At 63.7% G+C, this 56689-nt stretch carries 53 protein-coding genes (1 of these 53 cut by a window edge); 36 read left to right on the top strand and 17 right to left on the bottom strand.

Annotated elements, in window-relative coordinates:
- The 3 genes in view from P0D70_RS11035 to P0D70_RS11025 are tightly spaced (at most 16 nt apart) and all read right to left on the bottom strand, a layout consistent with a single transcriptional unit that may run on beyond the window.
- On the bottom strand, positions 1-452 hold the 5' portion of the coding sequence (locus P0D70_RS11035; protein WP_408184518.1) for an MlaD family protein. The gene continues 511 nt to the left of window position 1, outside the view; the window shows 452 of its 963 coding nt (coding positions 1-452); the start codon lies at positions 450-452; its stop codon lies beyond the left edge, outside the window.
- 16 nt (positions 453-468) lie between these two features.
- Positions 469-1347 (bottom strand): ABC transporter ATP-binding protein, encoded by an 879-nt coding sequence (locus P0D70_RS11030; protein WP_091796902.1) that lies wholly within the window; start codon positions 1345-1347, stop codon positions 469-471.
- Positions 1344-2477 (bottom strand): MlaE family ABC transporter permease, encoded by a 1134-nt coding sequence (locus tag P0D70_RS11025; protein WP_408184517.1) that lies wholly within the window; start codon positions 2475-2477, stop codon positions 1344-1346. Before P0D70_RS11025 ends, P0D70_RS11030 begins: the two co-directional genes overlap by 4 nt.
- Before the next feature lie 105 nt (positions 2478-2582).
- Here P0D70_RS11025 and P0D70_RS11020 point away from each other — a divergent pair, with 105 nt between their 5' ends.
- The 3 genes from P0D70_RS11020 to P0D70_RS11010 all read left to right on the top strand — a co-directional run bounded on the left by P0D70_RS11020 (position 2583) and on the right by P0D70_RS11010 (position 4611).
- Positions 2583-3500, top strand: coding sequence for a biotin--[acetyl-CoA-carboxylase] ligase (locus P0D70_RS11020; protein ID WP_408184516.1), 918 nt, complete (start codon positions 2583-2585; stop codon positions 3498-3500).
- Positions 3497-4297 carry a type III pantothenate kinase gene (locus P0D70_RS11015; protein WP_408184515.1) on the top strand — a complete coding sequence of 267 codons (801 nt, stop codon included), beginning with the start codon at positions 3497-3499 and terminating at the stop codon, positions 4295-4297. The genes P0D70_RS11020 and P0D70_RS11015 overlap by 4 nt, the downstream gene beginning before the upstream one ends.
- Positions 4298-4371: 74 nt before the next feature.
- On the top strand, positions 4372-4611 hold the full coding sequence (locus P0D70_RS11010; protein ID WP_091796909.1) for a hypothetical protein: 240 nt from the start codon (positions 4372-4374) through the stop codon (positions 4609-4611).
- A gap of 107 nt (positions 4612-4718) precedes the next feature.
- Here the strand turns inward: P0D70_RS11010 and rfaE2 are convergent, their stop codons facing one another.
- The 7 genes from rfaE2 to P0D70_RS10975 form a co-directional block, all read right to left on the bottom strand.
- Positions 4719-5201 carry a D-glycero-beta-D-manno-heptose 1-phosphate adenylyltransferase gene (gene rfaE2 / locus P0D70_RS11005; RefSeq protein ID WP_408184514.1) on the bottom strand — a complete coding sequence of 161 codons (483 nt, stop codon included), beginning with the start codon at positions 5199-5201 and terminating at the stop codon, positions 4719-4721.
- Between the two features lie 157 nt (positions 5202-5358).
- Positions 5359-6231: a ferritin family protein gene (locus tag P0D70_RS11000; RefSeq protein ID WP_091796911.1), complete on the bottom strand. Its 873-nt coding sequence runs from the start codon at positions 6229-6231 to the stop codon at positions 5359-5361.
- 258 nt (positions 6232-6489) lie between these two features.
- A complete protein-coding gene (locus P0D70_RS10995; protein WP_408184508.1) occupies positions 6490-6723 on the bottom strand; it encodes a hypothetical protein in 234 nt (77 codons plus the stop codon).
- A gap of 72 nt (positions 6724-6795) precedes the next feature.
- A complete protein-coding gene (locus tag P0D70_RS10990) occupies positions 6796-7617 on the bottom strand; it encodes a PhaM family polyhydroxyalkanoate granule multifunctional regulatory protein (protein WP_408184504.1) in 822 nt (273 codons plus the stop codon).
- 82 nt (positions 7618-7699) lie between these two features.
- Entirely contained in the window at positions 7700-8587 is an 888-nt protein-coding gene (locus tag P0D70_RS10985) for an enoyl-CoA hydratase/isomerase family protein (protein ID WP_408184499.1), read from the bottom strand.
- Between the two features lie 134 nt (positions 8588-8721).
- Entirely contained in the window at positions 8722-9954 is a 1233-nt protein-coding gene (locus P0D70_RS10980; RefSeq protein WP_408184494.1) for an ABC transporter substrate-binding protein, read from the bottom strand.
- Between the two features lie 272 nt (positions 9955-10226).
- Complete coding sequence (locus P0D70_RS10975) at positions 10227-11210, bottom strand: fumarylacetoacetate hydrolase family protein (protein ID WP_091796919.1); 984 nt, start codon at positions 11208-11210, stop codon at positions 10227-10229.
- A 126-nt stretch (positions 11211-11336) separates the two neighbouring features.
- On the opposite strand from P0D70_RS10975, the gene P0D70_RS10970 reads away from it, so the two are divergent.
- From P0D70_RS10970 to P0D70_RS10940, 7 genes are all read left to right on the top strand, one after another.
- Entirely contained in the window at positions 11337-12236 is a 900-nt protein-coding gene (locus P0D70_RS10970) for an IclR family transcriptional regulator (protein ID WP_408184489.1), read from the top strand.
- A 331-nt stretch (positions 12237-12567) separates the two neighbouring features.
- Complete coding sequence (locus tag P0D70_RS10965; RefSeq protein ID WP_408184488.1) at positions 12568-13944, top strand: DUF3108 domain-containing protein; 1377 nt, start codon at positions 12568-12570, stop codon at positions 13942-13944.
- Positions 13945-14126: 182 nt separating this feature from the next.
- Positions 14127-14915 (top strand): alpha/beta fold hydrolase, encoded by a 789-nt coding sequence (locus tag P0D70_RS10960; protein WP_091796925.1) that lies wholly within the window; start codon positions 14127-14129, stop codon positions 14913-14915.
- A gap of 118 nt (positions 14916-15033) precedes the next feature.
- Positions 15034-15291: a BTH_I0359 family protein gene (locus P0D70_RS10955; protein ID WP_007179533.1), complete on the top strand. Its 258-nt coding sequence runs from the start codon at positions 15034-15036 to the stop codon at positions 15289-15291.
- Between the two features lie 282 nt (positions 15292-15573).
- Positions 15574-16644 carry a homocysteine S-methyltransferase family protein gene (locus P0D70_RS10950; RefSeq protein ID WP_408184485.1) on the top strand — a complete coding sequence of 357 codons (1071 nt, stop codon included), beginning with the start codon at positions 15574-15576 and terminating at the stop codon, positions 16642-16644.
- Positions 16645-16735: 91 nt separating this feature from the next.
- Positions 16736-19453: a methionine synthase gene (gene metH / locus P0D70_RS10945; protein ID WP_408184484.1), complete on the top strand. Its 2718-nt coding sequence runs from the start codon at positions 16736-16738 to the stop codon at positions 19451-19453.
- A 182-nt stretch (positions 19454-19635) separates the two neighbouring features.
- A complete protein-coding gene (locus P0D70_RS10940) occupies positions 19636-19845 on the top strand; it encodes an acid-shock protein (protein WP_091796930.1) in 210 nt (69 codons plus the stop codon).
- 141 nt (positions 19846-19986) lie between these two features.
- Here P0D70_RS10940 and P0D70_RS10935 read toward each other — a convergent pair whose 3' ends face one another.
- Positions 19987-20313, bottom strand: coding sequence for a DUF1840 domain-containing protein (locus P0D70_RS10935; RefSeq protein ID WP_091796932.1), 327 nt, complete (start codon positions 20311-20313; stop codon positions 19987-19989).
- 450 nt (positions 20314-20763) lie between these two features.
- Here P0D70_RS10935 and argS point away from each other — a divergent pair, with 450 nt between their 5' ends.
- The 6 genes from argS to P0D70_RS10905 all read left to right on the top strand — a co-directional run bounded on the left by argS (position 20764) and on the right by P0D70_RS10905 (position 27710).
- On the top strand, positions 20764-22554 hold the full coding sequence (gene argS, locus P0D70_RS10930; RefSeq protein ID WP_408184482.1) for an arginine--tRNA ligase: 1791 nt from the start codon (positions 20764-20766) through the stop codon (positions 22552-22554).
- A gap of 61 nt (positions 22555-22615) precedes the next feature.
- Positions 22616-23434 carry an SPOR domain-containing protein gene (locus tag P0D70_RS10925; RefSeq protein WP_408184480.1) on the top strand — a complete coding sequence of 273 codons (819 nt, stop codon included), beginning with the start codon at positions 22616-22618 and terminating at the stop codon, positions 23432-23434.
- A 172-nt stretch (positions 23435-23606) separates the two neighbouring features.
- Positions 23607-24245, top strand: a complete 639-nt coding sequence (locus P0D70_RS10920; protein WP_091800849.1) for a thiol:disulfide interchange protein DsbA/DsbL — start codon at positions 23607-23609, stop codon at positions 24243-24245.
- Positions 24246-24260: 15 nt separating this feature from the next.
- Positions 24261-25040, top strand: a complete 780-nt coding sequence (locus P0D70_RS10915) for an SDR family oxidoreductase (RefSeq protein WP_408184479.1) — start codon at positions 24261-24263, stop codon at positions 25038-25040.
- Between the two features lie 3 nt (positions 25041-25043).
- On the top strand, positions 25044-25862 hold the full coding sequence (locus tag P0D70_RS10910; RefSeq protein WP_408184478.1) for a cobalamin-binding protein: 819 nt from the start codon (positions 25044-25046) through the stop codon (positions 25860-25862).
- Between the two features lie 261 nt (positions 25863-26123).
- Positions 26124-27710 (top strand): ABC transporter substrate-binding protein, encoded by a 1587-nt coding sequence (locus P0D70_RS10905; RefSeq protein ID WP_408184477.1) that lies wholly within the window; start codon positions 26124-26126, stop codon positions 27708-27710.
- A 78-nt stretch (positions 27711-27788) separates the two neighbouring features.
- Here the strand turns inward: P0D70_RS10905 and P0D70_RS10900 are convergent, their stop codons facing one another.
- Complete coding sequence (locus P0D70_RS10900) at positions 27789-28862, bottom strand: MBL fold metallo-hydrolase (protein ID WP_408184476.1); 1074 nt, start codon at positions 28860-28862, stop codon at positions 27789-27791.
- A 176-nt stretch (positions 28863-29038) separates the two neighbouring features.
- On the opposite strand from P0D70_RS10900, the gene P0D70_RS10895 reads away from it, so the two are divergent.
- The 12 genes from P0D70_RS10895 (at position 29039) to bioB (ending at position 43251) form a co-directional block, all read left to right on the top strand.
- Positions 29039-29443 (top strand): MerR family transcriptional regulator, encoded by a 405-nt coding sequence (locus tag P0D70_RS10895; RefSeq protein ID WP_091796945.1) that lies wholly within the window; start codon positions 29039-29041, stop codon positions 29441-29443.
- 82 nt (positions 29444-29525) lie between these two features.
- On the top strand, positions 29526-31355 hold the full coding sequence (gene aceK / locus P0D70_RS10890; RefSeq protein ID WP_091796947.1) for a bifunctional isocitrate dehydrogenase kinase/phosphatase: 1830 nt from the start codon (positions 29526-29528) through the stop codon (positions 31353-31355).
- 93 nt (positions 31356-31448) lie between these two features.
- Positions 31449-32225, top strand: coding sequence for a carbonate dehydratase (gene can / locus P0D70_RS10885; RefSeq protein WP_408184475.1), 777 nt, complete (start codon positions 31449-31451; stop codon positions 32223-32225).
- Positions 32218-33426 carry an acetyl-CoA C-acetyltransferase gene (locus P0D70_RS10880; protein WP_408184474.1) on the top strand — a complete coding sequence of 403 codons (1209 nt, stop codon included), beginning with the start codon at positions 32218-32220 and terminating at the stop codon, positions 33424-33426. The genes can and P0D70_RS10880 overlap by 8 nt, the downstream gene beginning before the upstream one ends.
- A 36-nt stretch (positions 33427-33462) precedes the next feature.
- Entirely contained in the window at positions 33463-34140 is a 678-nt protein-coding gene (locus P0D70_RS10875; protein ID WP_091796951.1) for an SDR family oxidoreductase, read from the top strand.
- Between the two features lie 24 nt (positions 34141-34164).
- Entirely contained in the window at positions 34165-35295 is a 1131-nt protein-coding gene (locus P0D70_RS10870; RefSeq protein WP_408184472.1) for an acyl-CoA dehydrogenase family protein, read from the top strand.
- Positions 35296-35302: 7 nt separating this feature from the next.
- Positions 35303-35752, top strand: coding sequence for a YchJ family protein (locus tag P0D70_RS10865; protein WP_408184471.1), 450 nt, complete (start codon positions 35303-35305; stop codon positions 35750-35752).
- A 569-nt stretch (positions 35753-36321) separates the two neighbouring features.
- On the top strand, positions 36322-37596 hold the full coding sequence (locus P0D70_RS10860) for a dienelactone hydrolase family protein (protein ID WP_408184470.1): 1275 nt from the start codon (positions 36322-36324) through the stop codon (positions 37594-37596).
- 1267 nt (positions 37597-38863) lie between these two features.
- The gene (gene bioA, locus P0D70_RS10855; RefSeq protein ID WP_091796958.1) at positions 38864-40225 is read left to right on the top strand and encodes an adenosylmethionine--8-amino-7-oxononanoate transaminase; all 1362 of its coding nucleotides are present in this window, start codon (positions 38864-38866) and stop codon (positions 40223-40225) included.
- Positions 40225-41409, top strand: coding sequence for an 8-amino-7-oxononanoate synthase (gene bioF, locus P0D70_RS10850; RefSeq protein ID WP_091796960.1), 1185 nt, complete (start codon positions 40225-40227; stop codon positions 41407-41409). Before bioA ends, bioF begins: the two co-directional genes overlap by 1 nt.
- Positions 41406-42137 carry a dethiobiotin synthase gene (bioD, locus tag P0D70_RS10845; protein ID WP_408184468.1) on the top strand — a complete coding sequence of 244 codons (732 nt, stop codon included), beginning with the start codon at positions 41406-41408 and terminating at the stop codon, positions 42135-42137. The genes bioF and bioD overlap by 4 nt, the downstream gene beginning before the upstream one ends.
- A gap of 34 nt (positions 42138-42171) precedes the next feature.
- Entirely contained in the window at positions 42172-43251 is a 1080-nt protein-coding gene (bioB, locus tag P0D70_RS10840; protein ID WP_408184467.1) for a biotin synthase BioB, read from the top strand.
- A 90-nt stretch (positions 43252-43341) separates the two neighbouring features.
- Here the strand turns inward: bioB and P0D70_RS10835 are convergent, their stop codons facing one another.
- Positions 43342-44367, bottom strand: coding sequence for a sulfate ABC transporter substrate-binding protein (locus P0D70_RS10835; protein ID WP_091796966.1), 1026 nt, complete (start codon positions 44365-44367; stop codon positions 43342-43344).
- A gap of 134 nt (positions 44368-44501) precedes the next feature.
- Complete coding sequence (locus tag P0D70_RS10830) at positions 44502-45104, bottom strand: RBBP9/YdeN family alpha/beta hydrolase (RefSeq protein WP_408184466.1); 603 nt, start codon at positions 45102-45104, stop codon at positions 44502-44504.
- A gap of 382 nt (positions 45105-45486) precedes the next feature.
- On the opposite strand from P0D70_RS10830, the gene P0D70_RS10825 reads away from it, so the two are divergent.
- The 6 genes from P0D70_RS10825 (at position 45487) to P0D70_RS10800 (ending at position 49613) form a co-directional block, all read left to right on the top strand.
- On the top strand, positions 45487-46428 hold the full coding sequence (locus P0D70_RS10825) for a 2-hydroxyacid dehydrogenase (RefSeq protein WP_408184465.1): 942 nt from the start codon (positions 45487-45489) through the stop codon (positions 46426-46428).
- Positions 46429-46505: 77 nt separating this feature from the next.
- On the top strand, positions 46506-47432 hold the full coding sequence (locus tag P0D70_RS10820) for a hydroxymethylglutaryl-CoA lyase (protein ID WP_408184464.1): 927 nt from the start codon (positions 46506-46508) through the stop codon (positions 47430-47432).
- Positions 47433-47475: 43 nt separating this feature from the next.
- Positions 47476-47997 carry a YbaK/EbsC family protein gene (locus tag P0D70_RS10815; RefSeq protein WP_091796974.1) on the top strand — a complete coding sequence of 174 codons (522 nt, stop codon included), beginning with the start codon at positions 47476-47478 and terminating at the stop codon, positions 47995-47997.
- 4 nt (positions 47998-48001) lie between these two features.
- Positions 48002-48226: a DUF1289 domain-containing protein gene (locus P0D70_RS10810; RefSeq protein WP_408184463.1), complete on the top strand. Its 225-nt coding sequence runs from the start codon at positions 48002-48004 to the stop codon at positions 48224-48226.
- Positions 48223-48696: a MaoC family dehydratase gene (locus P0D70_RS10805; RefSeq protein ID WP_408184462.1), complete on the top strand. Its 474-nt coding sequence runs from the start codon at positions 48223-48225 to the stop codon at positions 48694-48696. Before P0D70_RS10810 ends, P0D70_RS10805 begins: the two co-directional genes overlap by 4 nt.
- Positions 48693-49613, top strand: coding sequence for an MBL fold metallo-hydrolase (locus P0D70_RS10800; RefSeq protein WP_408184461.1), 921 nt, complete (start codon positions 48693-48695; stop codon positions 49611-49613). Before P0D70_RS10805 ends, P0D70_RS10800 begins: the two co-directional genes overlap by 4 nt.
- Positions 49614-49947: 334 nt before the next feature.
- Here the strand turns inward: P0D70_RS10800 and P0D70_RS10795 are convergent, their stop codons facing one another.
- Entirely contained in the window at positions 49948-50847 is a 900-nt protein-coding gene (locus P0D70_RS10795) for a DMT family transporter (RefSeq protein ID WP_091796981.1), read from the bottom strand.
- Between the two features lie 114 nt (positions 50848-50961).
- Between P0D70_RS10795 and P0D70_RS10790 the strand changes: the two genes are divergently transcribed.
- Positions 50962-51432 carry an Lrp/AsnC family transcriptional regulator gene (locus tag P0D70_RS10790; RefSeq protein WP_408184460.1) on the top strand — a complete coding sequence of 157 codons (471 nt, stop codon included), beginning with the start codon at positions 50962-50964 and terminating at the stop codon, positions 51430-51432.
- A gap of 52 nt (positions 51433-51484) precedes the next feature.
- Here P0D70_RS10790 and P0D70_RS10785 read toward each other — a convergent pair whose 3' ends face one another.
- Complete coding sequence (locus P0D70_RS10785) at positions 51485-52375, bottom strand: alpha/beta fold hydrolase (RefSeq protein WP_408184459.1); 891 nt, start codon at positions 52373-52375, stop codon at positions 51485-51487.
- Between the two features lie 285 nt (positions 52376-52660).
- Between P0D70_RS10785 and P0D70_RS10780 the strand changes: the two genes are divergently transcribed.
- Positions 52661-53620, top strand: a complete 960-nt coding sequence (locus P0D70_RS10780; RefSeq protein ID WP_091796985.1) for an NAD(P)H-dependent flavin oxidoreductase — start codon at positions 52661-52663, stop codon at positions 53618-53620.
- A 151-nt stretch (positions 53621-53771) separates the two neighbouring features.
- On the opposite strand, the gene P0D70_RS10775 is transcribed toward P0D70_RS10780, so the two are convergent.
- On the bottom strand, positions 53772-56689 hold a 2918-nt coding region (locus P0D70_RS10775), incomplete at its 5' end, for a methylmalonyl-CoA mutase family protein (RefSeq protein WP_408184457.1).

The raw sequence follows: 56689 nt of genomic DNA, 5'->3' as shown, positions 1-56689 counted from the left end.
TTACGCAGCAGCACGTCGCCGCGTTGCTGCAGTTGATCGAGCAAGCCGGGGCGCATGGGCAACTGCGCCACCTGTTTGGCCGAAGACGGCAGTGGCGTCGGATCGCGCCCGTTGTCATCCAGCTGGATGAAGGCGATACCGGTCACGCCCTGGAAACCCAGGCTGCCGAATGTCGAATGCGTAATCGGCGCGTGCGTGTCCACGAGAATACGGATCAGAATCTGCCCTGGATGATCCGGATCGAATTTGATCGACTGCACCTTGCCGACGTCGAGCCCGCGATAGCGCACCGCAGCGTCGGTAAACAAGCCCGTGACGTTGGTGCGCGCAATCAGATCGTACGGCACCCGCACGGAACGGTCGACGTTGAACAAAAAAGCCGCCACCGCGACTGCCGCCAGCAAAACGATCGTGAAGAGCCCGGCCCAGAAGGCATGTGATTTGTTTTCCATTGTCAGGTTCCCTGGTTCACAGCGGCAATTCGGACGACGCCGGCTCGAGCGCGGCGCGCGGCAGCTTCGCGCGGCGCTCCGGCGGCAACGCCTGCAATGCGCGCCGCCCGCGCAAGCCGAGGAAATACTCGCGGATAAAAGGATGATCGACCGCCGCCGCCTCTTCGACCGGCGCGGCGACCAGCACCTTGCGATCCGCCAGCACGGCGACGCGGGTGGACAGCGCGATCATCGTGTCGAGATCGTGCGTAACCATCACCACCGTCAGGCCGAGCGCGCGGTGCAGCGCGGAAATCAGCTCGACGAATTCATCGGACGCCTGCGGATCGAGTCCGGCCGTCGGCTCGTCGAGAAACAGCAGTTCGGGTTCGAGCGCGATAGCCCGGGCAATGCCCACCCGTTTGATCATGCCGCCCGACAGCGCCGACGGCATTTTCGACGCATGCTTGCACGGCAGGCCGACCATCTCGAGCTTGAGCATCACGATGTCGCGCAACAGATCTTCGGGCACCTGGCCGAGTTCGCGCACCGGCTGCGCGATGTTGTCGAACACCGAGAGCGACGAAAACAGCGCGCCGCGCTGGAACAGCATGCCGGAGCGGCTGCGCATGAGCAGCGCGGTTTCCGGCGAAATGGTTGCGAGATTCTCGCCGAACAGCTTGATGGTGCCGGACGACGGACGCTCGAGACCGAGAATCTGCCGCACCAGCGTGGTCTTGCCGGAACCCGAGCCGCCGACGATCGCCATGATCTCGCCGCGCCGCACGTCCAGATTCAGATGCTGGTGCACGATGTTGCGGCCGTAGCGCTTGGTCACGTCGATCACTTCGATCACCGGCTCGGCGATCGAGGGGACGGGTTGGCCACGCACGGCCTGAGTGAGTGGCGCGATCATCCGAGCCCCACGTTCTGGAAGAGGATCGCGAACACGGCGTCCGCGAGAATCACGATCGTGATCGAGGTCACCACCGAGGTCGTCGTGCCTTCGCCGAGACTTTGCGAATTGGCCTTGATACGGAAACCGAAGTGACAGCCGACGATCGCGATCAGCATACCGAACACCACGCCCTTGCCGAGCCCGATCCACAGATTCGCAACCGGCACGACGCCCGGCAACGCCCGCGCGAAGTAGCTCATGTCGATGCCGAGCACGATCTTGGCGGCCAGTGCGCCGCCGGTCAGCGCAATGATGTTGGTCCACATGACGAGCAGCGGCATGGCCACGCCGAGCGCAAGCACGCGCGGCAGGATAAGCCGCAGGCCGTGCGGAATGCCCATCACGCGCATGGCGTCGAGTTCCTCGGTCACGCGCATTACGCCGATCTGCGCAGTGATGGCCGAACCCGAGCGGCCCGCCACCAGAATCGCCGAAAGCACCGGCCCGAGTTCGCGAATCACCGAGAGGCCGAGAATATTGACGATGTACTGGTTCGCGCCAAAAAGCCGCAGTTGCTGCGCCGACAGATAGCTCAGCACGATACCGATCAGGAACGCGACCAGCGCCGTGATCGGCAAGGCCTTGGTGCCAGCGTTATAGATATTCGCGGAGATCTCGGTCCACGGCGTGATTTTCGGCTTGCGCACGATCTCTATCAGATCGAGCACGACGCGCCCGAGCATGGCCACGCCGCCATACAGATGCTCGAAGAACGAGAAGATCGCGAGTCCCAGCCGCGTGAACGGATCGAGTTTGATCACCGGCTCGGCTGTCTCGCGCACGGTGTCGAGCAGCGCGATGCGCTCGAAAATGTCGCGCTGCGTGTCGGTGAGCGTGGTATCCGCCGGCATCTTGTGCCCCCACACGCGCCACAGGGCCTGGCCGCCGACGTGGTCCATCCGGTCGATGCGCGACAGGTCCCAGTGGCCGATACCTTCGGTGCCGACCAGTGAACGCAGCAGCGGAATCACGTGCCCGGTGGCCCGGTCGCGGGCGAGCGCGAGCGCCGTCCACTGGCCCGAGAGCCGGACGATCTTGCCTTGGCTGCCTGCCGCGACTTCGAGGCCGGGCGGAGTGTCGTAGTTCAAGGATCGCTGAATCTGGTTATCGGTTTAGGGGCCATTGTAACGAAGGCGCGGCAGAAGGACCGTCCACGTGGGCTGAGCGCGTTCGCTGTCGCTACAATATGAGTCATGAACGCTTCCAAGACTCCCCCGCAGGCCGCCGCCGCAGCCGCGCACCCAACCGATTGGCGCATCGACCGCGAGCGCGCCGTCGCCCTGTTCGGCCCGCAGGCGAACGATTGGCCGATCGAGATCGTCGAGGAAACCGGCTCGACCAACGCCGATTTGATGGCCCGCGTCAAAGCGTTGCCGCGCAAGGCCGGCGCATTGCCGCGGCCGATCGTGCGGGTCGCGTATCTGCAGACGGCCGGGCGTGGCCGCCGCGGCCGTCCGTGGTACGCGGAGCCGGGCAATGCGCTGCTATTTTCGGTGGCCTGCGTGCTGCCGCGCCCGCTCGAAGGACTCGCGGGCCTGAGTCTCGCCGTGGGCGTGGCGCTGGTCGACGGGCTGCGCTCGCTGCCGGTCGCGGGTCCCGGCCAGATCGCGCTGAAGTGGCCGAACGACGTCCTGCTCGAAGGCGACAAGCTGGCCGGCATCCTGATCGAAACCGCGTGGAGCACGGATAAAGCCAGCGCGGTGGTGATCGGCATCGGCACCAACGTGAAGGGCGCGGACGAACTCGCCGCCAAAGTCGGTGCGCTGAACGCCAGTGCGCCGCCGCAGGCGCGCGGCACCGTTCCGACCGCATTGCAGCGCGCGCTCCCCAACGCCAACCTCACCGATACGCTCGCCGCCGAACTGAATGCACTCGAACCGGCTTTGCAGCGCTTCGGCGCTGAAGGCTTCGCGCCGTTCCAGGCGCGCTGGAACGCGGTGCACGCTTACGCAGGCCGCGAAGTCGTGTTGCTGGAACAAGGCGAGGAACAGATGCGCGGCGTGGCGGCGGCCGTCGACGAGCGCGGTCAGTTGCTGCTCGATACCGCGACCGGCCGCCAGATCGTCGCGACCGGCGACATCTCGCTGCGTCTGGCCGACGGTGCTGCATGACGCGCGGCAAGCCTGATCTGTTGATCGACGCCGGCAATAGCCGCATCAAGTGGGCGCTGGTGCAGACGGGCGGTTCGCAGATTGCGGGCGGCGCGCTGGGGCACGGCGGCGAGGATCAGCCGGACTGGTCGAACTTGCCCACGCCCGGCGGCGCATGGTTGTCGAATGTGGCGGGTGAAGGCGTCGCGCAGCGGATTGCCGCGTTGCTCGACGCGCACTGGCCACACTTGCCGCTCACCACGATCCGCGCGTGCCCAGAGCAATGCGGCGTGACCAACAGCTACACCGCGCCGCATACGCTCGGCAGCGACCGCTGGGCCGGCATGATCGGCGCGCACGCGGCGTTTCCCGGTGAACATCTCCTGATCGCGACGTTCGGCACGGCCACTACGCTCGAGGCATTGCGTGCGGACGGCTGCTTTGTCGGCGGTCTGATCGCGCCGGGCTGGACTTTGATGATGCGCTCGCTCGGCGAGCACACGGCGCAACTGCCGACGCTCGACGCCAATGCGGCCCGCGGCCTGCTCGACGGCAGTTCGGCCGACGCAGTACGCCGTGGTCCGTTCTTCGCAACCGACACGCCGCGCTCGTTGTCCGCCGGCTGCACGTTGGCGCAAGCGGGGTTGATCGAGCGGATGTGGCGTGATCTGCAGGAAGAGTGGCGGGTGCCGGTACGGCTCGTAGTCAGCGGCGGCGCTGTGGACGAAGTGGCGAGTGCACTGAAAGTGCCGCATACTCGCCACGATTCGCTCGTGCTGTCCGGTCTTGCGCTGATCGCTGCCGAGCGCGCAGCTTAACGCGCGGCCTGATCGCGGCGATATGGATAACCGCGGATAACGGCGGCTCAACTTCTGGACGGGGAAAACCAACAATGCTGCGCTGGCTGATCGCCATATTGTTTCTTGCCAACATGCTGGCATTCGTCGCGGTGCGCGGCGTATTTGGCCCGACGCCCACAGCCGGCGGACGCGAGCCCAACCATCTGAACCGCCAGGTTCATCCGGAATGGTTGAAGGTGAAGCCGGTCACGGCAGCCGAGGCCGCCGATCAGGCAGTGGTGGGCGGACCGGCACCGGCGGCGCCGATCGCGGCCTCCGCGCTGTCGCAGTAACGCGGGCAGTTACGCGTTCGGCCGTCAAGATTCGAAACGCAAGGAGCCAGTTCGACACGGCAACTTTACCGCGGCACCATTAAGCGCCATTGAGCGCCACTCAGCCATTAGCCCTGAGTACGGACTTTCTTCAGCAACGCGGTGGTCGAGCGGTCATGCTCGAAGGGAATCGCCAACGCCTTGCCGCCCCAGCCTCGCACAATGGCCGACTCGGGCAACGTGTCCATGTCGTAGTCGCCGCCCTTGACGAGCACATCCGGCCGAAGCGCCGAAATCAACTCCACGGGCGTTTGCTCGCCGAAGCACACCACGTAGTCGACGCTCTCCAGCGCTGCCAGCAACGCCATGCGGTCCGCCTCGTTATTGATGGGCCGGTCGTCGCCTTTACCGAGCATGCGAACCGATGCATCGCTATTCACGCCGACAATCAGGCAGGCGCCCAAAGCCTTGGCGTCCGCGAGATAAGTGACATGCCCGCGATGCAGGATATCGAACACACCGTTGGTAAACACAACTGGCGCGCTCAGCGAAGGACGCAGCGTCGCCAGAGCATCGCGCGTCAGGATCTTGCGTTCAAAAATGGCAGCCATGAAGGAGTCGGAAAGAGACAAGGAAGTGCCGTCACGATACACGGTGAACGGCATGAAGCAAAAAGGCCCGGCAAGCTCGCGCGTGCCAGGCCCTTCCTGAAGCCCTCGAGCCGGTTCGCGGCGCGCGCCGCAAACCGGAGTCAGGCGCTTTCGACCATCAAGCCGGCTGTTCGGCCGACTTCTGCTCGGCCTGCAGACGCAGCACCACTTCCTTGCGGTAGCGGTTCAGTTCCTGCGCCGTGTTGAACGTGCGCTCGAACAGAATCGACAGGTTGTGCAGAATGCGCTCCACCACCTTCTTTTCCCAGCTGTCGTCGAAACGGATCTGCTCGTCGAGCCAGCGTTCGAGCCATTCCGGATCCGGCAGACGCGATTGAATCGTGTCGCGCGGGAACAGCGCCTGGTTCACGTGCAGGTTGGTGGGGTGCAGCGGCTTTTCCGTGCGGCGAGCCGATGCCATCAGCACGCCGATCTTCGCAAACGCAGCGCGCGCGATGTCGCCGGTTTGCGACATGGCCTTCTTCATGTAGCGCAGATATGCGCCGCCATGACGCGCTTCGTCGCGCGAGATCGTTTCGTAGATGTGCTTGATGACCGGCTCGGTGTGCCATTCGGCGGCACGGCGATACCAGTGATTCAGGCGGATTTCGCCGCAGAAGTGCAGCATGAGCGTTTCGAGCGGCGGCGCCGGATCGAATTCGAAGCGCACCGCGTGCAGCTCTTCTTCGGTCGGGCACATTTCCGGCTTGAAGCGGCGCAGATATTCCATCAGCACCAGCGAATGCTTCTGTTCTTCGAAGAACCACACGCTCATGAACGCGGAGAAATCGCTGTCGTGATGGTTATCACGCAGAAACATTTCCGTGGCGGGCAACGCCGACCATTCGGTGATCGCGTTCATCTTGATCGTCGCCGCCTGCTCGTCGGTCAATAGCGATGCATCGAACTTGTCCCAGGGAATGTCTTTCTCCATGTCCCATCGAACGGATTCGAGCGATTTATAAAGTTCCGGATAAAGCATGGTGTTCATAGTCCCACCCCTGTTCTGCGCATACTGTCTGTGTCTGTTACTACTACGTGTAGCACTTTTGCTCACGACGAACGGATCGCACCGGGTGCGCGCCGTTTGCCGGCCAAGCATTCAATTTTACGCGGTAATCGGCCGCCCAGATGCACCTGGCGGCAAAGAAGTCCTGGCGTTTTGCGCCTACGCCTAACCTTAGGTTATGCGCTGCGCGGCCAACCGTGGGTGAGGGATACCCGTGCCTGAGGTCGAGCCAGTCTGCGATCAAGGCCGCACCGTCCAGCCCTGCGCCGGGGATACCGGCGGCAATGCAGCAAGGGCGGTTGGATTGGTTGTATTCAGCGCACGCCCAAAAGCCACATAAAAAAGCTTACACAATGATAGCACGCTGACCTGACGCAACCCGCACTGCAACAGACGCAATTCCGGTGCCTGGCTGATCTCGCGCAACCCATTGCGAGATTCGCGGAGTGTGTCGAAGATCGGCGTCAAATCCATGACAGACGGCGAATTCGCCGTTTCGGGCAGCGCCAGGGCTCGGACTCGCGCCGCCGCGTTTCATTCCTTCTGTTAGATAGACTTTTTCGTGGTTCTCGGGCTGGCGCTCGCACCACTTGTGGTGCTCGTACCACTCGTGCGCTTGGCCGACGTCGGCGCCCGCTTCGCCGCCGGCCGCGTAGCCGCGTGCTCCGCTTCCTGCGCGGGGGGCGGCGGCGCGTCGCTCGCCGGTTCAGCGCCGGATGCCGACGCCGCCTCTTCGCCTGGCGCGGAATCGGTTGCCGCGCTGCCAGCCGCGGCCGCCGGCTGCGTCATCGCGAACTGGGCGATCTGGTTGAACTGGGATTGCAGCAGATTCCACCACGCGGACGCGTCGAAGGGCGGCGCTGCCGGCGTTTGCTCTTCGTCGCCGGAGGGCTCTTCGGCCGACGAACCGGCGCTCGCCGAAGCAGCCGGTGCCGGGGTGGGCGCCGGTGCGGCCGGATGCGGCCAGCCCGTCGGCGCTGTGGGACTCGGCGCGGCGGAGGCCGCCGCGGGCTGCGTCATCGACGACTGCGCGAAGGCGCCGAACGCGCGCAGCGTCGCGAGCGTCGCGCGCTGCACTTCGAGCGCCTGAATCGCGGACTGCAACATGTTCAGATTCAGCTTGAGCCATTGCTCGACCGCGCGCATGTCGGTGATGCGCTTGTCGAGTTCCTCGACATTCGTGAGCGGTGCCATCATGTCCGACATCATGGAGAGCGAGGGACCGAGGCTGCCGCCCGGTTGCGCGCCGGAGAAAGCCGAGCCGAACGGCGACATGCGCATCATGCCCCACATGCGCTCGAGCATTTCAGCGGGCGGAAATCCAGGAAAGCCGGGAAAGGGCGGCGTGGAGCCAGGAGTGTCAGTCATGCTTGTCGCCTCGCTGCATAAAGAAAGGAAGGGGCGCCGTGCCGCGCGCGTCTGATTCGATCATACCGCGCGGACAGTGGCGTCACGAGCGCTCGCCGTCCGCCGCGTTGCCTCCCGACGATTTCCCGCGCCACGGGTCGGCGCCGCCGAAATCCGGCGCGCGCCGCTCGCGCAGCGAGTTCACGCCTTCGCGCACATCCGGCCCGGCAAAGCCCATGAATTCCAGCGCGAGCGACGTATCGAACGCGGGCCCTGCCGAGCGCAGCCAGTTGTTCAACGCGTATTTGGTCCAGCGAATCGCCGTTTGCGAGCCGTTGGCAAGCTTCTGCGCAACCTCGAAAGCCTTCGGCAGCAGTTCGTTTTCGTCGACGGCAAGCGACACGAGGCCAATACGCTCCGCCTCTTCGCCGCTCACCGGTTCGCATAGCATCAGGTAATACTTGGCTTTCGCCATGCCGCACAGGAGCGGCCACACGATCGCCGCGTGATCGCCCGCGGCCACGCCCAGACGCGTGTGGCCGTCGATAATGCGCGCCGTCTTCGCCGCGATCGAGATGTCGGCGAGCAGGCCCGCCACGAGCCCCGCGCCCACCGCCGGCCCGTGCATGGCGGAAACGACCGGCTTGCTGCAATTGATCACGTTGTAGACCAGATCGCGCGCCTCGCGCCACACGCGCGCGCGCACGTCGAAATCGGTTGCCATGTCTTCGACGAGTTGCAGGTCGCCGCCGGCCGAAAATCCCTTGCCCTCACCGCGAATGATCGCCACACGCGTATCGGGATCGCGGTCGATGTCGCGCCAGATCTCGGCGAGTTCGAAGTGCATGCGCGCGTTGGCGGTGGCGAGTCCGCTCTTGTTGGCGCCCTCGCCGCTCATCACGACTTCGAGCACGCCGTGCGCATGGCGATGCAACTGGAGCGACTGATAGTGCGCGTAAAACGCGTCGTTACGGTGTGGTGCCTGAGACATGATGAGCAATCCGTATATCGGTGTATCTGTTGAACCGGGCCGCGTTCATTGAGCGCGCCGCCACCGCACGTGCAAGCGGCGCGAAAAACATGAAACGGCCCAGCGTTTTACTGAGTGGCGCATGCGCCGCTCGTTCAGCGCGGCTGATAAACCCACTTCCCATTCTTGATCTCGACCATCACACGCGCCCGTTGATCGAGCCCGAGGTGATCGGTGGCGCTCATGTTGACGACGCCGTTGGTATCCGCGAGACCGCGCGTCGCTTCGAGCGCATTGCGCAGTGCACGGCGAAATTCCGGCGAGCCCGGCGCGCCGCTTTTCAGCGCGACCGGTACAGCCTGACCGAGCAGCATGCCCGCGTCCCATGTGTACGAGCCGAACGCCGACACGCTGCCCGTGCCGCGCACGGCTTCGAAGCGCGCGATGTAGTCGAGCGCGAGGCGCTTGGCCGGATGATCCGCCGGCAATTGCGCGGCGACCAGCACCGGACTCGCGGGCAGGAAGGTGCCGTTGCAATCCGCGCCGCACACGCGCAGGAAGTCGTTATTGCCGACCCCGTGATTGTGATAGATCAGCCCTTTGTAACCGCGTTCCCGCAGCGTCTTCGGCGGCAACGCGGCGGGCGTGCCGGCCGCGCCGACCACCACGGCATCGGGATGCGTCGCCAGAATCTTGAGGACCTGGCCGGTCACGCTCGGATCGGTGCGATTGAAGCGCTCGCTCGCCACCATACTGATGTGATGCAGTTGCGCGAACTTCGCGACCTCGGTGTAGAAGGTTTCGCCGAGCGCGTCGGCCTGGCCGATGAACGCAATGGTTTTAACGCCGTGCAGGCTGGCATGTTCGGCAATCGCCGACGCCATCATCGCGTCCGTTTGTGGCGTCTTGAAGACCCAGTGGCGTTTCGCGTCCACCGGCTCGATGATCTTCGCCGACGACGCCAGCGAGATCATCGGTGTTTCACCTTCGGCGACCACGTCGATCATCGCCAGCGAATTCGGCGTGATCGACGAGCCGATGATCGCATCGACGTGATTTTCGGAGATCAGCTTCTTGGTGTCCTGCACGGCCTGGGTGGTATCGGACGCGTCGTCGAGCACGATGTATTCGACGCTCTGACCGCCGATCTGCTTGGGCAGCAACGCAACCGTATCGCGTGCGGGAATGCCGAGCGACGCGGCCGGCCCGGTCAGCGACAGCACGAGGCCGATTTTCACCTGCGCCAGCGCAATGCCGGGCAATACGCCGGCAACTGCCGCGCACAATGCAAGGGCACGACGCGCGAGCCGCTTATGCGAACGATTCACGCGCAGGCTCGATGCGCGAGCGCGCCGGCTTCCAGGTTCAAGGGTTTCGATTTGCGGCATGCTGTCTCCTCACGGTTTTTCGTTTTTGATGTGCTGCCGATGGACTTGCTCGTGCCCGGCTCACGTGTCGTTCACGCGCTGTTCTGCGTCACGGCGTTCATGCGATGTCCCCACTGCCAGCCCGCCCCGGGCCGCGCCGCCGCGCCGCCGCGCCGCCGCGCCAGTCAGTGTAGCCGCGCGCACCGGCCGCGGCATCGGGCTAAACCCTTTCGCATCCGGCGCGACGCGCGCCGGAGCGGCCGGACTGTTGCGCCCGGCACGCAAGCGATGCATCAATCCAGCGGCGCGATGCCCTGGTCGATCGAACCGAAGATCGACTTGCCCGCTTCATCGAACATTTCGATCTTCACCGTGTCGCCGTACTTCATGAACTCGGTTTGCGGCGCACCGTGCTCGATCGTTTCGAGGCAGCGCTTCTCGGCGATACAGCAATAGCCGCGCTTGGCGTCCTTGTTCGATACCGTGCCCGAGCCCACGATCGCGCCCGCGCGCAGGTTGCGCGTCTTCGCCGCGTGCGCGATCAACTGGCCGAAGTGGAACACCATGTCGGTGCCGGCGTCCGGCTGACCGACTTTCTTGCCGTTCCAGTGGACGATCATCGGCCGGTGCACGCGGCCTTCGCGCCAGTGTTCGCCGAGTTCGTCGGGCGTCACCGCGACCGGCGCGAACGACGTGGCCGGTTTGCTCTGGAAAAAGCCGAAGCCCTTCGCCAGTTCGGCGGGAATCAGGTTGCGCAGCGAGACGTCGTTGACGAGCGTGATCAGACGCACGCTCCTGAGCGCCTGATCGGGCGTGGCGCCCATCGGCACGTCGGTGGTGATCACGGCGACTTCCGCCTCGAAGTCGATACCGAATGCCTCAGATGCGCACAGCACGTCATCCTTCGGTCCGATGAAGTCGTCGCTGCCGCCCTGATACATCAGCGGGTCGGTCCAGAACTCCGGCGGCATTTCCGCGCCGCGCGCTCGCCGCACCAGTTCGACATGGTTCACATACGACGAGCCGTCGGCCCACTGGAACGCGCGCGGCAGCGGCGCCATGCATTCCCTCGCGTCGAAAGCGAAGGTGTTGCGCGCGCGGCCCTGATTGAGCGCGTCATACAGATCGTGCAGTTGCGGCGCATAGAAGGCCCAGTCGTCGAGCACGCGCTGCAACGTGGGCGCGATTGCGTCGGCGACGGCCGCGGTGTGCAGGTCGCGGGACACGACGATCAGCTGGCCGTCGCGCGTGCCGTCCTTCAGCGTGGCAAGTTTCATAGATGAGTGAACCGTGTTAGTGACGATAGAAGGAATCTATTCTACGATGGTGAATCGGCGCAGCCCAAATGCCCGCGTCCGCCTCACCCGTGTATCACCTTTGAATGCGCTTCGTGCGCCTCGCTCATGCCTCCTATTGCCCGCTCCGGCGCGATCCGCACCGACGCCGACTCCGCCGAACCGCTCGACACGCCCGAATCCGAAGACGAAAGCGCCGACAGCGGCGAGGAAAAACTGCGCTCGGGCATCCAGTCGATCGAAGTCGGCTTCAGATTGCTCGATGTCCTGACTCACGAACCGCGCGCCATGATGCTGCGCGATCTCGCCCAGCGTGCCGGCATGAGCCCGGCAAAGGCGCATCGTTACCTGGTGAGTTTTCTGCGCCTCGGCGTGGTGTCGCAAGATCCTTTGTCGGGCCGTTACGAACTGGGCGGTTTTGCGCTGCAATTGGGACTCGCGCGGCTCGCCCGCGTGGACGGTGTGAAGCTCGCGCGCATCGCGCTGTCCGAATTGCGCGACCGGCTCGATCTCACGGTCGGCATCGCGGTATGGGGCAATCAGGGGCCGACCATGGTGCACTGGATGGAATCGAGCTATCCGGCAAAGGCGTCGCTGAAACTCGGCGATGTGATGCCGCTGCTCAGTTCCGCCACCGGCTTGCTGTTCGCGGCATATCTGCCATCGAGCAAGACCGCCGCGATGCTCGAACGTGAGCTGGCCGATTCGCGGCGCTCGTCACATATAGGTGGCCCGCGCACGCGAGACGAAGTCGAGCAGGTGCTCGCGCAAGTGCGCGAGCACCAGGCGGCGCGCGTGGAAGGCATGTTGCTGCCCACCATCCACGCGTTCTCGATGCCCGTATTCGACTCGACCGGCGAACTCGCGCTCGGCCTCGTCGCGCTCGGTCATGAGGGCGCGTTGGATATTCGCTGGGGCGGAGAAATCGACACGGCGCTGCGCGAGTGCGCGCAAAAGCTCTCGTATGAGCTGGGGTATAGTGCGGCGCCGCGTGACGAAAAGGCATGATGCCGTACGCGAGGTGCGGCGCAATCGTCGGCTCGGAAACAGAAAACCTGGTGAGCGGACCGCTCGGCGTTGCATGTGTTGTATGCGTTGCTCGGTGCGTTGACTGTGCGTTGACTGTGCGTTGACTGCGCGTTGATCGTCCGTTCACTGCGCGTTGGACCGTGCGTATCGCATGAGCGCGGAACATCGCTCGCAGCCGTGCAGTCGAATTGGTTCGCGGCCGGCCTCGCCGCTTTCAGATGAGCTTGCGCCCGACTTTTCCCCATAGCCGCAGCCCATACACCCTGGCCGTCAATCCCGACGCTTTCCTTCCGAACACGTTCACTTGCCGATGTCCTCAGCTCCCGCAGCCCGCCGTTCCGATCGCACCCCGCCCAGCGGGCCGCGCACCGGTATGCGCGCGGGGCGCTGGATCGCGGTGTTGCTGATCGTGGCCGTTTTGCACTGGATTGCCGCGCAATGGGTCGAGCGCAATCGCGCGACGCTGAATCCTTCGGACAACGAGCATGTGCCCGTGCAGGTCGCTTTGCTGACGCCCGAACGGATCGAACGTCAACCGGCCGCCGCCGCGACCTCCACGCCTGAACCAGCGCCCGCGCGGCGGGCACCGGCGCGCAAGCCGCGCGAACATGTGTTGACGGCGCTGCAACCGGCGAAGCAAGCGGCGCCGGTTGCGCCTGCCGCGGCATCGAACGCGGCGGCGAGTGCACCAGATGCAGCAGGCGCCAACGCGACTCCGAATGCTGCCGCGAGCGCCGCCGGCGCGGCCAGTGCCACCGCTGCCGCGAGTGCGCCGCAAGCGTCGCCAGGCGTGAAATTCTCGGTCCCGCCATCCGGCGAACTGCAGTACGACACGTTCTACAACGGCGTGCGCAACCAACCCGGCACGATCCATTGGACGAGCACCGCGCAAAGCTACGAAATGGTCGTCTCGGTGCCATTGCCTTTCGTCGGCACTTTCGTGTATTCGAGTCATGGCCGCATCGATGCATTCGGCCTCGCGCCGGACCAGTACATCGAAAAGCGCGGCCGCCGGGCTGAAGACGTCGCGATCTTCAATCGCACGGACAAGAAGATCGCCTTCACGCGCACCCCGGCCGCGCTACCGTTGCCCGATGGCGCGCAGGACCGTTTCAGCATGGTGATGCAACTCGCCAGCCTCGTGCGCGGCGATCCCGCCGCTTACAAACCGGGCGTGACGCGGCAGTTCTTCGTGGTCGACAACGATAGCGGCGAAAATTGGCCGGTCGAAACGATTGGCGACGAAACCATCCGCACGGACCAAGGCTTCCTCGACACGCGCCATTTCAAGCGCCTGCCCCGCCATGACGGCGATCTACGCCGCATCGACGTGTGGCTCGCGCCGTCGCTCGGCTGGCTGCCCGCGCGTATTGTCCAGACGGAACCGAACGGCACGCAGTTCGAACTGGTATGGCGCGGCAAGCTCAATGCCGGCAACGCCGACGGCTCGCCCGACAGCAATGGCGCAACGAGCACGGCTTCCTCTGACAATTCGACCGGGCCATCTACCCCCGCTTCACCGGCAGCTATAACCGGCGTTGGACCTTCTACACCCACTTCCCCGGCCGATACACCCGGCGCTGGACCTTCTGCACCCGCCTCGCCCGGTGGTGCCGCTCCTTCCCCAGCAGCCCCGCCAGTCGATTCGACCGAACCCGCCAACGCGCCTGGCATCATCAAACCCTGAGAACCGCCAATCCGAGCGCGGCCTCGATCAAATCGACGAAACTTCCACAACGAGGTCGACTCGCAACACATTGCTGCAACCGTTCGCGCCGGTGCTGCGTATACAAAGAAGACGTACGGGCCAGATGGGCGACAGCGCGCGTGAATGGACCCTTCCACTGCGTTCCCCTTAAAGGAGCCCGCATGCAAGTGAACATCAACGGTATCGAAACGCGCTATGTGTTGAGCAACGAGGGCGGCGGCCCATGGCTGACGTTCGTTCACCAGCTCGGCGGCGATCTGTCCGTCTGGGACCAGCTCGCCGGCTATTTCCGCGACGACTACACCGTATTGCGCTATGACGTGCGCGGCCATGGCAAGACCGCTGCATCCGGCGCGCCCTTTGGCGTGGCAGACCTGTCACGCGATCTCGCCGCGCTACTCGATACGCTCGATGCACCTCGTACTCATCTGGTCGGCATGTCGATGGGCGGCATGATCGCGCAGCAATTCGCGCTGGATCATCCTACGCGCGTCGACACGCTGACGATCGCCGACACTAGCGGCGGCACGCTGCCGGAGGCCCGCGCCACCTGGGACCAGCGGGCTGCCGCGGCCCGCAGCGAGGGCATGGCCGCGCTCGTGCCCGCGACCTTGAGCCGCTGGCTGACAGCCGATTTTCAGGCTGCGCACCCCGAAGCGGTCGAGCAGATCCGCGACGTATTGATGCAGACGTTGCCAGAAGGCTACGCCATGGCGTGCGAAGCCCTGCGCGATTTCGACGTACGCAGTAAGCTGACAACAATCCGATGCCCAACATTGACCGTGGCGGGCCGCCACGACACGGGCACGCCGCCTGCTTCCACTCAGGCGATAGCAGACGCCATCGAAGGCGCACGTTTCGAATTGCTCGATGCCGCTCATCTTGCGCCCATCGAGCAATCTCACCGTTTTGCTGCACTGCTTGAAACGTTTCTTGAAAGGCCGGTCTAACCGGTAGGTTCGGAGCTTTTACATCCGTCAATCCGGACCCACCCCTTGAATTCCAAACCATACGCTCCACCTATGGCGCAGGAATGGCCAGGAGCCAACGGAAATAAGGAGTGTCGCCATGCAAATGATCTACAACAGCCCCAATTATTGTGTCGTCGAGTTTCCGCCGCAGGAAGGTCCTCTGGCCATGAAGTCAGGTGGCTATGAGATCGTCGACAAGAACATGCAGCGCGAGATCTATATCGACGGAGCAATGGCGGCGCGCTTTCGCGAGCACGTGCAGAAGTTGATCGAAGAGGAACCGTCGCTGGATGAAGTTGACGAATTCCTCGGCCAGTTCGACAGCCTGATGCATCAACCGGTGATTCTTCACTAAGCGAGGGGTTCGGCTTTACGTTTTTGGCGACATACATCGACCACGCCGTCTGGCCCCGTTCCCGGGCACCCCGACGGTTTTTACAAGTTGGTCGGCAATTGTGAAGCGGCCCAGCAGCTTTTGCCTGACTGGGCCGTTTTCTTTGTAGCGCCGCTTTCGCGCTCTTTCGCATGCGGCACGCCTCGACAGGCAGGCGGCCGCCCGCCCGCGCCGGGCGGTTTCGTCCGGCAGCGGCTACAATGACAGGTTTCCCGAAAAAGCCGGCGCAAGCCCTCGTCCGCCATGAACCAGCCCGCTCAAACCGCCACGCCAGTCCGTCCCGACGCCGCCTACACGCGCGGCACGGCGCTGCCCGCGCTGCTCAAGTCGCGCATCCTGATCCTGGACGGCGCGATGGGCACGATGATCCAGCGCTACAAGCTCGACGAAGCCCGCTATCGCGGTGAACGCTTCAAGGACTACGGGCGCGACATCAAGGGCAACAACGAGTTGCTGTCGATCACGCAGCCGCAGATCATCAGCGAGATCCACGAGCAATATCTGGCGGCGGGCGCGGACATCATCGAGACCAACACGTTTGGCGCGACCACGGTTGCCCAGGCGGACTACGGCATGGAAGACCTCGCCATCGAGATGAACCTCGAGTCGGCGAAACTGGCGCGAGCCGCCTGCGACAAGTATTCGACGCCCGACAAGCCGCGCTTCGTCGCCGGCGCGATCGGACCGACGCCGAAGACCGCGAGCATTTCCCCTGACGTGAACGATCCGGGCGCGCGCAACGTGACGTTCGACGAACTGCGCGCGGCCTACTACGAGCAGGCCAAGGCGTTGCTCGACGGCGGCGCCGATCTGTTCCTCGTCGAGACCATTTTCGACACGCTCAATGCGAAGGCTGCGCTCTTTGCGTTGGATGAACTGTTCGAAGATACCGGCGAGCGTCTGCCGATCATGATCTCCGGCACCGTCACCGACGCGTCGGGCCGCATTCTGTCGGGCCAGACGGTCGAAGCCTTCTGGAATTCGCTGCGTCACGCCAAGCCGCTCACGTTCGGTCTGAACTGCGCGTTGGGCGCGGCTTTGATGCGCCCGTACATCGCCGAACTGGCCAAGCTGTGCGACACCTATGTGTCGTGCTATCCGAACGCCGGCTTGCCGAATCCGATGAGCGACACGGGCTTCGACGAATTGCCCGCGGATACCTCGGGCTTGCTGAAGGAGTTCGCGCAGGCTGGTCTCGTGAATATTGCCGGCGGCTGCTGCGGTACGACGCCGGACCATATTGCGGCGATTGCGCAGGCGCTGGCCGAAGTGAAGCCGCGCCAATGGCCGACGCAATACCGCGACGCAGCCTGAGGCGAGCGGTGGTTCGCTGAGCCGCCTCCCCCGCCCGCAGTATCGCCATCGAACACGACGCACTTAATCGCAGCAATCGAGCACATACGCCATGACCGATCACACCTTGCGCCTTGCCGGCCTCGAACCGTTCAACGTCACGTCCGGGACGCTCTTCATCAACGTGGGTGAACGCACCAACGTAACCGGCTCGAAGGCGTTTGCGCGCATGATCCTGAACGACCAGTTCGACGAGGCGGTCGCGGTCGCGCGCCAGCAGGTCGAGAACGGCGCGCAGATCATCGACGTCAACATGGACGAGGCGATGCTCGATTCGAAAGCGGCGATGGTGCGCTTCATGAATCTGATCGCATCGGAACCGGATATCGCGCGCGTGCCGATCATGATCGACTCGTCGAAATGGGACGTGATCGAAGCGGGTTTGAAGTGCGTGCAAGGCAAGGCGATCGTCAACTCGATCTCGCTGAAGGAAGGCGAAGAAGCGTTTCGCCACCACGCGAATCTGATTCGCCGCTACGGCGCGGCCGCGGTGGTGATGGCATTCGACGAACAGGGCCAGGCCGACACCTTCGAGCGCAAGACGCAGATCTGCAAGCGCTCGTACGACTTCCTGGTGAACGAAGTCGGCTTTCCGCCGGAAGACATCATCTTCGACCCGAACATCTTCGCGATCGCAACCGGCATCGAAGAGCACAACAACTATGCCGTCGACTTCATCAACGCGACGCGCTGGATCAAGCAGAACCTGCCGTACGCCAAGGTGAGCGGCGGTGTGTCGAACGTGTCGTTCTCGTTCCGCGGCAATGACCCGGTGCGCGAGGCGATCCACACCGTGTTCCTCTACCATGCGATCCAGGCGGGCATGGACATGGGCATCGTCAACGCGGGCCAGCTCGGCGTGTATGCCGACCTCGATCCGGAGTTGCGCGAACGGGTTGAAGACGTCGTGCTGAACCGCCGTGAAGACGGCACCGACCGGCTGCTCGAAATCGCCGACAAGTTCAAGACCGGCGCCGCGAAGAAGGAAGAGAATCTCGAGTGGCGCAACCAGCCGGTCGAGAAACGTCTGTCGCACGCGCTCGTGCACGGCATCACCAACTTCATCGTCGAAGACACCGAGGAAGTTCGCGCGAAGATCGCGGCCGAAGGCGGCCGCCCGATCAACGTGATCGAAGGGCCGTTGATGGACGGCATGAACATCGTCGGCGACCTGTTCGGTCAGGGCAAGATGTTCCTGCCGCAAGTGGTGAAGTCGGCGCGCGTCATGAAGCAGGCCGTCGCGCATCTGATTCCGTACATCGAAGAAGAAAAGAAGCAGCTCGCTGAAGCCGGCGCCGACGTGCGCGCGAAGGGCAAGATCGTCATCGCCACGGTGAAGGGCGACGTGCACGATATCGGCAAGAACATCGTCTCGGTGGTGCTTCAGTGCAATAACTTCGAAGTGGTCAACATGGGCGTGATGGTCCCGTGCAACGACATTCTCGCCAAGGCGAAGGTCGAAGGCGCCGACATCATCGGTCTCTCCGGGCTGATCACACCGAGCCTCGAAGAGATGGCCTACGTCGCGTCGGAAATGCAACGCGACGACTACTTCCGTATCAAGAAGATTCCGCTCCTGATCGGCGGCGCCACCACCTCGCGCGTGCACACTGCCGTGAAGATCGCGCCGCATTACGAAGGGCCGGTGGTCTACGTGCCGGACGCGTCGCGCTCGGTGTCCGTGGCGTCGAGCCTGCTGTCCGACGAAGGCGCAGCCAAGTACCTCGACGAACTCAAGTCCGATTACGACCGGATCCGCGACCAGCACGCCAACAAGAAAGCGCAGCCCATGGTCACGCTGGCCGAAGCCCGCGCCAACAAGACCAGGATCGACTGGGCGAACTATCAGCCGGTCAAGCCGAAGTTCATCGGCCGCCGCGTGTTCAAGAACTTCGATCTGAGCGAGCTGGCGAACTATATCGACTGGGGTCCGTTCTTCCAGACGTGGGATCTGGCCGGCCCGTATCCGGCCATTCTGAACGACGAGATCGTGGGCGAATCGGCGCGGCGTGTTTTCTCGGACGGCAAGTCGATGCTCGCGCGCCTGATCCAGGGCCGCTGGCTGCAGGCGAACGGCGTGATCGCGCTGTTGCCGGCCAACACGGTGAATGACGACGACATCGAAATCTACACGGACGAATCGCGCTCGGAAGTCGCGCTCACGTGGCGCAATCTGCGCCAGCAAAGCGTGCGTCCGGTGGTGGACGGCGTGATGCGGCCGAACCGTTCGCTTGCCGACTTCATCGCGCCGAAAGACTCGGGCGTGGCCGACTACATCGGCATGTTCGCGGTGACGGCGGGTCTGGGCGTCGACGTGAAGGAAAAGCAGTTCGAAAAGGACCACGACGACTACAGCGCAATCATGCTGAAGGCACTCGCCGACCGTTTCGCCGAAGCCTTCGCCGAAGCGCTGCACGCACGCGTGCGGCGCGACCTGTGGGGCTACGCGAACGACGAAACCCTCGCAAACGACGACCTGATCGCGGAAAAGTACCGTGGCATTCGCCCGGCGCCCGGCTATCCGGCTTGCCCGGATCACCTGGTGAAGCGCGACATGTTCGACGTGCTGCACGCCACCGAAATCGGTATGAGCGTGACCGAATCGCTCGCCATGTTGCCGGCGGCAAGCGTCTCCGGTTTCTATCTCGCGCATCCGGACAGCACCTATTTCTCGGTCGGCAAGATCGGGCAAGACCAGTTGGAAGACTACGCAAAGCGCATGTCGTTGTCGAAGACGGATGCGGAGCGGGCCTTGGCGCCTTTGCTCTAAGCGCGAAGCGGCAAAGCGAGGCGCGGCGAGGCGTGGCGGGAAACCCACTATATCGGGCGAGAAAGACTGAATATTTGCGGCAACGTAATTTTCGGCTTTGTAGACTGAGGCGGCTTGACCCCGCCAGACGCGGCCAAAACGCGTCGGCTCATTAATTTGCAATCGTCAACGGAGAAAATCGTATGAAGAAGCTGACGCTGTTGTTGACCGCTGTTTCGCTTGCTTTGGGTGCCTCGGTGGCGCTGGCCCAACCCGCCGCGCCTGGCGGTTCCAGTTCGGTCAGTTCGTATTCGCCGCCCACGGTGAAACACGTCAAGAAACCGAAGAAACAGAAAGCGAAGAAAGGTGCGTCGGCTCCTGCGGCCGCTCCGGCGGACGCCGCCAGCCAGTAAGCAGCATGGTGGCGGCCGGTCCGGATCGCTGAACGACAAAGAGCCCGCATGAAAGCGGGCTCTTTTCATTGGTGCGTCAGGGTTCGCGCCGCGAAGCGCCGCGGCTCGTCAGAGCGCAGCGGCCGGCGGACCGGCGCGGGATCAGAGACCCCAGACGATATCCGCGTTTTCCTTCTGCGCCGCGCGCAGCATGTCGAGGAACGGATACGCGCGCTGCGCGAGCCCCGGCGGAATCTCGTGATGATCGTGACCGTCTTCGCCTTCGTGGAAATGGCCGTCGTGCTCGGCACGTTCCTGTTTGTCGACGGAAATGGCTGCTTCGAGTTTCTGAATGGCCGGGGCCAGTTCGTCGTGAGTAATGACGCCGCGCTCACCCAGCCGCTTGCCGACGATGCCGACCAGATACTGCGCAAGATTTTCCAGCATCATCACGTCCGGGCAGGCGTGGCATTTGAAAGTAATCAGCATGACTGTTCCCTTTTTCGTTATGTTCGATTGGCGCGCGAGCGGCTCAAAGGCGACCGCCGGCGCGCGTTACGTTGGCTCGCCGATCAGGCGTGGCGGCCACGGCCCTTGCTGGGCATCTCATTGAACATATTAGCACCTGCTAAAATCCGTCTGGACGGAAAAGCGTGCCGCAATGCGCCGCACGCGGCGAAGCAAAAGTGGCGTGGCTGGGCCGGTTGGCCGCAACTCGCCTCATACCCTGCCCGCCGCGGCAGCCCATGACACGGCCGGTCGCCGCGCACCGCGCTTAACGCGTTGCAGGCAACGTGCCTGACGCCGCACACCCATTGCGCCCAACGCGCCGCGGCGGGTGCAGGCCGCTTTCCACGCTTCTGACGAACCGGTCGCGCCTGCCGCGCGGCCGGCGCCTCTTCCGCATCACCGGATTGCCTCACTGGACTCGCAACAAGCATGCTGCCTGCACATAAACTTACCCTCGAAACACTGCTCGCCGACACGGTGAAGCAGGTCGCGACTGCCTCGCAAGGCGCGACCGAAGCCGCGTTCGTGTCGCCCACCATCACGCTGGAGCGGCCCAAGGTCGCCGCGCACGGCGACGTCGCCTGCAACGTGGCGATGCAACTCGCCAAGCCGCTGCGCGCCAATCCGCGCCAGCTGGCGCAACAGATCGTCGACGCGCTGCTCGCGCAGCCGCAGGCCAAGGGCCTGATCGAAGCGGCTGAAGTGGCGGGCCCGGGCTTCATCAACCTGCGCCTCGCGGCCGCTGCCAAGCAGGCGGTGATCGCCGCCGTGTTCGCTGAACAGGAGCGCTTTGGCCGCTCGCAACGCGACGCCGGCAAGCATGTGCTGATCGAGTTCGTCTCGGCCAACCCGACCGGCCCGCTGCACGTCGGCCACGGCCGTCAGGCCGCGCTCGGCGACGCGCTCTCGAACGTGCTGGCTAGCCAAGGCTGGGACGTGCACCGCGAGTTCTACTACAACGACGCCGGCGTGCAGATCCAGACGCTCGCCCTGTCGACCCAGGCGCGCGCCCGCGGGCTCGCCCCCGGCGACGAGGGCTGGCCGGCTTCGGCGTACAACGGCGAGTACATCGCCGACATCGCGAAGGACTATCTGAACGGCGCCACCGTGGCCGCGAGCGACGGCGAGCCGGTCACCGGCGCGCGCGACGTGGAAGACCTCGAAGCGATCCGCCGCTTTGCCGTGGCGTATCTGCGCCGCGAGCAGGACATGGACTTGCAGGCGTTCGGCGTGAAGTTCGACCAGTACTACCTGGAATCGTCGCTGTACAAGGAAGGCCGCGTCGAGAAGACCGTCGAGGCGCTGATCGCCGCCGGCAAGACCTACGAGCAGGAAGGCGCGCTGTGGCTACGCACCACGGACGACGGCGACGACAAAGACCGCGTGATGCGCAAGACCGACGGCACCTACACGTACTTCGTGCCGGACGTCGCCTATCACGTCGCCAAGTGGGAACGCGGCTTTACCAAGGTGATCAACATTCAGGGTTCGGACCACCACGGCACGATCGCGCGGGTGCGCGCCGGCCTGCAGGGTCTCGGCATCGGCATTCCGAAGGGCTATCCCGACTACATCCTGCACAAGATGGTCACCGTCATGCGCAACGGTGAAGAGGTGAAAATCTCCAAGCGCGCCGGCAGCTACGTGACGGTGCGCGACCTGATCGAATGGTCGGGCGGCGCGACGCCGGGCTCGGAAGCCGCCGTCGATCTGATCGACGAGGAAACGATCCGCCGCGGCCGCGACGCCGTGCGCTTCTTCCTGATCTCGCGCAAAGCCGACACGGAATTCGTGTTCGACATCGACCTCGCGTTGAAACAGAACGACGAGAACCCGGTGCATTACGTGCAGTACGCGCATGCACGGATCTGCTCGGTGATCGCCGAATGCAAGGCACGCTACAGCACGGACGAAAGCACGCTGGCCGAGGTCGACGTCGCCCCGCTCACCAGCGAACGCGCGATGGCCCTGCTGAACAAACTCGCCGAATTCCCGGACATGCTGCAACACGCTGCGGACGAACTCGCGCCGCACGCGGTCGCGTTCTATCTGCGCGACCTCGCCGGGGAATTCCACTCGTTCTACAATGACCGTGCCGAACGCGTGCTGGTCGACGATGCGGCCGAGCGCAATGCACGCGTGGCGCTGCTCGCGGCCACGCGCCAGGTGCTGGCCAACGGTCTCGCGACGATCGGCGTCTCCGCTCCCGTCAAGATGTAAGTCCTCCGGCGCAACATGCATGCGGCCGTCGTTATAATCGGCGGCCGTTCCAGGATTCTTTTTGCAGGTGATTCATACGATGGCAAAACCACGCCGCACAACAAAGCAATCGAAACAAACCGGGGGGACTTTTCTCGGCATCGTGCTGGGCCTGATCGTTGGCCTTGCGATCGCGGTAGTGGTGGCGCTGTATATCACCCGTGCGCCCACGCCATTCGTCTCGAAGGTGGCGCCGCCCGCGGCGTCCGACGCCGGCGCGAGCCAGCCGCAATACGACCCGAACCGTCCGCTGCAAGGCAAGACGCCGGGTCAGCCGGTGCCGCAAGCCGCGCAACCCGCGCCGCCGAACACGGCGCCGGGCCAGACCAACCCGCAGACGCAGTCGGGGATGCTGGAAGAGCCGCAAATCGTCGAAGTGCCACCGGCTAACGGCAACAGTGGCAATGCGAATGGCACAGCGGTTGCGCCGAAGCCCGCGCAGGACAACGCCAACGGCACGGCCGCCACGCCGGCTAAGAAGCCGCAAGCTTCCAGCGCGCCGGCCGCCACCGCGGCAGGTTCCGCGCCGAAGAGCAGCTCGTCGGCCACCGCCGCCAACGCCAAGCCCGGTTCGGGCACGGCGCCGGCAGCGGGCGACGCGAACACCGGCTACTTCCTGCAAGTCGGCGCCTATAAGACCGCGGCGGACGCCGAACAGCAGCGTGCGCGTCTCGCGTTCCAGGGCTTCGAATCGAAGGTCACGCAGCGCGACGCCGGCGGCGTCACGTATTACCGCGTGCGTATCGGGCCGTTCTCGAAGTTCGAAGACATGAATTCGAGCCGTCAGCGTCTGTCCGATGCGGGCGTGGATACCGCGGTGATCCGCTTCACGAAGCAATAAGCCAACAAAAAACAAACGGTGATTTGCCGGGACGCGCCGCCGCCGAACTATCGGCGCGCGGCGCGTGTCACAAGCACGAAGGACGGCTGAAACCGTCCGACGCCGAAATCTGAAGACGGTGGCGGGCTTTTGCGTGGCGCCACTGTTTTACGCCTACTTGGGTCAACACAACATGAAAAAACTGCTGAGCATTCTGTTCCTCTCGCTGGGACTCGTTGCCGCCACGGCGCAAGCATCGCCGGCCGCGCCGGTGTCGGGCAAGGACTACACCGTGCTGCCCACGGCGCAGCCGACCGACGTGCCCGCCGGCAAGATCGAAGTCACCGAATTCTTCTGGTACGGCTGCCCGCATTGCAACGAATTCGACCCGTACCTCGAAACGTGGGTGAAGAAGCAAAACCCGGACGTGGTGTTCAAGCGCGTACCGGTCGCCTTCCGCGACGACTTCATTCCGCATTCCAAGATGTATCACGCGCTGGACGCACTCGGCCTCGCCTCGCAGCTCACGCCGAAGGTCTTCAATGAAATCCACGTCAACAAGAACTACCTGCTGACGCCGGAAGATCAGGCCAAATTCCTCGCGAAGAACGGCGTCGATCCGAAGAAATATATGGACGCGTACAACTCGTTCTCGACGCAAAGCGCGCTGCAGAAAGACAAGAAGCTGCTGGAAGACTACAAGATCGACGGCGTGCCGACGTTGGCCGTGCAGGGCAAGTATGAAACCGGCCCGGCCGCGACCAACAGCCTGCCGGGCACGCTCCAGGTGCTGGACTACCTGGTCGCGCAAGTCCGCGCCAAGAAGATGTAAAGCAGAGGCGCCGGAATGAGTTCACCGCTGAAGGTTTTCATTACCGGCGCTTCGAGTGGCATTGGCCTCGCGCTCGCCGCCGAATATGCGCGGCGCGGCGCGATTCTCGGCCTCGTTGCCCGCCGCGGCGACGCCCTCGCCGCGTTCCAGCAGTCCCATCCGCAGAACACCGTCTCCATCTATTCCGTCGACGTTCGCGACGCCGAAGCGCTCGCCGACGCGGCCGCGCAGTTCATCGAGCGGCACGGCTTGCCGGACGTCGTGATCGCCAACGCCGGCATCAGCCGCGGCGCGGTCACGGGCCAGGGCGATTTGCGCACCTTTCGCGAAGTGATGGATATCAATTACTTCGGCATGGTCGCCACCTTCGAGCCGTTCGCCGCCGCGATGATCGCCGCGAAACGCGGCACGCTGGTGGGTATCGCCAGCGTCGCCAGTGTGCGTGGCTTGCCGGGGTCCGGCGCGTACAGCGCGTCGAAATCGGCGGCGCTCAAGTATCTCGAAGCGTTGCGCGTGGAAATGCGGCCGCATGACGTCGGTGTGGTCACCATCGCGCCCGGCTATATCCGCACGCCCATGACCGAGCACAACCCGTACACCATGCCTTTCCTGATGGACGCCGACCGTTTCGCGGTGAAGGTGGCGCAGGCGATCGAACGTCAAACGGCGTTCGCGGTGTTCCCCTGGCAGATGCGCATCGTGGCCATGCTGCTGCACGTGCTGCCGCGTTGGCTCTACGACCGCGCGTTCGAACGCGCGCCGCGCAAGCCGCGCGCCGCCACAGAAGCCGAGTAAGGCATGCACCCCCGTGCGGTCGATGCAGCCGGCGTCGCGCACGAACCCGCCGGCGCCGCGGCACGCATCGTCTCGCTGGTGCCGAGCATTACCGAACTGCTGTTCGCGCTCGGTCTCGACCGGCAGATTGTCGGCCGCACCGGCTTTTGCGTGCATCCTCACGACAAGGTGCGCGAGGTCCGCAAGGTCGGCGGCACCAAGGCCGTGAACCTCGACGCCATTCGTGCGTTGCGCCCCACCCATCTGATCGTCAATATCGACGAAAACGAACGCGATACCGTCGAGCAACTGCGCGCGTTCGTGCCGCATATCGTCGTGACGCATCCGCGGACACCGCAGGACAATCTGGTGCTCTATACGCTGCTGGGCTCGATCTTCGATCGGACGCGGGAAGCGCAGCGCCTGAGCGAAGCGCTCGAAGCCCGCCTAGACGAAGCGGCTGCGCACGCATTCGCGCCGCAAAACGTGCTCTATCTGATCTGGCGCGAGCCGTGGATGACCGTGGCGCGCGACACCTATATCTCCGCGATGCTGCGACTCGTGAACTGGCACACGCTCCCTGATGTGCAAGGCGGTGCGCAAGGCGCAAGACGTTACCCAACGCTCGATCTCGACACCGCGCCATGGCTTGCCCAAGTCGATCGCATCCTGCTCTCCAGTGAGCCGTATCGCTTCACCCAGGCCCATTGCGACACGCTGAAACGCGACGCGCGGCTGGCCGGCAAGCGTATCGAGTTGATCGATGGGGAAATGGTTTCGTGGTACGGCGTGCGTGCGATCGAAGGTATCGCTTATCTGCTGCGGCGCGCAGCGGCGGCATGAGCTTCGACGCCGCGCCGCGAGGCCGGCCAACCTTCCATATGAATATGCGGATTATGTTGTTGTCGGCGCAACCACCCTTCGATAAGCTTTCGCGAAGGCCGGCGCGCGTGTGGGCGACATTGTCCAAGCCATGCGCCAGCGCCGGAAACGTATCACAATGAAGACGGCGGCTACGCTGGACGGCCGCCCGTCGCTCTCGTCAACGGAATATAACCACACAACCAGACGCACTGCCTGACTGCGCTTGTTATGGGAGATCCTATGCGCTTCAAACTGCTCGCAGCCGCCGTACTGTTCACGGCGCCCGCGCTCGTGCTCGCCAAACCGCTGACCGTCTGCACCGAGTCGAGCCCCGACGGCTTCGATGTCGTGCAGTTCAATTCGCTCGTCACGACCAATGCGTCGGCCGATGTGATCTTCAACTCGCTGGTCTCGTACGACGAGGCGGCGAAGAAAGTCGTGCCGGCGCTGGCCGACAAGTGGGACGTGAGCGCCGACGGCCTCACTTACACGTTCCATCTGCGCCCGAACGTGCAGTTCCAGACCACCGACTACTTCAAGCCCACCCGGCCGCTTACGGCCGACGACGTCGTCTTCACGTTCGAGCGCATGCTCGACGACAGCAATCCGTGGCACAAGGTGGCGGGCGCGAGCGGCTTCCCGCATGCGCAGTCGATGGGCCTGCCGAAGCTCATCAAGTCCATCAGCAAGGTCGACGACAACACCGTCAAGTTCGAGCTGAACGCGCCCGACGCAACGTTCGTGTCGATCCTGACGATGGGTTTCGCCTCGATCTATTCGGCTGAATATGCCGACCAGTTGCTCAAGGCCGGCAAGCAGGCCGATCTGAATTCGAAACCGATCGGCACGGGTCCGTTCGAGCTGAAGAGCTATACGAAAGACGCCGTGATCCGCTATGACGTGAATCCTGCCTACTGGGGTCCAAAACCGAAGATCGACCGTTTGATCTACGCGATCACGCCGGACGCCACGGTGCGCGCGCAGAAGGTGAAAACCGGCGAATGCCAGATCGCCTTGTCGCCGAAGCCGCAGGATCTCGCCGACGCGAAGGGCGACAAGTCGCTCGCCATCGTGCAGACGCCCGCCTTCATGACGGCGTTCGTCGCGTTGAACACGCAGAAGAAGCCGCTCGACAACCAGAAGGTGCGCGCTGCGCTCAACATGGCGTTCGACCGCACCACGTATCTGAAGACCGTGTTCGACAATACGGCAACGGCGGCCGTGAACCCGTATCCGCCGAACACATGGAGCTACAACAAGTCCGTTAAGGCGTGGCCGTACGACCCGGCAAAGGCGAAGAAGCTCCTCGCCGACGCGGGCTATCCGAACGGCTTCGAAACGACGATCTGGGTGCGTCCGAACGGCAGCGTGCTGAACCCGAATCCGAAGGCCGGCGCGGAACTGCTGCAAGCCGACTTCGCGAAGATCGGCGTGAAGGCCGAGGTGAAGGTGATCGAATGGGGTGAGCTGATCAAGGAGGCCAAGCAAGGCCAGCATGATTCGCTATTCATGGGCTGGGCGGGCGACAACGGCGATCCAGACAACTACCTGTCGCCGCTATTCAGTTGCAACGCGGTCAAGTCGGGCATCAACTTCGCGCGCTTCTGCGATCAGGATCTAGACAAACTGATTGCCGACGGCAAGGCGACGCCGGATCAGACGAAGCGCGCGAAAGCGTACGAACAGGCGCAGCAGGTCATTCACGATCAGGCGCTGTGGATTCCGCTCGGCTATCCCACTGCGGCGGCCATCACGCGCACGAACGTGAGCGGTTATCACGTGAGTCCGTTTGGACGGCAGAACTTCGGGACGGTGTCGGTGCAGTAATCGCTTCTGCGTCTGCAGCGCGCGAGAAAAAGCCCGGTTGCGTAAGCACCGGGCTTTTTCATCTGCACGCCACCGCAATCACGCCGGCGAAAACCGAATCACCCCATTCGCATCCTGCGCACGCTTCAACTCCCCCGCCAGCCACAGCAGATGCAAGTGCGCCAGCGCTTCGCCCATCGCAAACGTCATCTGATGAATGTCGAGCTGACGCTTGAACATGAGCGGCACGATATCCGCAGCGCTTTGCGGTTTTTCCGCGCATGCCTCGCGCACTTCCGCCAGACGCGCATCATGATGCTCACGCAATTGCCGGATCCGCGTGCGCACGCCGCGGAACGGCTTGCCATGTGACGGCAGCACCAGCGTCTCTTCCGGCATCGTCTCGTAGCGACCGAGCGACTCCAGATAGAGCGCAAGCGGCGAGCCTTCCGGCTCCATATCGAACACCGACACGTTGGTCGAAATGCGCGGCAGCACCATGTCACCGGAAATCAGCACGCCGGTCTCCTCGCAGAACAACGCGCAGTGTTCGGGCGAATGACCGAAGCCGGTCACCACGCGCCACGTTTTGCCGCCGATCTTCACGCCGTCCGCTTCGCGCAAGCGCCGATACTGGCCAGGAATCGCCGGCACAAGGCTCGCGTAATAGCTCTTGCGATTGCGCAGTTTCTCGAGCGATTCCTCGTCGGTCACACCGTGCCGCGCGAAGTGCCGCGCGGCGCCTTCGCCGCCCGCATTCGAACCGTCGCCGGCAGCCATCACGCGGGCCTGCATGTATTCGCCGAGCGTCGTCCACAATCGCACGTCCCAGCGCTTTTTGTCGCCGCCCGCGCAAATCCAGTGTGCAAGACCAATGTGATCGGGATGGCAATGCGTGACGATCACGCGCAGCACCGGCAGGCCGCCGAGCACCGAGTCGAACACCTTTTCCCAGTTTTCCTTGATCGTGTCCGAGGTGATGCCGCAGTCCACTACGGTCCAACCCTGCTGCCCGTCGATCTCGTCGCGTAACAGCCAGAGGTTGATGTGATCCAGCGCGAAGGGCAGCGGCATGCGCAGCCAGAAGACGCCCGGCGAGACTTCCATGGCGTGGCCCGCGTCCGGCAACGCGTCGTTGAACGGGTAGTCGAGTTGGTGTTCGAGTGCATTCATTGTGGGTGTCTTCCTCCGTCGGCCGTCCGGCATGGCGAGGTATGCGATGCCGGATAGCGTGGTTGCGGCGTGCTGGCGCCGTACTGCGCCTGGTTGCGTTCAGCTCAAGTTGACGATAACGTAAACGTTGATTCTATCGTTCAATCCGATTTTCTGCCTGGCCACGGAATGCCCCGATGAACACGCAATACACGATCACCGAGCTCGCGCGGGAATTCGACGTCACGCCGCGCGCGATCCGCTTCTATGAAGATCAGGGTTTACTCTCACCGAGCCGGGAAGGATCGAGCGGCTTGCGGCGTGTGTATTCCGGCCGCGACCGAACGCGTCTGAAGCTCACGTTGCGCGGCAAACGGCTCGGCTTCACGTTGTCGGAAATTCGCGATCTGCTGGACGTGTACGAGTCGCCGACCGACACGGTGCCGCAATTGCACGCGTTCCTCGCCACGGTAGCGCGTCATCGCGAAGTGCTGGAGCGTCAGCTGGAAGACCTGAACGCGACGCTCGAAGACCTCGCGCAATATGAAACGCAGGCGCGCGCGCTGCTCGCGACCGGCGCACGCGAAGCCAAGCCGGCATGAACCACGGCGCGATGCGGCGCGGGCCCACCTGGGCGATACAATCCCGGGTGTCTTTACGACATGAGGCGGATGCACGGTCGACATGAATCACTTCCCCAAACTGCTGTCGTCGCAAATCGGCTTTGACGTCGCACAGACCATGCTCGAAGGATTCGACCGGCACTACCGGGTCTTTCGCGACGCCGCGATCCACGCCAAGACGCTGTTTGAACAGGCCGACTGGCACGGCCTGCAGAAGCTCGCGCGCGACCGCATTGCCTCGTACGACGAACGCGTCGAGGAATGCGTCGAACTGCTCGAAGACGAATACGACGCGGAAAATATCGACGACGAAGTCTGGCAGCAGATCAAGCTGCACTACATCGGCCTCCTCACCACGCACCGGCAGCCCGAATGCGCGGAGACGTTCTTCAATTCGGTATGCTGCAAGATCCTGCACCGCTCGTACTTCAACAACGATTTCATTTTCGTGCGCCCGGCCATCTCGACCGAATACATCGAGAACGACGAACCCGCGGCGAAGCCAACTTACCGCGCGTACTATCCCGGCAAGGACGGCCTCGCGGCGACGCTCGAGCGCATTGTCACGAACTTCCAGCTGGAACCGCCGTTTGAAGATCTGACCCGCGACGTCGGCTGCCTGATGCAGGCGATCCGCGACGCGTTCGGCGTGTTCGACGAAGCGCCCAATTTCCAGATTCACGTGCTCTCGTCACTGTTTTACCGGAACAAGTCTGCGTATATCGTCGGGCGAATCATCAACGGTGATCTGCTGTTGCCGTTCGCGGTGCCGCTGCGCCATGTGAAGCCGGGCGTGCTCGCACTCGACACGGTGCTGCTCAAGCGCGACCAGTTGCTGATCATTTTCAGCTTCTCGCATTCGTATTTCCTTGTGGATATGGAAGTGCCGTCCGCTTACGTCGAGTTTCTCGGCACCATCATGCAGGGCAAACCGAAGGCGGAAATCTACACGTCCGTGGGTTTGCAGAAGCAGGGAAAGAATCTCTTCTATCGCGACCTGCTGCATCACCTGTCGCATTCGAGCGATCAGTTCATCGTCGCGCCCGGCATCAAGGGCCTCGTCATGCTCGTATTCACGCTGCCGTCGTTTCCGTATGTGTTCAAGCTGATCAAGGACAGCTTCCCGCCGCCGAAGGAAACCACGCGCGCGCAGATCAAGGAAAAGTATCAGCTCGTCAAACGGCATGACCGTCTGGGCCGCATGGCCGACACGCTCGAATATTCGAGCGTAGCGTTGCCGGTCTCGCGGCTCGACGAAGCGCTCGTGCGTGAACTCGAAAAGGAAGTGCCGTCGCTGATCGAATACGACGGCGACAGCCTCGTGATTCGCCATATGTATATTGAACGCCGCATGGTGCCGTTGAATCTGTTCCTGCAGAACGGCAACGACGAGGACATCGAGCACGGCATCAAGGAATACGGCAACGCCATCAAGGAACTGATGCAGGCGAACATCTTTCCGGGCGACATGCTGTACAAGAACTTCGGCGTGACACGTCACGGCCGCGTGGTGTTTTACGACTACGATGAAATCGAATATCTGACCGATTGCAACGTGCGCGCGGTGCCGGCGCCGCGTAACGAGGAGGACGAAATGTCGGGCGAGCCGTGGTACTCGGTCGGCCCGCACGACATTTTCCCGGAGACCTACGGCACGTTTCTGCTCGGCGACCCACGCGTGCGCCGCTCGTTCATGCAACATCACGCGGACTTCTTCGAACCTGCGCTATGGCAACGGCACAAGGATCATCTACTGAAAGGCGAACTGCCCGACTTTTTCCCGTACGACGACAGCGTGCGCTTCTGCGTGCGCTACCCGGAACGCTTTGCCGATGCGGCCAGCTCCGCACCGGACGCACCGGCCGACGAGCGCAGCGCGCGGGTCGCATGAGGCGCCTGTGCCGCCCGCAGTGTTGATGCCTCGTCCGAACCTTATGTAACGACATCGACCGGTCAATCGGTCGAGCAACCGCCAAGACGCACCATGAACACGAACGCTTCCACTCCTGACAATCCGCTCGCGCATCTGTTCGACAACAACGAAGCGTGGGTCGCCCGCAAGCTGTCCGAAGACCCCGAGTATTTTTCGCGTCTCGCACATCAGCAAACGCCCGAGTATTTGTGGATCGGCTGCTCCGATTCGCGCGTGCCGGCGAACCAGATCATCGGCCTGCCGCCGGGCGAAGTGTTCGTGCATAGAAACATCGCTAACGTGGTGGTGCATTCCGATCTGAACTGTCTCTCGGTGATCCAGTTCGCCGTCGATCTGCTGAAGGTCAAGCACATCATGGTGGTCGGCCACTATGGCTGCTCGGGTGTCGGCGCGGCGCTACACGGCCGCCGCGTGGGTCTCGCGGACAACTGGCTGCACCACGTGCAGGACGTGCGCGCCAAGCATGCGGCGCTGATCGAGGAATGGCCGATCGGCGAGGCGCGTCACCGGCGTCTGGTCGAACTGAACGCGATCGAACAGGTGATGAACGTGTGCCGCACCACCATCGTCAACGATGCATGGGCGCGCGGCCAGGCGTTGACGGTACATGCCTGGGCGTACGGCGTGCATGACGGCAAGGTGCGCAATCTCGGCATGACGATCAGCGAGCCGGCCGCGCTCGACGCAACCTATCAGAAGTGTGTCGCGGCCGTGTCGGCGAGTGGCCCGCACAAGGCAGACAACGACGTGGTGGCAGCCGATGCGGCTCAGCTAGGCGACGTGCCGGCCATCGTCGAAGGCGTCATCAAGGAGCTTAAACATGAGTGAGACAAACATGAGTGAGACAAAGGCTGATCCGATCGTTATCGTGGGCGTGGCCCGCACGCCGATGGCGGCCTTTCAGGGTGACTTCGCCACACTGACCGCGCCGCAATTGGGCGCGGTGGCGATCGAGGCGGCCGTGCAGCGCGCGGGCCTGAAACCCGAACAGATCGACGAAGTGGTGATGGGTTGCGTGCTGCCCGCAGGCCTCGGCCAGGCGCCGGCGCGTCAGGCCGCGCTCGGCGCCGGCTTGCCGCTCGCCACCGGCAGCACCACGGTGAACAAGATGTGCGGCTCCGGCATGCGTGCGGCAATGTTCGCGCACGACATGCTCGCTGCCGGCTCCGTCGACGTGATCGTCGCGGGCGGCATGGAAAGCATGACGAATGCGCCGTACCTGCTGCCGAAAGCGCGCGCCGGCATGCGTATGGGCCACGGCCAGGTGATCGACCACATGTTCTACGACGGTCTCGAAGACGCCTACGAAAAAGGCCGTCTGATGGGCACCTTTGCCGAAGAATGCGCGGCCTCGTTCGACTTCACGCGCGAAGCGCAAGACGCGTTCGCCGTCGAGTCGCTCAACCGCGCGAAGCGCGCGAACGAAGACGGTTCGTTCAGCTGGGAAATCGCGCCGGTGAAGGTGCAAAGCCGCAAGGGCGAAGTCACCATCGATCACGACGAACAGCCGTTCAAGGCGAACCTCGACAAGATTCCAACGCTCAAACCCGCATTCAGCAAAACCGGCACGGTGACGGCGGCGAATTCGTCGTCGATTTCCGACGGCGCGGCCGCGCTCGTCATGATGCGCGAGTCGACGGCGAAGCGCCTCGGCGTGGAGCCGATTGCGCGCGTGGTCGGCCACTCGACCTTCGCACAGGAACCGGCGAAGTTCACCACCGCGCCGGTCGGGGCGATTCGCAAGCTGTTCGAGAAGAATGGCTGGCGCGCCGACGAAGTCGATCTGTATGAGGTCAACGAAGCATTTGCCGTCGTGACCATGGCGGCCATGAAGGAACACCATCTGCCGCACGAAAAGGTCAACGTGAACGGCGGCGCCTGTGCGCTCGGTCATCCGATCGGCGCGTCGGGCGCGCGCATTCTCGTCACGCTGATCGGCGCGCTCAAGCAACGCGGCGGCAAGCGCGGCGTCGCGACGCTGTGCATCGGCGGCGGCGAAGCGACGGCCATGGGTATCGAACTCGTGTAACGCGATTCGGGGCGTTTTGACAGCTTGGAGTATTCGATGAAAACAGTGTTGATCGTCGGTGCGTCGCGTGGCATCGGCCAGGAGTTTGTGCGGCAGTACAAAAAGAGCGGCTGGCGCGTGCTCGCCACCGCGCGTGACGGCGCCGCGCTCGATGCGTTGAATGAACTCGGCGCCCAAACGTTCTCGCTCGACGTGAGCGCGCCAGAGGAAATCGCCGCGCTCGGCTGGAAGCTCGACGGTGAACGGCTCGATGCGGCGATCGTGGTGGCGGGCGTCTACGGCCCGCGCACCGAAGGCATCGAGACGATCACCGCTGAAGACTTCGACCACGTCATGCACACCAATGTGCGCGGACCGATGCAATTGATGCCGATCCTGCTGCCGCTCGTCGAAGAAGCCGGCGGCGTATTCGCGGTGATTTCGAGCAAGATGGGCAGCATTGGCGACGCGAGCGGCACGACCGGCTGGCTGTATCGCGCGAGCAAGGCGGCGCTGAACGACGCGTTGAAACTCGCGTCGCTGGACGCTCGGCGCGCCACGTGCATTTCGCTGCATCCAGGCTGGGTGCAAACCGACATGGGCGGCGCCCAGGCGGCGATCGATCCCGCGCGCAGCGTGACCGGCATGCGTGATGTGCTGGCGCAGGCCGCGGGTGCGCGCGAAGCGTTCAACGGCCGCTTCTATCAATACGACGGGACACCGCTCGACTGGTGAGCAACTACTTGAACGGGATCACTTATGGTGCTTGATCAGGATCACCTGATGGTCCGCGACGCGCTGCGCACGTTCGTACGCGAAGCGATCACGCCGCATGCGGCGGCATGGGACCGCGAACGCACGTTTCCGCAGGACGTGCATCGGCAACTGGCGGAACTCGGCGCGTATGGCGTGCTCGTGCCCGAAACGTACGGCGGCGCCGGCATGGACGCGCTGGCGCTCGCGCTGATACTCGAAGAAATCGCAGCCGGCGACGGCGGCACTTCGACGGCGATCTCCGTCAACAACTGCCCCGTGTGCAGCATTCTGCTCACCTACGGCAACGACACGCAGAAACGCGACTGGCTGACGCCGCTCGCGCGCGGCGACATGCTCGGCGCGTTTTGCCTGACCGAACCGCAAGCCGGTTCCGACGCCTCCGCGCTGCGCACCACCGCGACCCGCGACGACGATTCGTATGTGTTGAACGGCGTCAAACAGTTCATCACGAGCGGCAAGAACGGCAATGTTGCGATCGTCATGGCCGTGACGGACAAGGCCGCGGGCAAGCGCGGCATCAGCGCGTTTATCGTGCCGACCGATACGAAGGGTTACGTCGTCGCGCGGGTTGAAGACAAGCTCGGCCAGCATTCGTCGGACACCGCGCAGATCATTTTCGAGGATTGCCGCGTGCCGGCCGCGAACCTGATCGGCGCGGAAGGCGAAGGCTACCGGATCGCGCTGTCAGGGCTCGAAGGCGGCCGTATCGGCATCGCCGCGCAAAGCGTCGGCATGGCGCGCGCCGCGTTCGAGGCGGCGCTGAGTTATGCGAAGGAGCGCGAGAGCTTTGGCGTGCCGCTCTTTTCGCACCAGGCCGTGCAATTCCGCCTCGCCGACATGGCGACGCAACTCGAAGCGGCGCGCCAGTTGATCTGGCACGCCGCCTCGTTGAAAGACGCCGGCCAGCCGTGCCTTACTGAAGCCGCTATGGCCAAACTGTTTGCCTCCGAAGCCGCCGAGCGCATCTGTTCGGCCGCCTTACAGATTCATGGCGGCTACGGCTATCTGAGCGACTTCCCGGTCGAGCGGATTTACCGCGATGTGCGCGTTTGCCAGATCTACGAGGGCACCAGCGACATCCAGAAAATTTTGATCGCACGCGGTCTTGGCTGAAAGTCTGATGAATAAGCAACTGTTGCCGTTACAACGACCTGCCGATTGTCCCTGTGGGGGCGCCGCGCCCGATCAACGCAACGGCGCCAAGGTGCCCCGCTTCGCGCAATGCTGCGGCCGCTATATCGACGGCGGCGAAGCGGCGCCACGGGCCCTTGAATTGATGCGCTCGCGCTACAGTGCCTATGTGGTCGGTGCGACGGATTATCTGCGCGCAACCTGGGCGCCGCACACCTGCCCCGCCGATCTCGACGCGGATCCCGCTTCGCCCGACGCGCCACGGTGGCTCGGACTGCAGATCAAGGCGTTTGCTGAAACCGACGCTCATCACGCGACCGTCGAATTCGTCGCGCGGTACAAGGTGGGCGGCCGCGCGCATCGGCTTCATGAACTGAGCCGTTTCGTTCGCGACGAAGACGGTCGCTGGCGTTACGTGGATGGCGACGTGAACGAATAACCTTCCCGACCCTTACACGACGCCGCAGCGTCCTTACGCCGCGCTCACATATGGCCCCGATAGCGGGGCCATTTTTTCGTGTTGGCTCCATGCCACAACGCCCGCGCCGCGCCTGATTGCTTCGTTGCACCAAACACCCGCGAGGCCCGCACGACCGGCCCGAGGTGGCCGATCGACGCGCGGCAAATTTTGCGTCGCGGGTTCTCCTTGATTGCACAAAACAAAATTGTCGTGCCAGGATGAGGCCGTAGCTTCATGACGTCACGTTGCGAGAGCCGGTCCATACCACTCCGCAAATTGCGCAGGGCGCCCTGCCGGGCACCAGAGAGTGTGGTTCCGGCGGCGGTTTCAGGCAGCAGGCGTGACGCTCATCATCGGCGCGTGGGGTCGCGTCGGCCGTTTGGGTTCATCCCGTGCGATCTCGATTAGCGTGCGTGCGCCTTTGGCGCACTCCGTGCGCGAGTGTGCTTTTGTTTGTCGAAAGGCCAGCCGAAAGGCAAATGTCAGTAATGGCTTTCGATAAACGGGCATCACGGTGTTCAGGGCAGGTTTTTGAGGCAGGTGCGTCAATGGTGTTCAGCAAGGTTCTGACGAAGTGTGCGGTGATATGTGCAGCGGCCACGTGCGCTGTCGCACTCGCGCACGCCGACCCGCTCGCCGACATTCAGGCTGGACCGCTGACACGCGCGCACGTGCCGCGTATTGCGCTCGACGACGACGTCTATCTGCCCAGCGCAGGTCTGAACGAACAGATCATCCGCGTACCGGTCGACGCAGCCGGCACGATTACCCTCGAAACGACGATCTACAAACCGGACGGCGCAGGCCCGTTTCCGATGATCGTTTTCAACCACGGCAAGATTCCCGGCGATCCGCGCACGCAGGAACGCAGCGACCCGCTGCCGTTCGCGCGCGAATTCGTGCGCCGTGGTTATGTGGTGGTGGCGCCGAACCGTCAGGGTTTCGGCCATTCGGACGGCGCTTATCAGCAGGACGGTTGCGACGTCGAAAAGAACGGCATCAGCCAGGCCGGCGACGTCGCCGCGACGGTCGACTTCATGTCGAAGCAACCTTACGTGGATGCCACGCACATCGTCGTGGCCGGCACCTCGCACGGCGGTCTTGCGACGATTGCCTACGGTACGGAAGCGGCGCCCGGCGTGCGCGCGCTGATCAATTTCTCGGGCGGCTTGCGGCAGGATGCTTGCAGCGACTGGCAGGGCAACCTGACGCGCGCCTTCGGCGCTTACGGCGAGAAGACCAAGGTGCCGTCGCTTTGGATGTACGGCGATAACGATTCGGTCTGGAATGCGCCGCTGGTGGCGGGCATGTATGCCGCGTTCGGTGCGCACGGCGCGAGCGCGAAGATGGTGGATTTCGGCAACTACAAGAACGATGCGCACCGGCTGGTCGGCGACCGCGATGGCGTGCATGTGTGGTGGCCGGCCGTGGAAGCGTTCCTTGCGCGAGTGGGAATGCCGACTGGTGTGCAGTATCGTGTGTCGGATCCTTCCATGCCGAAGGCGAGCGGGTTTGCCGCTGTCGATGCGGTCGATGCCGTGCCGTTTGTCGACGAGGCCGGGCGCAATGGGTATCGGAATTTCCTGCATCAGTTTCCTAGCCGGGCGTTTGCTGTGTCTGATACTGGGGCTTGGTCGTGGGCTGAGGGTGGCGATGATCCTATGTCGGTTGCCGTGGCCAATTGTCAGAAGCAGAGTTCGGCGCCTTGCCGGTTGTATGCGGTGAATAATGCGGTTGTTTGGGGGGATCAGTCTTCGCAGACGGCTGATGGTGGGGCTGGGGGTAGCGGTGATGCGCGGCGGGCTATTGCTAGTCGGGAGTGAGTGGTTTTTTGCCTGAATGGCGGTGTTTTTGGTTGTTTCCCTCGGGTGTTGGCCTTTCCTTGCTTTGTTAGTGGTCTATTGGCGTTGCCCCTGTGCGGGGCGGCACCTACTTTCTTTGCCGCGGCAAAGAAAGTAGGCAAAGAAAGCCGCTTTGCACCGCCAGCTCTTAAGCGGGGTCCCCGCACAGCCACGGTAGTGGTCCATCTGGAATCCGTGCCCTCGCACATTCGGCCTTCGTGACAAGGCCGTCATACTTCCTGCTTCGCGCTGCGCGCTCGCCAGAACGGTCAGCCTGAAACCCGAGGCTGCGTTCGTATGCGGCGGGAGCCATCGGCTTCGCCTCGGCGTGGCGCCGATGCGGCCGGCGCAAGGAGCGAGCGGAATTTTTGGAAGCCCGGCCGATACATGTAGCGAGCCGCAGGATTAGAAGTACTGCCGGCGTAAGAGCCGAGCCGCGGCATTAGAGATACTGCCGGCGTAAGAGTCGAGCCGAGGCATTAGAAATACTGCTGGTGTAAGAGCCGAGTCGCGGCGTTAGAAATACTGCCGGGGTAAGAAATGAACAGCGGCTTTAGAAATACTGCTGACGCAAGGGGCTGCGATACGAAGTCGGGCTGGCGTAAGAAACCGACGGGCATTTAAGAAATCCCGCTGCCTACAAACGACCGATCGTTTTAATGAAGTACCGCCACGGCCCGCGCGCAGCGCCGCTGGAAGAATGACTGCTGTGTCACAAGCGCTGAATGTGCGAGGGCACGGATTCCAGATGGACCACTACCGTGGCTGTGCGGGGACCCCGCTTAAGAGCTGGCGGTGCAAAGCGGCTTTCTTTGCCTACTTTCTTTGCCGCGGCAAAGAAAGTAGGTGCCGCCCCGCACAGGGGCAACGCCAATAGACCACTAACAAAGCAAGGAAAGGCCAACACCACAAAGACCACAGCCAAAAAACCGCCGAACAGGCAAAAAAGCCCCGCCCACCCCAATTTCCCGCCAGTAAAACCCAACTACTTTGCCGTCGCTAACTGCACCGATCAGCAACCTTCCGCGGAAAACAGAAACCACCTGCATCGAACAGCCAACAACCCCAGCGCCGCAGGCAAAAACCGCCCATCCGCCCCTAGTGCACAGCACGAAATAAACCGCTAATCTCGACCCCGCAAGCCCGCCAAGGGCCGCGCGCAGCGCAGAAAAAAGAAGCGCAGCACGCTCGAAAATGGCCCTAAAAAAGCCACGCCGCACAGCGGCCAAAAAGCACCCTGGAGTACCCTTTGGAAAAGTCAGCAGCACAGTCAACAGCCCCCGAAGACTGGATCGCCCGCAGCCTGCGCGCCGTCTGGCACCCCTGCACGCAGATGAAGCACCACGAGCGCCTGCCGCTCGTGCCCGTCGCGCGTGGTCAAGGCGCGTGGCTCTACGATCGCGCCGGCCATCGCTATCTGGATGCCATCAGCTCCTGGTGGGTCAACCTGTTCGGTCACGCCAACCCGCGCATCAACGCGGCGCTCAAAGACCAACTCGACACGCTCGAACACGCCATGCTCGCCGGCTGCACGCATGAACCGGCTATCGAACTCGCAGAGCGGCTCAGCGCGCTCACCGGCAATACGCTCGGCCACGCATTCTTCGCATCGGATGGCGCGTCCGCCGTCGAAATCGCCTTGAAGATGAGCTTCCACTCATGGCGCAATCGCGGTTTCTCCGACAAGCAGGAATTCGTCTGCATCGCCAACAGCTACCACGGCGAAACCATCGGCGCACTCGGTGTCACGGATGTCGCGCTGTTCAAGGACGCCTACGACCCGTTGATCCGCCACGCGCATGTCGTGGCATCGCCCGATGCTCGTCTCGCGCAAGCTGGCGAAAGCGCCGCCGATGTCGCGCGCCGCGCACTCGATCACGTTCGCGCACTGTTCGAAGCACGCGCCACGAAAATCGCCGCGCTGATCGTCGAGCCGCTCGTGCAATGCGCGGCCGGCATGGCCATGCACGACGCGTCGTATATCGCCGGATTGCGCGCCTTGTGCGATCAATACGGCGTGCACCTGATCGCCGATGAAATCGCCGTAGGCTGCGGGCGCACCGGCACCTTCTTCGCATGCGAACAGGCCGGCATCTGGCCGGACTTCATCTGTCTGTCGAAAGGTATCAGCGGCGGGTATCTGCCGCTTTCGATCGTGCTGTCGCGCGACGAAATTTTCGATGCCTTCTATCACGACGACACCGCGCGCGGCTTCCTGCACTCGCATTCGTACACGGGCAATCCGCTCGCCTGCCGCGCGGCGCTCGCTACGCTCGATCTGTTCGAGAGCGACAACGTTCTCGCCGCCAACACGCAGAAGTCCGCGAAGCTGAAAGCCGCGCTCGCGCCGCTCGCCGATCACGAGCAAGTCCGCAATCTGCGTCAGCGCGGCACGATCTTCGCGTTCGACGCCGTGATCGACGATGCTCAGCAAGCCAGAACATTCTCGCGCCGCTTCTTCGAAAACGCGTTGCAGCGCGAACTGCTGCTGCGCCCAATCGGAACCACGGTGTATCTGATGCCCCCTTATATCCTCGACGGCGAAGAACTCGCGCTGCTCGCTTCACGCACGCGCGAAACCTTCGAAGCCACGCTTGCGGAGACCCGCTAATGCATCTGCTCGACACGCTCGCCGAAGGGCTGAAGGAGATCGACGCGCGCGGCCTGCGCCGTCGCCGCCGCACCGCCGACACGCCGTGCGCGGCCCACATGACGGTCGACGGCCGCGCGATCATCGGCTTCGCCAGCAACGACTATCTCGGGCTCGCCGCGCATCCGCAACTGGTCGCGGCCATCGCCGAAGGCGCAGAGCGCTACGGCGCGGGCAGCGGCGGCTCGCATCTGCTCGGCGGCCACTCGCGCGCGCATGCGCAACTCGAAGACGATCTCGCGGAATTCGTCGGCGGCTTCGTCGACAATGCGCGCGCGCTCTACTTCAGCACCGGCTACATGGCAAATCTCGCCACGCTTACCGCGCTCGCGGGCCGTGGCACGACGCTCTTCTCCGACTCGCTGAATCACGCGTCGCTGATCGACGGTGCGCGTTTGTCCCGCGCCGACGTGCAGATCTACCCGCACTGCGATACCGAAGCGCTGAGCGCGATGCTCGAAGCCTCGGACGCCGATGTCAAAGTGGTCGTCTCCGACACCGTTTTCAGCATGGACGGCGACATCGCACCGCTAGCACGCCTGCTCGAACTCGCGGAAAAACACGGCGCGTGGCTGATCGTCGACGACGCGCACGGTTTCGGCGTGCTCGGCCCGCAAGGCCGCGGCGCGATCGCGCAAGCGGCGCTGCGTTCGCCGAACCTCATTTCGATCGGCACGCTCGGCAAAGCGGCCGGCGTTTCCGGCGCATTCGTCGCGGCGCATGAGACGGTGATCGAATGGCTCGTGCAGCGCGCACGTCCGTACATTTTCACTACGGCGTCGGTGCCGGCCGCCGCGCACGCGGTGTCGGCGAGCCTGCGCATCATCGGTGGCGAAGAAGGCGACGCGCGGCGCGCGCATCTGCAGCAGTTGATCGAGCGCACGCGCGCCATGCTGAAGGCAACGCCGTGGATACCGGTCGATTCGCATACGGCCGTGCAACCGCTCATCATCGGCGCGAACGATGCCACGCTGGATATCGCGGCCACCCTCGAACGTGCGGGTCTATGGGTGCCGGCCATCCGTCCGCCGACCGTGCCCGCCGGCACATCGCGCTTGCGCATTTCGCTGTCGGCCGCGCACTCGCAGGCGGACCTCGATCGGCTCGAAGCCGGCTTGCAGCAATTGGGAGCGAAAGCGGCATGAGTAGCGCGAATCAAAATGCACTGTCGTTGTTCGTCACCGGCACCGATACGGAAATCGGCAAGACGTTCGTCTCGGCTGCACTATTGCGCGGCTTCGTTCGCGAAGGGCTGCAAGCCGCCGCGATGAAGCCGATCGCCGCCGGCGCGTTCGAAGTGGACGGCGTGCTGCATAACGAGGACGCGGATCAACTCGACGCCGCGTCGAACGTCCTGCTGTCGCCCGAGATGCGCACACCGTATCTGTTGAAGGAACCGGCCGCGCCGCATATTGCGGCCGCGCTGGAAAACGTCTCGCTCGATCTGGACCGTATCGTCGACTGTCACGCGCAAGCGCTCAAGCGCGCGCAGATCGTCGTGGTGGAAGGCGTCGGCGGATTTCGCGTGCCGTTGACCGCCACTCAGGACACCGCCGATCTCGCCGTCGCCCTGAAACTGCCGGTCGTGCTGGTGGTCGGCATGCGGCTCGGTTGCATCAGCCATGCGCTGCTCACAGCCGAAGCGATCGCCGCGCGCGGGCTCACGCTCGCCGGCTGGGTTGCCAACCGGATCGATCCGGACATGACGTTTCCCGACGAAAACATCGCGTCGATCCGCGCGCATCTCGCCCGCGAATACGACGCGCCGCTGCTCGGCATCGTGCCGCATCTGAGCCCCGCTTCGCCCGAGTTCGCGGCGGAGCAGCTCGACATCAACCGCCTTTTGCAGACGCTGCGCCACGCGCAGCGCTGAACCCCCATCACATCCATCCATGAGGATCGACGACATGACGCAACTGAACATCGCACCGGCGTCCGCCGAAACGGCCGCCGCCAACAACAACGCCGCAGCCGGCACGAAGCAGGTCGCGCGCTGGCGCGTGGCGGACATCGTGGCGTTGTACGAACTGCCGTTCAACGACCTGATGTTCCAGGCGCAGCAAACCCATCGCGAACATTTCGACGCGAATACCGTGCAACTGTCGACGCTGCTGTCGATCAAGACCGGCGGCTGCGAAGAAGATTGCGCGTACTGTCCGCAGTCGGTGCATCACGACACGGGCCTGCAAGCCGACAAACTGATGCCGGTCGACGAAGTGCTCGCCGCCGCGAAGGTCGCCAAGGAAAACGGCGCGACGCGTTTCTGCATGGGCGCCGCATGGCGTAATCCGAAAGACCGTCACCTCGAACCGATCAAGGACATGATCCGCGGCGTGAAGGCGATGGGTCTCGAAACCTGCGTGACGCTCGGCATGCTCGAAACGCATCAGGCGCAAGGGCTGCGCGAAGCAGGCCTCGACTACTACAACCACAATCTCGATACGTCGCCGGAGTTCTACGGCCAGATCATTTCGACGCGCACGTATCAGGATCGCCTCGACACGCTGGAACGCGTGCGCGATGCCGGCATCAACGTGTGCTGCGGCGGGATTGTCGGACTGGGCGAGTCGCGCCGTGAGCGCGCCGGCCTGATCGCGCAACTGGCGAACATGGAGCCGTATCCGGAATCGGTGCCCATCAACAATCTGGTGCAGGTGGAAGGCACGCCGCTGACCGGCACGGAAGCGATCGACCCGTTCGAATTCGTGCGCACGATTGCGATTGCGCGCATCACCATGCCGCGCGCCATGGTGCGTCTGTCGGCGGGCCGCGAGCAGATGAACGAAGCGTTGCAGGCCATGTGCTTCCTCGCCGGCGCGAACTCGATTTTCTATGGCGATCAGTTGCTGACCACGAGCAATCCGCAGGCGGAAGCCGACCGCAAGCTGCTCGAACGACTCGGCATTCGCGCCGAGGCCGCGCAACAAATGCCGCTCGATCAAAGCGGCTGCGAGCATGGCTGCGATAAACACGCTGCGCCGAACTGAGCGCGTGCGCCGCGTGCAAAAAAACACGCGCGATAAAAAAGGCTGCCTCGTTTTGTACGAGGCAGCCTTTTTACTTAAGAAGCCGAAGTTTTATTTCTTGTCGACGATGATCTGATCAAACGTCCCGCCATCGGAAAAATGGGTTTGCTGCGCTTTCTGCCAGCTGCCGAACATTTCTTCGACCGTGAACGTCTTGATCGGCTTGAACTCCGCGGCATGCTTCGCGAGCACCGTCTTGTCTCGCGGACGCAGGTGATGCTGCGCGATGATTTCCTGCGCGGCCGGCGACCACAGATAGTCGAGATAGGCCTGCGCTTCCTTGCGCGTGCCGCGCTTGTCGACCACCTTGTCGACGATCGAAACCGGCGGCGCCGCCAGCAGACTCACCGACGGATAGACTGCCTCGAAGTTGCCCCCGCCCACCCCCGTGTCCATCAGCGCCACTTCGTTTTCGAACGTCACCAGCACGTCGCCGATACCGCGCTGCGTGAACGTGGTGGTCGCGCCTCGTCCGCCCGTGTCGAGCACCGGCACGTTCTTGAAGATCGCTTTTTCGAAGTCGAGCGCCTGCGCGTCGGTGCCGCCGTGCTGCTTGCGATAACCCCACGCGGCCAGATACGTATAGCGCCCGTTACCCGATGTCTTCGGATTGGCGATCACCACCTGCACGCCGGGCTTGGCGAGATCGTCCCAGTCCTTAATGTGCTTCGGGTTGCCCTTGCGTACGAGGAACACCATCGTCGTGGTGTACGGTGCGCTGCCGTCGGGCAGACGTGCGCGCCAGTTGGCCGGCACCAGTTGGCCTTTTTCGGCGAGCAGGTCGATGTCGTTGGGCTGATTCATCGTCACCACATCGGCCTGCAGGCCTTGCAGCACCGACAGCGCCTGCGCGCTCGACGCGCCGTGCGACTGGCGAATCGACACGGTCTCGCCGCTCTTCTCCTTGTACGCGGCAATGAAGCCGGCGTTGATGTCCTTATACAACTCACGCGTCACGTCGTACGACACATTGAGCAGCGACGCATCCGCGTGCGCCGTCGACACACCCGCCAGCGCGAGCGTGATTGCCGTCATGCCGGCTGCCAGCCAGCGCGATGTCCCCGTCTTGCCTGCCATCCTGTCCCCGCCTATCGTTGATGAAAACCAGTGGCCGCATGAACGCGCGGCATGAAGCGGGATTCTAACGGATCGCTTACTTGGCCAGCGGGCCGTCCGCGCGCCCGGCGATGCGCGAACGCCGGCCCGGCCACTCAAACGAACGCGTGCTGTGCGGCGTCGAACGACTCCTCGCGAAAACGCAAAGGCGCCGCGCAATGCACCAGCGTGTCGACGAAATACTTCGCGCGCGGCCACGGACCAAATCCGGCCGCGGTGTTGATATGTCCCGCGTCACCGAGATTGACGAACGCACTGCCGAAACGCTGCGCCAGATCGCGTGATCCGGCGAGCGACATCCACGGATCGGTTTCGCTGCCGATCAGAATGGATGGCACGCCGAGACGCCGCGCGTCGAACGGTCCCGCGAAGGTGAATTTCTGCGGACTCGCGGGCGCGACGAACAGCACGCCGATCACGTCGTTCGCGTACGACGCCTGCTGCAGCGCATGCGCGGTCGCGAGGCAGCCGAAGCTATGCGCGGCCAGCACGAACGGCCCGCGCTCGCGCGCCAGCAGATCGCGCAACGATTTGGACCACCGCGCGAGGTCCGGCGCGTCCCAGTCGGCTTGCTCGACGCGCAGCGAGCGCGCGAACTGCCGCTCCAGCCATGTCTGCCAGTGCGCGCCCTCGCTGCCGTGCAGGCCGGGAACGGTGACGAGCCGCGGCGGCCATGTCGATTTGGTGCATGAAAGCATGTGGGTGCCTCGCTGCGGAATTCCGGATAGTGATTGTCTCGCCGGGGCCCGCGTGGGCGAACCAAGTTTTTGTGCTTTGGTTATGGGGCAAATGCGCGAGCAAACACGCGAGCAAACGCGCGGGCAAATGGGCTGGCAAATGGAGCGCCAAACGCTCGTAAGCACCGCCAGATAGAGGTCTCCCGACGGAAAGCGCACCACCAAAACCGCACGCTCGTGCGCAAACGCGCGCAATCCGCGTCGAAAAAGTAGAATGAAGCCTATCCATAAAAGGAGGAGGCCTCATGCCGCACGCGTCGTCCGCAGCATTGCATCTGCCGCATCGGCCATGTCGTGGCTTCTCCGTTACTCGACTCGACCTCGCAGGCGCCTTCCGGACCGTATGAAAATCCTCTTCTACATGCCGCATGCCGACGCCGCCGCGTGGCTGCACGACTTCGCCCGCGCGCTGCCGGAGGCCGATCTGCGTGAATGGCAGCCGGGCGATACCGCGCCCGCCGATTTCGCGGTGGTGTGGCGGCCGCCGCGCGAGATGCTGGCCGGCCGCGACGATCTGCGCGCCATCTTCAATCTCGGCGCTGGCGTCGACGCGATCCTCGCGCTGGAACACGAACAGCCCGGCACGTTGCCGCGCAACGCGCAGTTGATCCGCCTCGAAGACACCGGCATGGCGCTGCAAATGGCCGAGTACGTCACGCATGCGGTGCTGCGCTATCTGCGTCGCTTCGACGAATATCAAACGCGGCAAAACGAGCGCCGCTGGGAAGTGCTGGAGCCGCATCCGCGCGAAAGTTTTACCGTCGGCGTGTTGGGACTCGGCGTGCTCGGCGCGCATGTCGCACAGGCGGTGGCGGCATTCGGCATGCCGGTGCGCGGTTACAGCCGCAGCCCGCGGCAGATCGACGGCATCGCGACGTTTGCCGGCGAAACGCAATTCGACGCGTTTCTCGACGGTGTGAAAGTGCTGGTGAATCTACTGCCGCATACGCCTGAAACCGGCGACGTGCTGAACGCGCGCACCTTCGCGAGGCTTGCGCGCGGCGCGTATCTGATCAATGTGGCGCGCGGCGGACATCTGGTCGAACCGGACCTGCTCGACGCGCTCGCGAGCGGCCAGATCGCCGCCGCCACGCTCGACGTGTTCCGCGAAGAACCGCTGCCGGCGGATCATCTGTTCTGGCGGGAGCCGCGCATCACGATCACGCCGCATGTGTCGGCTTTGACGTTGCGCGAAGAAAGCGTCGCTCAGGTCGCGAGGAAGATCACCGCGCTGGTAGGCGGCGCTACCGTCAGCGGCGTGGTGAATATCGAACGTGGATACTGAACATATCGGGTCCCGTTAAAGGAGCGCCGCCCTATCTGGCGGCGACCGGTTGCATGGGACCGCATAGGAGACACATCATGGCACTGCCCCAGCAAGTGAAAATCGTCGAAGTCGGCCCGCGTGACGGACTGCAGAACGAAAAAGAGTTCGTCCCCACCGCGACCAAGATCGAGTTGATCAACCGTCTGTCCGCGGCGGGCTTCCGTAACGTTGAGGCCGCTTCGTTCGTGTCGCCGAAATGGGTGCCGCAAATGGCGGACGGCGCGGACGTGATGGCCGGCATCGAACGGCGCCCCGGCACGATCTACTCGGTGCTGACGCCCAACTTGCGCGGCTTCGAAGGCGCGCTCGCCGCGCGTGCGGACGAGATCGTGATTTTCGGCGCCGCCAGCGAAGCGTTCTCGCAGAAAAACATCAACTGCAGCATCGCGGAAAGCATCGACCGGTTCGCGCCCGTCGCGCAGGCGGCCAAGCAGCACGGGCTGCGGATTCGCGGCAGCGTGTCGTGCGCGCTGGGTTGTCCGTATCAGGGCGAAGTGCCGGTGGCGTCGGTGGTGGATGTCGTCGAGCGCTTCGCGGCGCTCGGTTGCGACGAAATCGATATCGCCGACACGATCGGCGTCGGCACGCCCAGGCGCACGCGTGAAGTGTTCGAAGCGGTCACCCGGGTGTTTCCGCGCGAGCGTCTGTCGGGCCACTTTCACGACACCTATGGTCAGGCGCTCGCCAACATCTACGCGGCGTTGCTGGAAGGCATCGAGATCTATCACGCGTCGGTGGCGGGCCTCGGCGGTTGTCCGTATGCAAAGGGCGCGACCGGTAACGTCGCGACCGAAGACGTGCTGTATCTGATGAATGGGCTCGGCATCGAAACCGGCATCGACCTCGCGCAAGTCGTGTCGATCGGCGATTTCATCTCCACGTCGATCGGCCGGCCCAACGTTTCGCGCGCCGGTAAAGCGCTGCTCGCCAAGGCGCGCAGCGAAGCGGCCAATTGCGTCTGACGCTTGCGCTCAATACTCATGCAAACCATCAGGACCTGAAACGATGACGGACCACGCTTCTCTCGAATCCGACGATCTCACCGCGCTGCCCGACTCGGCACGCCGCGTCGCGCTGCTGTTGCGCGAACGCGGTCACGCGGGCCGCATCGTGATGCTGCCGGAGACCGGCAAGACATCCGCCGAAGCCGCCGCCGGACTCGGCTGCTCGGTCGCGCAGATAGCCAAATCGATCCTGTTTCGCCGCCGTGAAGACGATGCGCCCGTGTTGGTGGTCGCGAGCGGCGCAAATCGCGTCGACGAAAAAAAGGTCGCCGCGCAGGTCGGCGAAATCGGCCGCGCGGATGCGAAGTTCGTCCGCGAAAAAACCGGCTATGCGATTGGCGGCGTCTGTCCGATCGGCCACGCCACCGAACCGGTCACGCTGATCGACGCGGATCTGCTCGAACTCGACAGCCTGTGGGCCGCGGCGGGCCATCCGCATGCGGTGTTCAATCTGACGGCGCAGGAACTGATCGCGCTGACGGGCGCGCCGGTGATCGACGTGGCGCTGCGCGAGACGGCGTGACGACATGACAGCAGGCCTCGATAACGAAGACGACCACGCCGTGCCGTCGCCTTGCATCAGCGTGTGCAGGATGGATGCATCGACCGGCTGGTGCGAAGGATGCCTGCGCACCATCGACGAAATCGCCGGCTGGTCGTCGTTCGACGACGACGCGAAGCGTGCGGTCTGGGACGCGATCGAGGCGCGCCACGTGGAGTTCATGGCGAGCCTGCCGAAGGAGCAGCGATGAACGCCGCGCCGCGCATCGTCACGATCGGCGAGACGTTCAGTTCGACGCTGGCGCTATCGGCGGAATCGGTGAAATCGTTTGCATCGCTCGTCAACGACCATAATCCGTTGCATCACGACGAAGCGTATGCGGCGCAGAGCCGCTTCGGCGGCCTGATTGCGTCCGGTACACAACCAACCGCGCATTTCATGGCGCTGCTGGCGACGCATTACTCGGCCTACGCGCAACCGCTTGGTCTCGAGTTCGACATCAAGCTGAAGAAAGCCGTCCATGCGAACGACACGCTCACCATCAGCTGGCGGGTAAAGCACGCTTACTGGAAACCGAGCCTGAACGGCGATCTGACGCACCTCGAAGGCACGGTCGTAAATCAGCGCGGCGAGCTCATGTTGATCGGTTCGTCGACCATTCTCGTCATGCCGAAACCCGAAGCCGCCGCTCACGCAAGCGCGACGCCCCACTCAACATGATCACGCTGCCGGAATCGATGCGCGTCTTCGAACGCGGCTGGCTATCGTCGAACAACGTGCTATTGGTGGACGACGCATGCGCCGCGCTCATCGATACCGGCTATGCGACGCACGCGCCGCAAACGGTCGCGCTGGTGCGGCAGGCGCTAGGCACACGGCCGCTCGATCTGATCGTCAACACGCATCTGCACTCGGACCACTGCGGCGGCAATGCGCTCCTGCAAGCGACGTGGCCATGCCGCACCGTGATTCCCGCCTCGGAAGCCGATGCCGTGCGCGACTGGGACGAGGCACGCCTCACGTTTCGCGCCACCGGCCAGAACTGCGAGCGCTTCGGCTTCACTGGAACGATTGCACCCGGCGCACAGTTGCGGCTCGGCGCGCTCGACTGGGACGTGCTCGGCGCGCCCGGCCACGATCCGCATTCGCTGATGCTCTACTGCGCGGGCGAGCGCATCCTGATCAGTGCGGATGCGCTGTGGGAAAACGGCTTCGGCGTGATCTTTCCCGAACTGGAGGGCGAGAGCGGATTCGCCGAGGAGCAGGCCGTACTGGAAGCCATTGCGAAGCTCGACGTGCGCCTCGTCATTCCCGGTCATGGCGCACCCTTCACGAATGTCGAACAGGCGCTTGAACGCGCTTTCTCGCGGTTGGCGTGGCTGCGTGCCGATCCCGCGCGCAACGCAAAGAATGCGTTGAAGGTGCTGATCGTGTTCAAGCTGCTCGAAGTCCGCGCAATGCGCTTCGACACGTTGCTGCACATGCTCGACGACGCCGCCGTGATGCGCGCCGCCGCGTCGATGCTCAAGCCGCGCGGCGAGTGGCCCGCGCTGGTGAAAGAGATCGTGGAGGAACTGGCGGCGAGAAATGGGCCGCTGGAAGTGGATGGTGAGCGCATTGTCGCGCGTGCGTCGTGACGTGACGTGGAGCGCGCCGCCGCCGACAGGCAGCGCGAGATGCTCGAACCGTCGGTACAAAAAGAAAGCCGCTCAACCATGACTGGCGAGCGGCGGAAATTCTGTCGGACGTGATCAGCGTCAAGTCGCATGATACGCGTGCCGGTTTTTTGGCCGCATCAGTGATTTCCCTACAGAAGTTTGACGCGCGCTTTTAAAGCGGCATACACGTCACACTACAAAACCCCGTAGTCGTGCAGCTTTCGAAACATTAGTCCGCTCATACGAACAATCCCGGCGCCCAGTTACTCTGGAATCCATAGCATTACCGCACGCTGCAACGACACAATATCTGTCATGTCGACGACAGGCGCTTGTGCGGCACGATCCGCCAGCCGAGATTGACGCCCGCGGCAGCCAACAGAATCAGCAGCGCGCCGAGCACCTGAATCCACGCCAGCGTTTGCCCGAACGCAACCCGATCGACAATGATCGCCACCACCGGATAGATAAACGAGAGCGCGCCGGTCATTGAAGTCGGCAGCTTCTGGATCGCTCCATACAGCAGCACGTACATGAGCCCGGTATTGACGATGCCGAGCACGACCAGTTCGAGCCACTGCACACCGCTTGTGGGCAGCGCGTCGAAGCGCACGAACGGCGCGAGCATCAGCACGCCGAGCGACACCTGGATCAACGCGATCAGATGCGGCGGCGTCCCTTTGAGCCGCTTCGTGATGATCGACGACACGGCATACATGGCCGCCGCGCCCACCGCATACGCGACGCCGACCAGGTATTGCCCCGGCACCGCCAACACCGCCGGCTCGACCCTCACGACGAACACGAGGCCGATAAACGCAACCACCAGCCAGACCACGGTCGACGGGCTGATGCGCTCGCGAAACACCAGGGCGCCGAGCGCCACCAGCATGAACGGCTGCGTGTTATAGACGGCCGTGGCCATCGAGATCGACGCGCGCGAATACGCGGCGAACAGCAGCACCCAGTTGATGACGATCGCCGCCCCGCCGAGCAAGGCGAGGCCGAGCATCTTCCACGAGAAGAGCTGGCGCCGGAACAAACCCAGCACCGCACAGACGAGCGCCAGCGTCGCGCCGCCGAAAATGCAGCGGAAAAACACGACATTGAACGGGCCTTGCTGCGACGACACCACGAGCCAGCCGATGGTGCCGGACATCAGCATGGCCATGGTCATTTCCGCGGCTCCGCGGCGAATTTCGTTTGACGCCATGATTCAATCCTCGAATTGATTCCTGCACGACCAGCAGTGTAATTAATCCGATCGCCCGAATACATGGCTAAACTTAAGCACTACCGCGATGGAACCTAATAATCGAAGGCCGTCATGACCAAACGCCTTACTCCTTCGGCACCTGCCCCACTCGACCAGACGGACCGCGCACTACTCGCCGCGCTGGCGGAAGACGCCCGTCAGCCGGTCAGCGAACTGGCGCGTCTGGTCGGACTGTCGGCGCCGAGTACGGCGGAGCGCGTGCGCAGGCTCGAAGCGCAAGGCGTGATCGAGCGCTTTACGGTGCACATCGATCCGCGCGCCCTCGGCTACACGTTGCAGGCCATCGTGCGCGTGAAGCCGCTGCCCGGTCAGTTGCATCTCGTGGAAGAAGTGATCCGGCGGATTCCGGAGTTCGTCGAGTGCGACAAGGTGACGGGTGACGATTGTTTCATCTGCCGCCTGTACCTCCACTCGATCGAGCAGCTCGACGAGATTCTGACGAAAGTCGCCGAGCGCGCGGAGACCAGTTCCGCCATCGTCAAGTCGACGCCGGTCGCGCGCCGCTTGCCGCCGCTCGGCTAGACGAAGCGCGGGTGCGCATGCGCGGCAGACCGGAGAGAACGAAGCGGCTGACTTACTGTTCGACCGCTTCGAAGAAAGACAGCATCTCGGCGACCAGTTCGCTCGACGCTTCCTCGGGGATGTAATGCCCGCAAGGCAACGCGCGGCCACTCACGTCGCGCGCCACAACGCGCCATTCCGCCAGCGCGTCAAAGCACTTCTCGATCACACCCTTGTCGCCCCATAGCACGCGCAGCGGACAGCCGATCTTGTGACCTCGTTCGATATCGGCCCGGTCGTGCTCCAGGTCGATGCTCGCCGACGCGCGGTAGTCCTCGCACATCGCGTGCACGGCGCCCGGTTCGGCCAGCGCCGACCGATAGGCTTCGAGCGCGGCGGGCTCGAACGGCGCCAGACCCGCGTGACGGCTGCCCACCACCGCGTCGACATAGGCCGTCGCGTTCGCGCCGATCAGCGTCTCGGGCAGCGGCTCCGGCTGGATCAGGAAGAACCAGTGGAAATAGTGCGTCGCAAAGGCGCGGTCGGTGGCTTCGTACATCGCGAGCGTCGGCGCGATATCGAGCAGCATCAGACGCTCGACGGCGTCGCTGTGGTCGAGCGCCATGCGGTGCGCAACGCGCGCGCCGCGATCGTGGGCGCACACGAGAAAACGTTCGAAGCCGAAATGACGCATCACGGCAACCTGATCGGCGGCCATTGCGCGCTTGGAATACGGCGTGTGCGTGGCGTCGCTCGGCGGCTTGCCCGATGCGCCGTAGCCGCGCAGGTCGGTTGCGATGACGGTGAAATGTTCGGCCAGTTGCGCTGCGCACTTTTGCCAGATCAGATGCGACTGCGGATGACCGTGCAGCAGCAGAAGAGGCGGCCCCGCTCCGCCCTTCACTCCGAAAATATCGACATCGCCCACGGCGACGCGAAAAGGCGTGAAATTCTCGAAGGCCATGGCGTCTCTCTCTTTTGTGATTTGGAGTCACTGCATTGTAGAAGCCCAATATGACCGCGCGAGGTGGGACAGCCCACGCAAGCATAGAACCTGAACACTCCTTCCAACTGTTCCAAACGCAGCGACCGGACGCAAGCACGGCGCTTCGCCTATAATCGAACGACCGTTCTTAAATATTCGGGTGGCTGCGGCTGATAAAAGCGCCGCAAGCCATGTGCCGCTAAACTCATTCATCGCCGGGCGCGCAACGACGCACCGGTCTGCTCAAATCAGGAGACTCGCACTATGGCATTGCCCGCCGTTCTGCAAAAACTTGCGCTGCCCGTCGTCGCCTCGCCGATGTTCATCGTCAGCTATCCCGAACTCGTCCTGGCCCAATGCAAGGCGGGGATCGTCGGCTCGTTCCCTGCGCTGAATGCCCGCCCGGCCGAGTTGCTCGACGAATGGCTCACGCAGATCCAGACGCAGCTCGCCGAGCACAAGGCGGCCAACCCCGATGCGATCATCGGGCCGATAGCGGTCAACCAGATCGTCCATCAGTCGAATACGCGGCTCGAACACGACGTGCGCGTGTGCGTCGAACACAAGGTGCCGATCTTCATCACGAGCCTGCGTGCGCCGGCGCGGGAAATCGTCGACGCCGTGCATAGTTACGGCGGCATCGTGCTGCACGATGTGATCAATCTGCGGCATGCGCAGAAGGCGCTGGAAGCGGGCGTCGACGGACTGATCCTGGTGGCCTCCGGCGCGGGCGGCCATGCGGGTACGACCTCGCCGTTCGCGCTGGTCGGCGAAGTGCGGCGCATGTTCGACGGCCCGATCGTGCTGTCGGGCTCGATCGCCAACGGCGGCTCGATTCTCGCCGCGCAGGCCATGGGCGCGGACCTCGCCTACATGGGCACGCGCTTCATCGCGACCAAGGAAGCTCACGCGGTGGACAGCTACAAGCAGGCGATCGTCAATTCCACGGCGTCCGACATCATCTATACGAACCTGTTCACCGGCGTGCACGGCAACTACATCCGCGAAAGTATCGTGAACGCGGGGCTGGACCCGGACGCGCTGCCGGAATCGGACAAGACCAAGATGAACTTCGGCAGCGACAAGGCGAAGGCGTGGAAAGACATCTGGGGCGCGGGCCAGGGCGTCGGCCTGATGGACGACGTGCCGAGCGTGAGCGAACTGGTGCAGCGTCTGACGAAGGAATATAACGACGCGAAGGCGCGACTGGGAATTGCGCGCTGAGCGTCCCATTGGAGCGCCTCGGCTGAGGCGCCGCATCTGAGGAGATTTCGCTGCGGCCGCGCGTCAGGCCCGCGCCTCAGGCCCGACCGTCAGGCCCGACCGTCAGGCCCGACCGTCAGGCCGAGCCGCAGCGATCGCCGCGCAGCAAGACTCACATGTTGCGGCGATACTGCCCGCCCACTTCAAACAACGCGTGCGTGATCTGCCCAAGCGAGCAGACACGCACGACGTCCATCAGCACCGCGAACACGTTTTGATCGTCGATCACCGCGCGCTTGAGGCGTTCGAGCGCGGCAGGCGCCGCTTCGCGATGCTGCGCCTGGAATGCATGCAGACGGTGCAACTGGCTCTGTTTTTCGTCGTCGGTGGAGCGGGCTAGCGCGATCGGCTGCGGCGCCTCATGCGGATGCGCGCTCAAAAACGTATTCACGCCGACGATCGGATACGAGCCGTCATGCTTGCGATGCTCGTACAACATCGACTCGTCCTGGATGCGTCCACGCTGATAGCCCGTTTCCATCGCGCCCAGCACGCCGCCGCGCTCGGTCAACCGGTCGAATTCGGCCAGCACCGCCTCTTCCACCAGGTCAGTCAGTTCCTCGATCACGAAGCTGCCCTGATTCGGATTCTGATTCTTCGCGAGCCCCCATTCACGGTTGATGATCAACTGGATCGCCACCGCGCGGCGCACCGACTCTTCCGTGGGCGTGGTGATCGCTTCGTCGAAGGCATTCGTGTGCAGCGAGTTGCAGTTGTCGTAAATCGCGATGAGCGCTTGCAGCGTGGTGCGGATATCGTTGAAGTCGATCTCCTGCGCGTGCAGGCTGCGGCCCGACGTCTGCACGTGATACTTGAGCTTCTGGCTGCGTTCGTTCGCGCCGTAGCGCTCGCGCATGGCAACGGCCCAGATGCGTCGCGCGACGCGGCCCAGCACCGTGTATTCCGGGTCCATGCCATTCGAAAAGAAAAACGACAGATTCGGCGCGAATTCGTCGATCGACATGCCGCGGGCGAGATAGGCCTCGACATAGGTGAAGCCGTTCGCGAGCGTGTACGCGAGTTGCGAAATCGGGTTCGCGCCGGCTTCGGCGATGTGATAGCCGGAGATCGACACCGAATAGAAATTGCGCACGCCGTGTTCGACGAAGTACGCCTGAATATCGCCCATCACCTTCAGGCTGAATTCGGTCGAGAAGATGCAGGTGTTCTGGCCTTGGTCTTCCTTCAGGATGTCGGCCTGCACGGTGCCGCGCACGTTTTCCAGCGCCGCGCGGCGCGTCGCGGCGAGTTCGTCGTCCGTGAGCGGGCGGCCTTGCTGTTGCGTCATGCGCGCGATCTGCTGATCGATCGCGACGTTGAAGAACATCGCGAGAATGGTCGGCGCCGGGCCGTTGATCGTCATGGAAACCGAGGTTTCCGGCGCGCACAGGTCGAAGCCGTCGTAGAGCGTCTTCATATCGTCGAGCGTCGCCACCGAAACGCCCGAATTGCCCACCTTGCCGTAGATGTCGGGGCGCTCGTGCGGCTCTTCTCCGTAGAGCGTGACCGAATCGAACGCGGTGGACAGACGCTTGGCCGGCATGCCTTCCGAGAGCAGTTTGAAGCGACGATTGGTGCGTTGCGGATCGCCTTCGCCGGCGAACATCCGCGTCGGATCTTCGTTTTCGCGGCGGAACGGGAACACGCCGGCGGTGAAGGGAAAGTAACCAGGCAGATTGTCGAGCATCAGCCAGCGCAGAATCTCGCCGTGGTCGACGAATTTCGGCAGCGAGACTTTGCGCACTTCCGAGCCGGACAGCGTCGTGACGGTAAGCGCGGTGCGGATTTCGCGGTCGCGAATGCGGACGATGTGTTCGGTGCCCGAATAGGCGGCGACGGTTTGCGGCCAGGTGTCGAGGAGGATGCGCTCGCGTTCGCCGAGTGCCGCGGTGCGTTGGGTGATGAGGGTGTCGAGTTGGGAGAGATTCTGGTTGCCGGTGGCAGCGGGTGTGGTCGTTTCTGGGCTTGCGGTTGAGGTTGAGTTCGCAGGCGCGTTTGTGCCTGAAACGGCGTTTGTGCTTGGATCATTGGTTGCACTTGCGGCTGAACCTGAGCCCGCAACTGCAACTCCACGTGCAGCCGCCCCCGCCTCCCCGAGCATCCGGCGCGCCTCGATAAGTTGCCAGCGCTCGCGCGCCACGCGTGCTTGCGCGTCGGCGCGCTCGCGATAAGCGTGAACCGTCTGCGCAATATCCGCCAGATAACGCACACGCGTCGGCGGCACGATGGCGTTGCGGCCGCTCGAAAACCGCAGGCCTTTGGGCGCTGCCAGACGGCCGCCGCCCACACGCAAGCCGTGCTTGCGCAGCGCTTCGGCGACGTGCAGGTACAGCGCGGTCACGCCGTCATCGTTAAAGCGCGAGGCGATCGTGCCGAACACCGGCATCGCTTCGAGCGACTTCGTGAAATCGCCGCGATTGCGCTGCACCTGCTTGGCGACGTCACGCAACGCGTCCGGTGCGCCTTTGCGATCGAACTTGTTGATCGCGACGAAGCCGGCAAAATCGAGCATGTCGATCTTCTCCAACTGGCTGGCCGCGCCGAACTCCGGCGTCATCACATACAGCGATTCGTCGACGAACGGCACGATCGCCGCGTCGCCCTGACCGATGCCGGACGTTTCGACGACGATCAGATCGAAGCCCGCTGCCTTGCACAGCATCAGCGCGTCGGGCAATGCGGCGGAGATTTCGCTCGACGCTTCGCGCGTCGCCATCGATCGCATGTACACGCGCGCGCCGCCACCCCAGTCGCCGATAGCGTTCATGCGGATGCGGTCGCCCAGCAGCGCGCCGCCGGACTTGCGGCGCGACGGGTCGATGGCGAGCACGGCGATGGTGAGAGCGTCGCCGTAGTCGAGGCGAAAGCGGCGGATCAGTTCATCGGTGAGCGACGACTTGCCGGCGCCGCCTGTCCCGGTAATGCCGAGGACGGGAATCGCGGTTGCTTTGGCCACGGCGGACAGTTTTTCGCGCGAGGCGGCGTCGATGGCGGCCGTTTCGAATGCGCTGATGAGTTGCGCGAGCCGGC

The sequence above is a fragment of the Paraburkholderia sp. RL17-381-BIF-C genome, from assembly GCF_046026435.1.
GTDB lineage: Bacteria > Pseudomonadota > Gammaproteobacteria > Burkholderiales > Burkholderiaceae > Paraburkholderia.
The sequence above is the reverse complement of the archived record's forward strand: the minus strand, read 5'-3'. Positions and strand labels throughout refer to the sequence as shown.

What these genes read in the sequence shown, in the direction of transcription:
- P0D70_RS11030 (WP_091796902.1), bottom strand. Translation starts at nt 1,347, where the DNA reads ATGATCGCGCCACTCACTCAGGCCGTGCGTGGCCAACCCGTCCCCTCG.
- P0D70_RS11020 (WP_408184516.1), top strand. Translation starts at nt 2,583, where the DNA reads ATGAACGCTTCCAAGACTCCCCCGCAGGCCGCCGCCGCAGCCGCGCAC.
- P0D70_RS11015 (WP_408184515.1), top strand. Translation starts at nt 3,497, where the DNA reads ATGACGCGCGGCAAGCCTGATCTGTTGATCGACGCCGGCAATAGCCGC.
- P0D70_RS11010 (WP_091796909.1), top strand. Translation starts at nt 4,372, where the DNA reads ATGCTGCGCTGGCTGATCGCCATATTGTTTCTTGCCAACATGCTGGCA.
- rfaE2 (WP_408184514.1), bottom strand. Translation starts at nt 5,201, where the DNA reads ATGGCTGCCATTTTTGAACGCAAGATCCTGACGCGCGATGCTCTGGCG.
- P0D70_RS11000 (WP_091796911.1), bottom strand. Translation starts at nt 6,231, where the DNA reads ATGAACACCATGCTTTATCCGGAACTTTATAAATCGCTCGAATCCGTT.
- P0D70_RS10995 (WP_408184508.1), bottom strand. Translation starts at nt 6,723, where the DNA reads ATGGATTTGACGCCGATCTTCGACACACTCCGCGAATCTCGCAATGGG.
- P0D70_RS10990 (WP_408184504.1), bottom strand. Translation starts at nt 7,617, where the DNA reads ATGACTGACACTCCTGGCTCCACGCCGCCCTTTCCCGGCTTTCCTGGA.
- P0D70_RS10985 (WP_408184499.1), bottom strand. Translation starts at nt 8,587, where the DNA reads ATGTCTCAGGCACCACACCGTAACGACGCGTTTTACGCGCACTATCAG.
- P0D70_RS10980 (WP_408184494.1), bottom strand. Translation starts at nt 9,954, where the DNA reads ATGCCGCAAATCGAAACCCTTGAACCTGGAAGCCGGCGCGCTCGCGCA.
- P0D70_RS10975 (WP_091796919.1), bottom strand. Translation starts at nt 11,210, where the DNA reads ATGAAACTTGCCACGCTGAAGGACGGCACGCGCGACGGCCAGCTGATC.
- P0D70_RS10970 (WP_408184489.1), top strand. Translation starts at nt 11,337, where the DNA reads ATGCCTCCTATTGCCCGCTCCGGCGCGATCCGCACCGACGCCGACTCC.
- P0D70_RS10965 (WP_408184488.1), top strand. Translation starts at nt 12,568, where the DNA reads ATGTCCTCAGCTCCCGCAGCCCGCCGTTCCGATCGCACCCCGCCCAGC.
- P0D70_RS10960 (WP_091796925.1), top strand. Translation starts at nt 14,127, where the DNA reads ATGCAAGTGAACATCAACGGTATCGAAACGCGCTATGTGTTGAGCAAC.
- P0D70_RS10955 (WP_007179533.1), top strand. Translation starts at nt 15,034, where the DNA reads ATGCAAATGATCTACAACAGCCCCAATTATTGTGTCGTCGAGTTTCCG.
- P0D70_RS10950 (WP_408184485.1), top strand. Translation starts at nt 15,574, where the DNA reads ATGAACCAGCCCGCTCAAACCGCCACGCCAGTCCGTCCCGACGCCGCC.
- metH (WP_408184484.1), top strand. Translation starts at nt 16,736, where the DNA reads ATGACCGATCACACCTTGCGCCTTGCCGGCCTCGAACCGTTCAACGTC.
- P0D70_RS10940 (WP_091796930.1), top strand. Translation starts at nt 19,636, where the DNA reads ATGAAGAAGCTGACGCTGTTGTTGACCGCTGTTTCGCTTGCTTTGGGT.
- P0D70_RS10935 (WP_091796932.1), bottom strand. Translation starts at nt 20,313, where the DNA reads ATGCTGATTACTTTCAAATGCCACGCCTGCCCGGACGTGATGATGCTG.
- argS (WP_408184482.1), top strand. Translation starts at nt 20,764, where the DNA reads ATGCTGCCTGCACATAAACTTACCCTCGAAACACTGCTCGCCGACACG.
- P0D70_RS10920 (WP_091800849.1), top strand. Translation starts at nt 23,607, where the DNA reads ATGAAAAAACTGCTGAGCATTCTGTTCCTCTCGCTGGGACTCGTTGCC.
- P0D70_RS10915 (WP_408184479.1), top strand. Translation starts at nt 24,261, where the DNA reads ATGAGTTCACCGCTGAAGGTTTTCATTACCGGCGCTTCGAGTGGCATT.
- P0D70_RS10910 (WP_408184478.1), top strand. Translation starts at nt 25,044, where the DNA reads ATGCACCCCCGTGCGGTCGATGCAGCCGGCGTCGCGCACGAACCCGCC.
- P0D70_RS10905 (WP_408184477.1), top strand. Translation starts at nt 26,124, where the DNA reads ATGCGCTTCAAACTGCTCGCAGCCGCCGTACTGTTCACGGCGCCCGCG.
- P0D70_RS10900 (WP_408184476.1), bottom strand. Translation starts at nt 28,862, where the DNA reads ATGAATGCACTCGAACACCAACTCGACTACCCGTTCAACGACGCGTTG.
- P0D70_RS10895 (WP_091796945.1), top strand. Translation starts at nt 29,039, where the DNA reads ATGAACACGCAATACACGATCACCGAGCTCGCGCGGGAATTCGACGTC.
- aceK (WP_091796947.1), top strand. Translation starts at nt 29,526, where the DNA reads ATGAATCACTTCCCCAAACTGCTGTCGTCGCAAATCGGCTTTGACGTC.
- can (WP_408184475.1), top strand. Translation starts at nt 31,449, where the DNA reads ATGAACACGAACGCTTCCACTCCTGACAATCCGCTCGCGCATCTGTTC.
- P0D70_RS10880 (WP_408184474.1), top strand. Translation starts at nt 32,218, where the DNA reads ATGAGTGAGACAAACATGAGTGAGACAAAGGCTGATCCGATCGTTATC.
- P0D70_RS10875 (WP_091796951.1), top strand. Translation starts at nt 33,463, where the DNA reads ATGAAAACAGTGTTGATCGTCGGTGCGTCGCGTGGCATCGGCCAGGAG.
- P0D70_RS10870 (WP_408184472.1), top strand. Translation starts at nt 34,165, where the DNA reads ATGGTGCTTGATCAGGATCACCTGATGGTCCGCGACGCGCTGCGCACG.
- P0D70_RS10865 (WP_408184471.1), top strand. Translation starts at nt 35,303, where the DNA reads ATGAATAAGCAACTGTTGCCGTTACAACGACCTGCCGATTGTCCCTGT.
- P0D70_RS10860 (WP_408184470.1), top strand. Translation starts at nt 36,322, where the DNA reads ATGGTGTTCAGCAAGGTTCTGACGAAGTGTGCGGTGATATGTGCAGCG.
- bioF (WP_091796960.1), top strand. Translation starts at nt 40,225, where the DNA reads ATGCATCTGCTCGACACGCTCGCCGAAGGGCTGAAGGAGATCGACGCG.
- bioD (WP_408184468.1), top strand. Translation starts at nt 41,406, where the DNA reads ATGAGTAGCGCGAATCAAAATGCACTGTCGTTGTTCGTCACCGGCACC.
- bioB (WP_408184467.1), top strand. Translation starts at nt 42,172, where the DNA reads ATGACGCAACTGAACATCGCACCGGCGTCCGCCGAAACGGCCGCCGCC.
- P0D70_RS10835 (WP_091796966.1), bottom strand. Translation starts at nt 44,367, where the DNA reads ATGGCAGGCAAGACGGGGACATCGCGCTGGCTGGCAGCCGGCATGACG.
- P0D70_RS10830 (WP_408184466.1), bottom strand. Translation starts at nt 45,104, where the DNA reads ATGCTTTCATGCACCAAATCGACATGGCCGCCGCGGCTCGTCACCGTT.
- P0D70_RS10825 (WP_408184465.1), top strand. Translation starts at nt 45,487, where the DNA reads ATGAAAATCCTCTTCTACATGCCGCATGCCGACGCCGCCGCGTGGCTG.
- P0D70_RS10820 (WP_408184464.1), top strand. Translation starts at nt 46,506, where the DNA reads ATGGCACTGCCCCAGCAAGTGAAAATCGTCGAAGTCGGCCCGCGTGAC.
- P0D70_RS10815 (WP_091796974.1), top strand. Translation starts at nt 47,476, where the DNA reads ATGACGGACCACGCTTCTCTCGAATCCGACGATCTCACCGCGCTGCCC.
- P0D70_RS10810 (WP_408184463.1), top strand. Translation starts at nt 48,002, where the DNA reads ATGACAGCAGGCCTCGATAACGAAGACGACCACGCCGTGCCGTCGCCT.
- P0D70_RS10805 (WP_408184462.1), top strand. Translation starts at nt 48,223, where the DNA reads ATGAACGCCGCGCCGCGCATCGTCACGATCGGCGAGACGTTCAGTTCG.
- P0D70_RS10800 (WP_408184461.1), top strand. Translation starts at nt 48,693, where the DNA reads ATGATCACGCTGCCGGAATCGATGCGCGTCTTCGAACGCGGCTGGCTA.
- P0D70_RS10795 (WP_091796981.1), bottom strand. Translation starts at nt 50,847, where the DNA reads ATGGCGTCAAACGAAATTCGCCGCGGAGCCGCGGAAATGACCATGGCC.
- P0D70_RS10790 (WP_408184460.1), top strand. Translation starts at nt 50,962, where the DNA reads ATGACCAAACGCCTTACTCCTTCGGCACCTGCCCCACTCGACCAGACG.
- P0D70_RS10785 (WP_408184459.1), bottom strand. Translation starts at nt 52,375, where the DNA reads ATGGCCTTCGAGAATTTCACGCCTTTTCGCGTCGCCGTGGGCGATGTC.
- P0D70_RS10780 (WP_091796985.1), top strand. Translation starts at nt 52,661, where the DNA reads ATGGCATTGCCCGCCGTTCTGCAAAAACTTGCGCTGCCCGTCGTCGCC.